Source organism: Paenibacillus sp. ISL-20 (assembly GCF_018613005.1).
Classification (GTDB): domain Bacteria; phylum Bacillota; class Bacilli; order Paenibacillales; family Paenibacillaceae; genus Paenibacillus_AQ.
This window is the reverse complement of record NZ_JAGGRD010000043.1, coordinates 1-49,942: the sequence shown is the minus strand read 5'-3', so window position 1 is coordinate 49,942 and position 49,942 is coordinate 1. Positions and strand designations below refer to the sequence as shown.

The 49,942-nt window shown below is 46.6% G+C and carries 40 protein-coding genes and 2 pseudogenes; 6 read left to right on the top strand and 36 right to left on the bottom strand.

What is annotated here, in order from left to right:
- The coding region (locus tag J7E85_RS24495) for an IS5 family transposase (protein WP_215162426.1) at positions 1-455 on the top strand (455 nt) is incomplete at its 5' end.
- A 204-nt stretch (positions 456-659) separates the two neighbouring features.
- Here the strand turns inward: J7E85_RS24495 and J7E85_RS34255 are convergent.
- The 15 genes and pseudogenes from J7E85_RS34255 to J7E85_RS24425 all read right to left on the bottom strand — a co-directional run bounded on the left by J7E85_RS34255 (position 660) and on the right by J7E85_RS24425 (position 21,251).
- On the bottom strand, positions 660-2,117 hold the full coding sequence (locus J7E85_RS34255) for a CBM96 family carbohydrate-binding protein (RefSeq protein ID WP_251036018.1): 1,458 nt from the start codon (positions 2,115-2,117) through the stop codon (positions 660-662).
- 51 nt (positions 2,118-2,168) lie between these two features.
- Positions 2,169-3,335, bottom strand: a pseudogene (locus tag J7E85_RS34250) (family 8 glycosyl hydrolase); the annotation flags it as partial.
- A gap of 581 nt (positions 3,336-3,916) precedes the next feature.
- Positions 3,917-5,497, bottom strand: coding sequence for a response regulator (locus J7E85_RS24485; protein WP_215162424.1), 1,581 nt, complete (start codon positions 5,495-5,497; stop codon positions 3,917-3,919).
- A 22-nt stretch (positions 5,498-5,519) separates the two neighbouring features.
- Positions 5,520-7,271: a sensor histidine kinase gene (locus J7E85_RS24480; RefSeq protein WP_251036015.1), complete on the bottom strand. Its 1,752-nt coding sequence runs from the start codon at positions 7,269-7,271 to the stop codon at positions 5,520-5,522.
- Positions 7,272-7,429: 158 nt separating this feature from the next.
- On the bottom strand, positions 7,430-8,956 hold the full coding sequence (locus J7E85_RS24475; RefSeq protein WP_215162422.1) for an ABC transporter substrate-binding protein: 1,527 nt from the start codon (positions 8,954-8,956) through the stop codon (positions 7,430-7,432).
- 105 nt (positions 8,957-9,061) lie between these two features.
- Entirely contained in the window at positions 9,062-9,964 is a 903-nt protein-coding gene (locus J7E85_RS24470) for a carbohydrate ABC transporter permease (protein ID WP_215162420.1), read from the bottom strand.
- Positions 9,965-9,984: 20 nt separating this feature from the next.
- Positions 9,985-10,911, bottom strand: coding sequence for an ABC transporter permease (locus J7E85_RS24465; protein WP_213578911.1), 927 nt, complete (start codon positions 10,909-10,911; stop codon positions 9,985-9,987).
- A 274-nt stretch (positions 10,912-11,185) separates the two neighbouring features.
- Positions 11,186-12,334 (bottom strand): N-acetylglucosamine-6-phosphate deacetylase, encoded by a 1,149-nt coding sequence (nagA, locus tag J7E85_RS24460; protein WP_215162418.1) that lies wholly within the window; start codon positions 12,332-12,334, stop codon positions 11,186-11,188.
- The gene (locus J7E85_RS24455) at positions 12,331-13,119 is read right to left on the bottom strand and encodes a DeoR/GlpR family DNA-binding transcription regulator (RefSeq protein ID WP_215162410.1); all 789 of its coding nucleotides are present in this window, start codon (positions 13,117-13,119) and stop codon (positions 12,331-12,333) included. The genes nagA and J7E85_RS24455 overlap by 4 nt, the downstream gene beginning before the upstream one ends.
- Positions 13,120-13,393: 274 nt before the next feature.
- Positions 13,394-13,867 (bottom strand): GlcG/HbpS family heme-binding protein, encoded by a 474-nt coding sequence (locus J7E85_RS24450; protein ID WP_215162408.1) that lies wholly within the window; start codon positions 13,865-13,867, stop codon positions 13,394-13,396.
- Positions 13,868-13,960: 93 nt separating this feature from the next.
- Positions 13,961-14,989, bottom strand: coding sequence for an alpha/beta fold hydrolase (locus J7E85_RS24445; RefSeq protein ID WP_215162406.1), 1,029 nt, complete (start codon positions 14,987-14,989; stop codon positions 13,961-13,963).
- 211 nt (positions 14,990-15,200) lie between these two features.
- A complete protein-coding gene (locus J7E85_RS24440) occupies positions 15,201-16,070 on the bottom strand; it encodes a hypothetical protein (RefSeq protein WP_215162404.1) in 870 nt (289 codons plus the stop codon).
- A 356-nt stretch (positions 16,071-16,426) separates the two neighbouring features.
- Positions 16,427-17,026 carry a short chain dehydrogenase gene (locus J7E85_RS24435; RefSeq protein ID WP_215162402.1) on the bottom strand — a complete coding sequence of 200 codons (600 nt, stop codon included), beginning with the start codon at positions 17,024-17,026 and terminating at the stop codon, positions 16,427-16,429.
- A gap of 281 nt (positions 17,027-17,307) precedes the next feature.
- Positions 17,308-19,581: an FIMAH domain-containing protein gene (locus J7E85_RS24430; RefSeq protein ID WP_215162400.1), complete on the bottom strand. Its 2,274-nt coding sequence runs from the start codon at positions 19,579-19,581 to the stop codon at positions 17,308-17,310.
- Positions 19,582-19,877: 296 nt separating this feature from the next.
- Positions 19,878-21,251 (bottom strand): extracellular solute-binding protein, encoded by a 1,374-nt coding sequence (locus J7E85_RS24425; RefSeq protein ID WP_215162398.1) that lies wholly within the window; start codon positions 21,249-21,251, stop codon positions 19,878-19,880.
- A 245-nt stretch (positions 21,252-21,496) separates the two neighbouring features.
- Here J7E85_RS24425 and J7E85_RS24420 point away from each other — a divergent pair, with 245 nt between their 5' ends.
- Positions 21,497-22,369: an AraC family transcriptional regulator gene (locus J7E85_RS24420; RefSeq protein ID WP_215162396.1), complete on the top strand. Its 873-nt coding sequence runs from the start codon at positions 21,497-21,499 to the stop codon at positions 22,367-22,369.
- A 175-nt stretch (positions 22,370-22,544) separates the two neighbouring features.
- Here the strand turns inward: J7E85_RS24420 and J7E85_RS24415 are convergent, their stop codons facing one another.
- Complete coding sequence (locus tag J7E85_RS24415; RefSeq protein ID WP_215162394.1) at positions 22,545-23,933, bottom strand: sensor histidine kinase; 1,389 nt, start codon at positions 23,931-23,933, stop codon at positions 22,545-22,547.
- Entirely contained in the window at positions 23,933-24,646 is a 714-nt protein-coding gene (locus tag J7E85_RS24410; RefSeq protein ID WP_215162392.1) for a response regulator transcription factor, read from the bottom strand. Before J7E85_RS24410 ends, J7E85_RS24415 begins: the two co-directional genes overlap by 1 nt.
- A gap of 152 nt (positions 24,647-24,798) precedes the next feature.
- Here J7E85_RS24410 and J7E85_RS24405 point away from each other — a divergent pair, with 152 nt between their 5' ends.
- From J7E85_RS24405 to J7E85_RS24390, 4 genes are all read left to right on the top strand, one after another.
- A complete protein-coding gene (locus J7E85_RS24405; RefSeq protein WP_215162390.1) occupies positions 24,799-25,722 on the top strand; it encodes an ABC transporter ATP-binding protein in 924 nt (307 codons plus the stop codon).
- Complete coding sequence (locus J7E85_RS24400) at positions 25,722-26,471, top strand: ABC transporter permease (RefSeq protein ID WP_215162388.1); 750 nt, start codon at positions 25,722-25,724, stop codon at positions 26,469-26,471. Before J7E85_RS24405 ends, J7E85_RS24400 begins: the two co-directional genes overlap by 1 nt.
- Positions 26,472-26,482: 11 nt before the next feature.
- A complete protein-coding gene (locus J7E85_RS24395) occupies positions 26,483-27,214 on the top strand; it encodes an ABC transporter permease (protein WP_215162386.1) in 732 nt (243 codons plus the stop codon).
- 114 nt (positions 27,215-27,328) lie between these two features.
- Positions 27,329-27,727 (top strand): YxeA family protein, encoded by a 399-nt coding sequence (locus J7E85_RS24390; protein ID WP_215162384.1) that lies wholly within the window; start codon positions 27,329-27,331, stop codon positions 27,725-27,727.
- Positions 27,728-27,745: 18 nt separating this feature from the next.
- Here J7E85_RS24390 and J7E85_RS24385 read toward each other — a convergent pair whose 3' ends face one another.
- The 19 genes and pseudogenes from J7E85_RS24385 to J7E85_RS24300 all read right to left on the bottom strand — a co-directional run bounded on the left by J7E85_RS24385 (position 27,746) and on the right by J7E85_RS24300 (position 49,431).
- Complete coding sequence (locus J7E85_RS24385) at positions 27,746-27,955, bottom strand: hypothetical protein (protein WP_215162382.1); 210 nt, start codon at positions 27,953-27,955, stop codon at positions 27,746-27,748.
- A 304-nt stretch (positions 27,956-28,259) separates the two neighbouring features.
- Complete coding sequence (locus J7E85_RS24380; RefSeq protein WP_215162380.1) at positions 28,260-29,171, bottom strand: sensor histidine kinase; 912 nt, start codon at positions 29,169-29,171, stop codon at positions 28,260-28,262.
- Between the two features lie 23 nt (positions 29,172-29,194).
- Positions 29,195-29,956 (bottom strand): ABC transporter permease, encoded by a 762-nt coding sequence (locus tag J7E85_RS24375; protein ID WP_215162379.1) that lies wholly within the window; start codon positions 29,954-29,956, stop codon positions 29,195-29,197.
- Complete coding sequence (locus tag J7E85_RS24370) at positions 29,949-30,872, bottom strand: ATP-binding cassette domain-containing protein (protein ID WP_215162377.1); 924 nt, start codon at positions 30,870-30,872, stop codon at positions 29,949-29,951. The genes J7E85_RS24375 and J7E85_RS24370 overlap by 8 nt, the downstream gene beginning before the upstream one ends.
- Positions 30,873-30,955: 83 nt before the next feature.
- Complete coding sequence (locus tag J7E85_RS24365; protein WP_215162375.1) at positions 30,956-31,648, bottom strand: response regulator transcription factor; 693 nt, start codon at positions 31,646-31,648, stop codon at positions 30,956-30,958.
- A gap of 201 nt (positions 31,649-31,849) precedes the next feature.
- A complete protein-coding gene (locus J7E85_RS24360; RefSeq protein ID WP_215162373.1) occupies positions 31,850-32,671 on the bottom strand; it encodes a GNAT family N-acetyltransferase in 822 nt (273 codons plus the stop codon).
- Positions 32,672-32,869: 198 nt separating this feature from the next.
- Positions 32,870-37,318 (bottom strand): S-layer homology domain-containing protein, encoded by a 4,449-nt coding sequence (locus tag J7E85_RS24355; RefSeq protein WP_215162371.1) that lies wholly within the window; start codon positions 37,316-37,318, stop codon positions 32,870-32,872.
- Between the two features lie 165 nt (positions 37,319-37,483).
- Positions 37,484-39,976 carry a winged helix-turn-helix domain-containing protein gene (locus J7E85_RS24350; RefSeq protein WP_251036014.1) on the bottom strand — a complete coding sequence of 831 codons (2,493 nt, stop codon included), beginning with the start codon at positions 39,974-39,976 and terminating at the stop codon, positions 37,484-37,486.
- A 538-nt stretch (positions 39,977-40,514) separates the two neighbouring features.
- Positions 40,515-41,153, bottom strand: coding sequence for a L,D-transpeptidase family protein (locus tag J7E85_RS24345; protein ID WP_251036016.1), 639 nt, complete (start codon positions 41,151-41,153; stop codon positions 40,515-40,517).
- Positions 41,154-41,479: 326 nt separating this feature from the next.
- Positions 41,480-41,734: a CUE domain-containing protein gene (locus J7E85_RS24340; RefSeq protein WP_213644571.1), complete on the bottom strand. Its 255-nt coding sequence runs from the start codon at positions 41,732-41,734 to the stop codon at positions 41,480-41,482.
- Between the two features lie 350 nt (positions 41,735-42,084).
- The gene (locus J7E85_RS24335) at positions 42,085-42,705 is read right to left on the bottom strand and encodes a histidine phosphatase family protein (protein ID WP_251036013.1); all 621 of its coding nucleotides are present in this window, start codon (positions 42,703-42,705) and stop codon (positions 42,085-42,087) included.
- 237 nt (positions 42,706-42,942) lie between these two features.
- Positions 42,943-43,595, bottom strand: a pseudogene (locus J7E85_RS24330) (M48 family metallopeptidase).
- Between the two features lie 99 nt (positions 43,596-43,694).
- On the bottom strand, positions 43,695-45,188 hold the full coding sequence (locus J7E85_RS24325; protein WP_215162365.1) for an arylsulfatase: 1,494 nt from the start codon (positions 45,186-45,188) through the stop codon (positions 43,695-43,697).
- A 58-nt stretch (positions 45,189-45,246) separates the two neighbouring features.
- Entirely contained in the window at positions 45,247-45,465 is a 219-nt protein-coding gene (locus tag J7E85_RS24320; protein WP_215162363.1) for a hypothetical protein, read from the bottom strand.
- 291 nt (positions 45,466-45,756) lie between these two features.
- A complete protein-coding gene (locus J7E85_RS24315; RefSeq protein WP_215162361.1) occupies positions 45,757-46,551 on the bottom strand; it encodes a DUF2935 domain-containing protein in 795 nt (264 codons plus the stop codon).
- A 158-nt stretch (positions 46,552-46,709) separates the two neighbouring features.
- A complete protein-coding gene (gene hprK, locus J7E85_RS24310; protein WP_215162359.1) occupies positions 46,710-47,627 on the bottom strand; it encodes an HPr(Ser) kinase/phosphatase in 918 nt (305 codons plus the stop codon).
- A gap of 228 nt (positions 47,628-47,855) precedes the next feature.
- Positions 47,856-48,302, bottom strand: a complete 447-nt coding sequence (locus J7E85_RS34245) for a nitroreductase family protein (protein ID WP_251036012.1) — start codon at positions 48,300-48,302, stop codon at positions 47,856-47,858.
- Positions 48,302-48,883, bottom strand: coding sequence for a nitroreductase family protein (locus J7E85_RS34240; RefSeq protein WP_251036011.1), 582 nt, complete (start codon positions 48,881-48,883; stop codon positions 48,302-48,304). The genes J7E85_RS34245 and J7E85_RS34240 overlap by 1 nt, the downstream gene beginning before the upstream one ends.
- A 74-nt stretch (positions 48,884-48,957) precedes the next feature.
- Positions 48,958-49,431 carry a MarR family transcriptional regulator gene (locus tag J7E85_RS24300; RefSeq protein ID WP_251036010.1) on the bottom strand — a complete coding sequence of 158 codons (474 nt, stop codon included), beginning with the start codon at positions 49,429-49,431 and terminating at the stop codon, positions 48,958-48,960.
- Positions 49,432-49,942 lie beyond the last annotated feature (511 nt).

Here is a 49,942-nt window from a genome sequence, read left to right as displayed (position 1 = left end):
CAACATGGATCGGGAGCAAAAGGGGGGGCCTCAAGCAAGCAATAGGGCGTTCTCGTGGCGGACTAACCACCAAAATTCACGCCGTGGTTGATGCTCTAGGTAATCCCCTGCGCTTTAAGCTAACAGGAGGTCAATGCCACGATTCGGTAACCGGCTACGAAATGTTAAAACAGATGGATCTAACGAAAAAACAGGTGTTGGCTGATCGAGCGTACGACACCAATCAAATTCTTCATTTGTTAGAGCAGCAATCAGCTATACCTGTGATACCCAGTAAGAAAAATCGCCGTAAACCAAGAGAATGGGATAAAGAAATTTACAAAGAACGGCATCTCATTGAATGTTTTTTCAATAAAGTAAAACATTATCGTCGGTTGGCGACTCGCTTTGATAAGTTAGCAAGCTCATTCAAGGCTTTTTTAACGCTGGCATCAATTATGGTCTGGCTCGCTTAGGTTTGCATACACGCCCTAGTTTAGTTTCATTGTAAAGAAAGCTGATGCCGATTAGATAAAAACCTAATCGGCATCATAGTGTCCCGTTTCTTGAAAGGATGTCTGTAATCCTATGGTTCATGACCAACAAAGTGAAGGGCTGCCCAAATGGCAGCCCTTCTGTCTTATCCAAGATTTCACTTGATCGTGGTTTTAATGTATTCATTAATCTCCGTTAATGATAAGAACAGGATGAATGGCCGTATCCGAATGTTCCTTGGTCGCATAATCTGCGCCCATATCTTCATCTAAACCGACGATACAGAAGCTTACGACTCCATCCGATTGACTGTTCACAAATGAAGTGACATCAAAGCTCACATAGGCACCTTTTTGACTTACCGTCACGGTCCCCAATGCAGTCCCGGCTTCTGTCGGCTGGTTGGTTGCGTTGATCGACGTTTCAGACCATGCATCATTGTTGATTCCTCTGGCTTCCACTGTATAGGAACTCGTATTGCTATGAATATTGGTTACATAGATTTTGAGAATAGCAGAGCTTACGGACCCGCTTAATGAGGTAGTATCAAATTTCAAGTATCCTGCTCGATCGTAAGAGGCATTGGAGGCGCGCAGCTTTACAGTCATCGTATTCTGGGAGCCATATTGATCCCCGGTATACGTACCGCCACGAACGAAGCTGTCTTCGATCGCTGTGAGTTTGACAGGGTTCACCGTATCCCCGCTAGTGGTCGCACTGATTTCGTTGCTTGCAGCCGAGACGTTGCCGGCTGCATCTTTCGCTTTGACCGTAAATGTATAGGTTGTGTTGGCGTTTAGCCCGCTAACCGTCGCTGTCGTGTCGGTAACGGTGGCAGCCAACGTGGCCCCCTCATAAACATCGTAACCGGTAACGCCTACGTTGTCCGTTGCAGCCCCCCATGAAAGCGTAACGCTGGAGGAGGTCGTGTTGGTTACTGCCAAATTCGTTGGAACCGTTGGTGTCTCTGTATCCGAGCTGCCCGTAGAATCTGTTCCGTACACTTCAAACTCATATAAGGAGTATCCGTAAGAGGTGCCTCTGGCCGTGCCGTACATTCTCACGTATCTCGCATTTCGATCCGGAATGACAATATCATCTATGGCGCCATTCCCGGTTGTTGTGGAGAATACATCCGTCCAATTGGTAGGTGTACCGTTATCGACAGATACTTGAATCTTGTAACTCTTCGCATAGGCTTCTTCCCAATTTAATTGGATTCGATTGATGTTCTTCACTGCCCCGAGATCGACATAAATCCATTGCGGGTCAACGCCTTCTGCGCTTGCCCATCGCGTTGCCTGGCTGCCGTCAAAAGCTTTAGCTGGCTCAAAGCCCGAGGCTTCGCTTGAGCTTGCAACGGCCGTCTTGTTCAAGGTAAGATTCGGGGACGATGTATCGTTATTTGTTGTGGCTGTCACTGCATTGCTTGCGCCTGATATATTCCCGGCGGCATCTTTGGCTTTGACCGTAAAGGTGTAGGCCGTGTTGGCGCTCAAGCCGCTGATGGTCGCATTCGTTCCTGTAACGGAAGCCGCTGGTGCTGAGCCGTTATAAATCTCATAACCCGTAACCCCTACATTATCCGTAGAAGCATTCCATGAAAGAGAGATACTTGACGAAGTCTTTGCAGTAACCGCCAAATTCGACGGAGCCGTTGGTGCTTGCGTATCTACTGGGTTGCCTCCCCCTCCTGGCTTCCACCAGTTACCTGAAATGAACAGCATGTTTAAGAGGGTGAAGCTGTCGCTGTAATAGCCGGATTTATGACTTTTCATCCAGTCCCAGCCGCTATTGATCCAGGCCTGGTTTCCGCTATTCGGGGTTCCTGCCGAAATAAACGGAGCCACAAAAACACCTTCCGCCCCGCTTGCCGATGGAGACACCGTTCCGTTCAATAGATACCCGTCCCGAATATTGTTGGGGTTGCCGCTCGTCTTTCCTTTAATCCAGGAAGCCAGTTTATCGGTGATCGATTTGGCTCTCGTCTCACCATAATGCGCGTAATCCATCACAATCCTGAGTGGTACCCGAGCGGCATTATAATTGTATTCGTCCGTTTCCGGGAACTCTTCCAAATAATTTCGTGGAGCGGGCTTTGGAGGATTGTCAACGACAAAATCCGAAATCAACCCCGTGTTCGGCGAATAGGAGGCGCTGAATGAACTATAGACGTTGTACAGGTTATTGATGACATTCAACCACGTTGAATCACCGGTAACCTCGTAAAAGGCTCTTAAATGGCTGAGCATCCAATCCGAAGGTCTCGTGTTCAGTGCGCTTTTGCTATCCCAATCGCCCAGATTTAACCGGTTGTTAGTCGTGACATTGCTTTTCTTGATTCCATCCGTAATCATTTTTTTGGCTTCCGCCAAATAATTGATTGTACCGGAGGAACCCCATTGATCATGAGCAAGAATGAGCGAGTAAGCGATGTCCAGATCCCCGTCGGTCGCCGAGTAGAAATCTCCCTGCGCGCTTTTGGAGTCCGCTACGACCCAGCCCATCAGGTTAGGATTCCCCTTGCTTTTATAAGCTCTGGCCGTTTTGGACAGGCCGTCGTAAATGGTTTTGGCATTCGGATCATAGCCGGCCATTAACACCGTAATGAGCATGCCGTATCCTTGACCTTCGGAAGAGCCCAACGCCTTATACCCGCCAGGTTCTCCTGTAATTTCGCCTTTCACATAATATCCGCCGGGCAAGGAGGACAAGTTGTTCTTCAAATAGCTGGATTTCCATGAATTATAGTAAGCGATAACGTCTGCATTCAATTGCGACTGCGAGAGATGATTAGGCTTCGTAATTCCAGCAAAGCTCGCTTGCTGGGGAAACGGCTTTTGCTCGCCTGCTGCGTGGGCTTCTTGTACAAACACCGGTGAGAGAAAAGTCGACATCAAAAGGACGAGGCAAAGTGCGTGAATTGACCATTTTTTAAACATTCCTATTCCTCCTATTGGATTGGTTTCGGGCATCTTGCCTGTGATCATAGTTACTTCTAACAGATAAGCCCTGCGTCATTGCTGATCAGCGGTTGAAGTGGAGTATACCTCCGTCCAATTTACAGGCGCTGCCGTATCCGTCGACACTTGAATTTTGTAGCTTTTCCCAAAGGCGTCTTCCCATATGAGTTTGACTTTATTAATGCTTTTTGAACACTCGGTATAAGCAATCCCCCTCTCACGGAGTTACAAAAACCACATTCTGGGATGTATACAAATTATTGTATGGTATCTTAGTTCTAATCCCATTTCTCGAATTCGGAAAGGGACTAAATTAAGGTGTATTGTTGTTTTTTTAAGGTTGTCATGTAATCGACTATGAATTTAACTCAAGTAGGAGGGACACTAGTGTACCCGATTCGGTAAATACACATAGAAGCCTGTATTTCCTCGAATAGGAAACACAGGCTTTTTTCGTTGAATAGAACCCCCCGTTGAGATTATGATTGCTGTCTAAACTCCTGCGGAGAAACTCGATATACTTTTCTGAACATTTTGGAAAAATGCGAGAAGTTATGATAGCCAAAGGCTTGGGCTACTTCGGATATAGGGATGGTCGAGTTCGAGATTAAATCTTTGGCCTGTGCCATCCGGGCAAACAATATGTAATCTGTAATCGATTCGTCTACCTCGCGTTTGAACAGACGGGACAGATAAGCAGGATTGAGATGTACGTAACTGGCCAGCTGTTCTCTTGTGATCGGCTCGTGTAAATGCTCCTTTATATAGGATTGTACACGTTGAATCACGGAGCAGTTCGGGTGGAGCTGATCATGGATAACCTGAACGGCTTGAAGCACCGAAGCTTTCAATTGTTGAAGATTACGCGGCTGAGCATACAGATGAATTCCTGCCTGATCCTGAAACAACTCAAACGCAGACAGTCCATTTTTATGAAGAATATAATGGACCATTTGCATAAATTCTTGTCGGAAGCCTTCAAGCTCACTAACCGAAAGCTCTGGATTTCGGCTCAGTTCTTCAATACGTCCATGAATCTCTCTCTGTATTTCTTCTTGCTGTCCATGCTCCATAAGTAGGGTCCAGGTCGATATTCGCGGAATCATCGTCTTAATGGAATGGGTGCCTAATGAAGCCAGCCTATACACTTGGTTGGATTTATTCAGGTTGTTGTACTCCATCTCCAGCAGTTGCCTGTACGTATCGGCAATTTCATACATATTGGAGCGATTGCCGATATAACAGGAAATATTACAACCGAAGTAGGTATAACAGTCCTGAATGTATTTTTCACAGCGCAAGTTCAGTTCATGAGTGGCATTCCCCTCCTCTCCAACAATAAGGACGACATTCACCCCCTGCTTGGTCTGAATGACCTCTCCATTGCCGGCAGGCAATAGCATTTCGGATGCACCTTTGCGGATGGCGTATTCCATGATCTCTTCATCCTTTGTGCTGAGCTCGCGCAGCCAGGATTCCACGCTCACCAGAACAGGCATGAATACAGCATCTTGCAGTCCGCTAAGCTCATGCTCTTCAAGAACATCCCTAACATTAGCCGGAGTGCAGACGATTCTACCCGAAAACACATCATTCCAGAACTTATCCGTGATCAGGCTTTTTTTCTTCCGCCACAGCTCATAATATGGTTTGTAATGCTCGCGCATATGACGGAGTTCCCGCTCCTGTTTAATCGAATGCAGTGCTTTGGCTATGGTTGCCTGAAGCACATCAAATTCGATCGGTTTTAACAAATAATCGAAGCCATCGAGCTGAATCGCTCTCTTCATGAAGTCAAAGGCGGAGTGGGCGGTTAGAAAAATGGTTTCTGTATCGGGAGAAATATCATTCACCCGCTCGAGCAGTTCAATCCCTGTCCCTTTGGGCATTTCAATATCACAGATCATAATATCAATCGGCGTGCGTTCAAAAACCTGTAATGCATCGCGCATATTATAAGCCTCATACACTTCAGACACCTGCAAATCCTGCCAATTCACGCCGCTCTTAATTCCCATTACCGCATAGATCTCATCATCTACAATAAGTGCCTTAAACATGCGACTACCCCCATACAGATCATCAATATGAAGTAAACTGCTCTGCCGTCCGGAAAGGAAGTACCATTCTTATCCTAGCCCCGGAATCCGGAGCGTTATCAAACTCAAGGCGAGTCATATCCCCAAAGATATGCTTAAGGCGGTACTGTACATTGGTGATTCCTAAATGCTCCCCTGTCTGATTCTCCATGTAACCGCCCGATTGTAATTGCTCCAGCACTTCCTGGGAGAAGCCACTTCCGTTATCAGAGATCACAATCTCCAATTGATCATGCCTGGAAAGGCTGATATGAATGGCAATATGAAAAGGATGATCCATGAAATCAAATCCGTATTTGATTGCATTTTCGATAAAAGGCTGAATTAATAGCGGCGGGATTGCCGCTTGGTCTGCATCATCCGATATATGTATTTCATAGGTGACTCGCTCTGGAAACCGGACCTGCTGTATTTTGATGTAGCTCTCCATATGCTCCATTTCTTCCGCGATTGTCACCGCGATTTGATTCGTTTTCGTTGTAAAACGGAAGTACTTAACGAGGTTCATGCACATGAGCTGGATCACGCTATAATTCTTAATTTCAGCCAAATTGTAAACGATATTGATGGAGTTCAATAAAAAATGGGGATTGATTTGGAGTTGTAAATGCTTAAGTTCGGCTTTATGCGCCTTGATCTGTTCCTCGTAAACGCTGATCTTCAGCTCATGGATCTCGGAGGCCATGCTGTTGAAGGTTTCGTTGATCATGTTAAATTCCTTCGCTTTAGAAGCATGAAGCCGCGTATTCCAATCTCCGTGCTTGATTCTGCGCATTCCGCGGACAAGATTGTTCATGGGCTTCAGGATAATCTCATTGAGATAGACCAAATAGATAATCAGAATGATTAAAACCACGATGGATATGATGATAATCCCTCTCCGAAAGTGATACAGATTCTTCAGCATCTGGGACTCGGGTACAAAAGCGCTTAGTATGACGTTGGTACCCTGAATCTGATTCATGACTACGATATATTTTTGATCGTCCTTCTTCACGATTTGATACACTTCGTTGGATTCAGAAGCAAGAGAGGTATTCAGCCGGTTCCTTCCGATCGCTGACGTGTTGGTCAACAATTCACCCTGCTCATTCACAAAGCTGGCAAAGCCATATTCCAGATGAATCAAATCCAGCGGTATCATCAGGTTCTCCAGTTCTACAAATGCCCCGAGGTAAAAATCATCTCCCGTATCCACCAGCCTGATCAATGCGTATTTATGTTGGCTGTACTCAATGGCCTTCCATTCGCGGAAATAGGCGCTGTCCGGTTGAACCTCCTTGACCAGTTGTTCAATGGTCGTTTTGATGGACAACAGCTCATCGTAGGATTGGGCCTTGATCGGTGTAGTAAATAAATCCTGCTTCTGCACGGAATAGATAAATTGAAGATCGACGCTGTTGTCAAACCGGTGATAACGCGTAAGCGTATTCAAGATTCTGGCCTTGGCAAGATAGTACTCATCGGGATCATTCAGAAGCTGTGAGAGTGCAGCAATGTTCGGATCTTCAACGGCAATATTGTACAAAAAATTCGTCTCCTTGTTCAGGGCTGCCTCGATCTGGTGGGAATAGAGGATCATCGAATTTTTATTCGAGTCCGCCACCTGCTCCCTTATCGTATTGGATGCATAGTAGTTGTTGTAGAGAAGCAGGGTCACAAGAGGTACCGCGATCGTAAAGAAACCGATGATTAGCTTAAAACGAAGCGAGTCTTTAATATTCAACATAGGCATACACTACCCCGGCTCCATGGAAAGGTTTGCAGAATGTGCTTCCGCAGTATAGCAAGTCATCTACACTCTGAGTATAGTCACATACAAGAAAAAAGGGAATCCCTTATAGGACACACAACGATAGTCCCGGTTCGGTATCCCCCTATTCCTTATCTTTGCTACTTCTGAGTTTCTGCCCACGCCGCCAGCTGCTTTTCAACTTCGGCTTTAACTTTGTCAAAACCGGCAGATTTCCGTTTTTCTTTCCACTTGGCAATGATTTTTTCAGGATCCACCGCTCCGGATTTTAACGATGCTCCAAACTCTTTCTCCACATTCGCAATGGATGCCATCTCCGATTTGACAGGCTCTTGATTAAAGGCAAATCCGAGCGCGATGGAGTGCTCCGCTCTTTCATTAAACTTCTTGAACTCTTCCCACTTATTCGGATCCTCGTTTGCCCATAGATAAGAGTTGAACTGATTCCCGAACATCCAGCCTCCCGGATTCGGATAGGTTTGGGTGTCCGCGTTCACACCTTCAGGAAAATCAATCATAATATCAGATTTCTTAACATAGTGAATCCCTTCGATACCCCAATCCAGCATATTGAGCAGCTTCGGATCGCTGTACAGCAGATTAAGGAACATCATGGCTCTTGCAGGATCCTTGGACGTGCGCGAAATTCCCAGCATTGCGCCCTGTGCATCTCCTGTCGTCGTAAACGGCTCCGCCGTTTCGACTTGCACCACCTCAACGCCTGAGCTTAAAGACATCTCCTTGTCTTTCCCTGGCTTCAAGGATTGGGCAACCGCAAAGGCCTTGCCCGCCTTAATCATATTCATGCCTTGATCCGCGTCTGATGTCAGGATATCCTTATCAAACCAACCGTTCTGATTCCACTGAAACATGCGTTTATAAAATTCGATGAACTTCGGATCCTCCAGGGTATCCACCGCTTGCAATTCTTTACTTCCTCGGGGAATCGAGAGATTGGCAACGATGCCATCATAATTGGCGGCTTCCCAGATGTTCGTGAATTTGCTTGAAACGATGGGAGTTACACCAGGTTCATTGTCCTTAATGGTTTGGAACATGGCTTCCATATCTTCCAGCGTCTTGACGCCATTCGTATCAAACTTGTATTTATCCACCAACTTCTTGTCGAGCAAGAATCCGAAACCTTGGCCGAATTCTTTCTTGGTAGGAAGCGCGTACAGCTTGCCGCCAATTCTGGATCCCTTAATAAATTCCTCACCCAGGATACCCGGAATATCTTTTCCGTATTGAGCCATCAAATCATCAAGTTCCAGATACTGGCCTTTCGCGGCATCCTTCGGATACGAGAACCAGCTGGCCGTGAACATCAGATCAAACGGCTCATTGGAGATTTTCATCAAGTTAGTCTTATCATCCCAAGAAGCCCACTCTATAGGCTTGAGCTCAATGGTTGCATTTATCTTTTCCGTCAGATATTTGCTCATCTCTTCCTGAACAAGCTGCAAGTCTTTGGGAGCGGTTGCCGGATATACGAGCGTTATTTTATAAGGTTTGAGTGAGGTATCTGAATTTTGTCCTGTTTCATCCGTCTGGGCTTGTTTGCCCCCGGTATCCGAAGTATTTTCGGTCCCCCCCTTACTGCAGCCTGTTAATGCCAGCATTCCGCAAAGCATGATCATAAGCACCAGATGATGCGCTTTTTTCATATCCCTGAGTTCTCCTCTCAACAATTAACTTTAATCTAAGGCATGAATTGGAGTGCGAATCGCCTAACCTGCCCCACCTCCTCTAATGAACGATCGCATGGGCTGCTAACCTTTTACCGCACCGGTTGTAATCCCGCTAATGTAATACTTCTGGAAGAACGGATAGGCGAACATCAACGGGGCAATGCCAACAATCGCAAGTGCCATGCGGACGGTTTCCCTCGGCATCTTGGCGAGCAGGTCCCCAACCTGAGCCGAACTGTTCGACTTCATTAGAAGATACTGAATATTCGTGAGTGTCTTTGTCATCAAATACTGGATGTTATACAGCTCGGGTTTATCGATAAACAGCATACAGTTATACCAGTCATTCCAGTAGGATAACGTGTTAAACAGTCCAATCGTGGCCATAATCGGCAAAGAAAGCGGAACGACGATTTTAAAGAAAATCTTCAGTTCGCTTGCACCGTCAATCGTCGCGGATTCAACCACAGATTCGGGTATGGTCGAGGCGAAAAAGCTCCGCATGAGCAGCACATTGAAGGCACTTAACAGCAAGTTGGGGATGATCATAGCAAAAATCGTATTTTTCAGATCAAACATATTTACATAAGTGATATACCAAGGTACCATTCCTCCGCCAAACAGCATGGTGAAAAAAATATAAAAGGAAATGGTGCGGCGAAACGGCAGCTCGGGTCTGGATAACGGATAAGCAAAAAGCGCTGTTATCAACAGGCTTACGACGGTTCCAACCAGCGTGGTCAAGATCGTGACGCCGTAAGCTTTCGCTATTTCCGAAAAATCATGGAATAAAAATTGATAGGCCGCAAAGCTGATGTGACTGGGAAACAATGAGTATCCGTTCTGTAGGATGGAATCTTCACTGGATATCGACACCATAAAGACCAGGATGAACGGAATTAACGAAGCGACTGTAAATGTCCAGAAAAACAGGTGAATCGAAGATGCGCCGATCCATTTTTTAGGACTCCATTCCTTCACCATTTCTATCTCTCCCCCTCTGTTTAAAATAAAGCGTCACGTTTATTAATGCGTCTTACTGCCGTATTTGCTACTAGGATGAGCACTAAACAAACGACGGATTGATAGAATCCAGCTGCTGTCGACATGCCGATATCCCCCGATTGAATCATGGCACGATAGACAAAGGTATCGATGGTATTCGTTGTCGGGATCAGAGCGCCTGTATTCATAGGAACCTGATAGAATAATCCGAAATCCGACCGGAGAATGCCGCTGACCGCAAGCAGGGTCATGGTGGTGATGACAGGCAAAATAAGCGGGATCGTGATCCGGGTCATCTGCTTCCACTTGGTTGCACCATCAATCGTGGCAGCTTCATAGTATTCTTTGTCTATTCCGATAATGGAAGCGAAATAGATGATGGATAGATAACCTACGTTCTTCCATGCATTTACGATGACCAGGATGTAAGGCCAATACTTGGGTTCTCCATACCAAGACACCGCCTCCGAACCAAACCAATGGATTAATAACCTGTTCACAAGACCGCTATCCACATTCAAAAAGCTGTAGACCAGATAGGCGACAACGACCATCGAGATGATATGCGGCAGCAGGAATGTGCTTTGATAGAACCGGCTGATCGCTTTATCCTTAATTTCATTAATCAGCAGCGCTACCAGAACAGCTAAAACCAGGTTCAGCACAATAAAAACGAAATTGTACAAGAAGGTATTGCGGGTAATAATGTACGCATCCTGTGAGTTGAACAAGAATTTAAAGTTATCGAACCCGGCCCACGCACTTCCCCATATGCCATCGACATAATTATAGTTTTTAAATGCTAGAATCACGCCGTACATCGGGACATAGTTGTTGATGAACAAGTAGACGATCCCCGGCAATGTCATTAGCAGCAGCCACTTATACTTCTTCAGCCTCTTCCTTAAATGAGACGAACCCCTCATGTTCCAGCCCCTTCTTGTCACGTCATGCAAACCCTTACACCCCCATTCTATAACCAATGATTCTGGTCAACCACTATCCTTATGACTTTCTGATACCACAATAATGACTTGTTTTCATCCGGCTTCTAAGGGCGATTTACAGTTTTAACCATACTCATTTAATGCAAAAAAAAGGTGCCCCAAAAGGTCTATTGACCTGGGGCACCCCGTTGTCTGTTGTATGACGCTGCGCGTATGAATAAGAAGCGGTGGAGAAGCTTCTACGTCTCCTTCATCAGTACAGTTTACCCTCAATCATCGTCCACTGCACTTGATACCTTTCGTCCATCAAAACGAGATCCGCATCGTATCCTGCCTCGATTTTTCCTTTGTGAGATAAACCCAGAATACGGGCTGGCGTTGTTGAAGCCATGTGCACGGCATCCCCCATTGAAATTCCGTTAGCCACGGTCAGACGTAATGCTTCATTCATAGTCACCGTACTCGATGCTAAAGTGCCATCCGCAAGCCTTGCAATCCCCTCGGAAACGGTAACGTGATGACCACCAAACATATAATTGCCATCACCTAATCCCATCGCCTGAAGTGCATCTGTAATAAGCACCACGCCTTCAGGCCCCTTGAGACGGTGCATTAATCGGACAATGGCGGGATGAAGATGGACTTGATCGACAATCGCTTGCAGGCTGACATGCGGTTCTTCAAATGCGGCTACAATCAGTCCGGGGTCTCGATGGTGAATCGGTCTCATCCCGTTAAAACAATGGGTTACATGACTCGCACCGGCTGCGAAAGCCAGCTTTGCTTCTTCGTATGTGGCATCGGAATGAGCTACAGCAATCACAACATCCTGCTCTTTCAGAAAGGATATCAGTTCCAAGCCTCCAGGCAATTCTGGTGCGATCGTGACCATTTTAATGAGCGAACCCGCTTCTTGAAAAATCAACTTTATTTCTTCCAGATTCGGGTGGCGAAGATATTTCTCGTTTTGCATCCCTTTACGCTTCGGATTCAAATAGGGTCCCTCCAAGTGAATGCCGGCAATCTTTGCCCCTTGTTCTCGTCCGATTACAGATTTTACGCTGCGAATCATATTGAGCAGATCCTCTATCGTCGAACTCACGGAAGTCGCCAGAAACGAAGTGCATCCAGTTGCAGCACAAGCGCGTGATACTTCTTGAATGCTGTCCTCGGTTCCGTCCATCATGTCATAGCCATTGGCCCCATGAATATGAACATCTATCATCCCCGGTATGAGCCACATTCCTTTGCCATCAATTAGTTCAGCATCAGCTTCGATTGTTTCCAGTTCTTGCGTCGCTTCTATTCGCTTCAACTTCCCATTCGCAATCCAGACGGTTGCAGAAGGAAGTATTTGATGAGGCAGGTGAACTTTGACATGTTGAATGATTTGGTTGTTCATTTCGACTCAACTCCATCCTGTTGGTTATGGGTCTGACATTCTATAAGTGTAATATTTTTGTGATCTAATATTTCCTGTATTTCAACGGGAATCGATTGATCAGTTACAATAATATCCACGTGATCAAAGTCCAACTTGAACCTCGATTTCACCGCGAATTTGGTATGATCTGCAACAAGTATGACCTGATCCGAGCGCCGGGCCATTTCTCTCTTCACCCGGACATCTTCTTCATATGGATAATAGAGTCCGTCTGGCTGGATTGCTGTCGCACCGATGAACGCTTTATCGGCACGGATTTCACTGATTTTATCAATGACAGAAGGACCATATAATAATCGATTTTGGGTATGCAGATAACCGCCAAGCAGGTAGATGCTCAGATCTTCCCGTTTGGAGAGTATCCCTACATTATCGATGGAATGCGTAACCGCTGTTATCTCTCTCGCTTGAATATGCTCCGCAACAAATTGAACGGTCGTAGATACGTCAAAAAATACCGTTTCGTGGTCCCGAATCAGTTTAGCGCCATGCTCGCCGATCACCTTCTTGCTCGTGGGCTCATCAATAAGTCGTTCCTGATAAGAAGTAAGTTCCTTTTGCAGTTCAGGCAAGGCTACCCCTCCGTGCGTGCGAACAACAACTCCTTCTTGAACTAATTTGACAATATCCCTGCGCGCGGTATCCCGCGACACTTGAAAGAACGAGCATATCTCTCCAACACTCATCGTTTTATGTTGTTTTAAGTAATCCAGGATGTTTACTAATCGTTCCTCTTGGAACATCTCTTCCCCCTCCTTGCTTAAGTATTTACATTCTATATATAAGTATATATAAGTAATTATAAATAAACAATAAGTATTTGTAAGTTTATTATTATTCTTGTCAAAAGCAAAAAAACCACGATTATCGAGGTTTTAAAAGTATACATATGTTAGTCCTACGATATTTTCCATTTCGGTTATCGCACCGTGAGTCCATTTATACTCTTAAATAGGATGAAGACAGGCCGCTTCTTGCACAGAAGCAGCCTGCCCTTACAATCGAACAGGAGCGCCGTTAATAAGTAAACGATTGATTTACAGTGCCAATCCGTGCGTTTGCATATTGGATATCATTACTTCTCATATTTTCAAACGCTTGCACTGCTGCATTGGCAACGTCAATATCCTGTGCGCTTGTTCCTCCACTTACACCAATGCCACCGACAATCCTTCCTTCATGAACCAAAGGAATTCCTCCGCCGAGGATAACGACTTTCCCCCGATTCGTTGTATTAATTCCGAAGGTTGCTCCACCAGGAAGCGCAGATTGCGCTAAATTCGCTGTTGGCATTTGCAAAGCTACACTGGTCCAAGCCTTACCTATGGCAATATCGATACCTGCTATTTTGGCATTGTCCATCCTATAGAAAGCCATTAGGTTTGTGCCCTCATCTACGATCGCTATGTCCGAGTTAAGTCCCATTTGTCTGGCACGCTGTTCGGCAATTTCCAATAACTTCTTCGCAGTTGTTAAAGTGAGTTTATACATCATAGCTCCCCTTTACTAAATAGAAATACTGCATTATATTGTCATATGCCTATAGTGGTGAATTGCCTTATACCAGTACTTCCGGAATGAATGCTAAAGAAATGTCTTGGATACCCATTCAAAAAACTTTTCCTTCTCTTCTAAGTGCGGATAATGCGCAGATTGATCAAACGCAATAAACTCCTTCTGATCGGCTTCAAGCATATCGAAATATTCTTTTGCTGCATGAGAGGATGTCATAAAGTCATAATCGCCCATGATAAAGTAGCACGGTATTTCAAGTTTCGTTACAAGCGTTGGCAACGGATGTTCTATAACCTCCTCCAACAAAACCTTTTGAGAAAAAGATATCCCGACGTTATATCGAATAGCGTCCATTAAGTTATACTCGCTGCTTAACAGCATTCCAAGGCTATTGCCGTCAGGGCTGTCAATAAGTCTTGAAGCTCCGCCATATCGAATGACATAATTTCGGGGAGTGAACATTTCGCCCTTTTTGATTTTATCGGTTAGGCCTTGCAGATATAAGACGTCTTCCACGTTGCCGGCCTGATGAGCTTGGCTGATTAAGTAGGTCAAACTGTCCATCTCGCTTGTTAAGGTATCCCCCATCTGGCCAATCCCGACATAAGCCTCATATTTTTCGGGGGCTTTATGGGCCGCCTGTGCAGCAATATACGTACCATAAGAATGTCCAATGAGAATTATCTTTTCTTTGCCCAGACGTTCCGAAACGTGATCCGTTAAAGTCAATAAGTCATTTACCAGCAATTCCGTTGAAAGATTAGCGTAATCCTCAAAAAAACGATAGGATTTTCCACTGGCTCTTTGGTCGTAATGAACAACCGTAAACCGGGTTTCCAACAAGTCTTGATATGCTGCGGCATATGGGATTTCCGGGGCTCCAGGTCCTCCGTGCACAAATAAAATGACGGGATTGTTCTTGTCATCGCCGCGTATCATCAGTTCTTGCTTGCTTCCATTGATCTCTACTTGTTCTAATATGCTAATACTATTTTCGCCTTTGATGGACGATGTCCATGTAGGAAAAATTAGGGCTGTTATGAGTAGCGCTATTAGTGTTACCCCGATAATTCTTAATGCTTTTTTCAATTTTCTCATGGTCTTGGGACACCTTTCTGCTTAAAGCTTGAAGTAAATTGCGAAAGATCCAATGTAGATTTCATACATCTCATTGTACCTTAGGCTCGTTTACTCCAAATCCTTCCTGAGACTGAATTGGACCCAGACCCTAGTCGAAGAAATCAGCGGCATTAGAACATAGCTAATAACAAAAAGCCGCTGATCTTGATGCAGATCAGCGGCGTAGAAACTACCAGGAGGATAGTTCGGTCCTTTTCCAATTGTTTTGGGCAACGCAAACATATACATATTTGTCGTCCCAAGAGATCTGTCCTTGGCTGCATGCAGCACTGGACGAAGCGGGCGTATACTTTTCGCGAAGACGCAGCATATCCCCGTTTACATCGAGCTTGGTGTCGGGTTCATTCGTGCCAATTCCGATATTGCCGTCACTGCGCTGCACGGTGAGCGGGGAATCGAGCACTTTGCCGTCATCTCCATAACGGACGAACTGCAGGTTGGCTCCCGCATTGTCACCCGATTCCTCTAAACTGTCGGCCCGTACGGCCCATCTCGGTGTCGTCTCATTATCCTTGCCGGCTGCACTTAACTGGATATCCCGGTTCGTCCCGCTTTCGCCGGCTACCCGCAAGATACCACTCATGACATTGAAATTGGACGAATGCGTACGGATCTCGCTTACGTCGGTGTCAAACGGAATTTCAAACCGGGTAAACAACTGGTTGGGGTATTGACCAGTCGGCGACATAGTCGTCTCGAACGAGATATGCTTATGATCCTGCTGCTCCGGATTGTTTGCCTTGTCATGGGAAATGATCGCCGTCTTGTCCTTGCCATTCTCGTCAACCCAGACGATCGCCGGCTTGGCCCTTTCCGCCGTCCATTGCAATCGAATCAGATCGGACTGATGCCCTTCTTCCTCGATCCATTTCTTGTCGGTGGATAAATGAAGCCGTTCATTGTGCGGTATGCGTATATCGTCGCCGTTTTGCTCGGATTGTCCAAGTGTCGTTTCCACTTCCTTTTCCTGATCCGTACAACCCATGCCGAGCAAGAAGATGCTCACCATTATAATCATAATCGTCCCTAATAATTTCACAGTGTTTCCCTCCATTTATCGGTATGATTCGATTTCGTTCGTGTTCATGAACAAAAACACTTTGTCTGATCGTATTATATCCACCCCCCAGCGTACACCCATTTCATCAAACTTCCCGAAAAAATGATTCTTTTCGTCTATAAAGTTTTGTCGGAATTCGTCCGAAAGGTGTGCTTCGGTTGGTCATACAAAACAGCCCAAACTTTCATTCTTTTGTAGGCCCAGCAAGAGGGACTTTTGGGTCATTCGGTAGTAACTGGTTCGAGCTTAAAACATGAAGTCCTAGTCTTCCAAGATTATTCGATATCGTTAAAACAAAAAAAAGCCGCGATTTCCGCGGCTTTCAATATATGTGATTAATAAACTTCATAATTTTGTCCGGTTTGAGCTCCTTCTACGCTTTTTTTGAAAGCAAGGGCTACGCGACTAGCAGGAACTGCTTCAAAGCCCGGAAAAAACTCACCATATTTTCCAAGTGATTCTTGCAAGACATTCGGGCTAACACTATTTATACGGATTCCCCTAGGCATTTCAATCGAGGCGGACTTAACGAACGCTTTAACACCACCATTAGCCATGGCTGCTGATGCACCTTGAGGAATGGGATCATCCATCATGATACCCGTTGTTAGAGTAAAGCTTCCGCTGTCATTAACGTAGTCCATTCCCAAAAGGACTAAATTGATTTGCCCCTTAAGTTTACTTTCAATCCCTATTTCGTTTAGCTCTGGCGTTAATTCTGTAATAGAAGCAAAATGAGCACCGCCCGTTGCACTAATGACTGCATCCACTTTCCCAACTTGCTCATACATGTTTTTGATGCTATCAACCGATGTAATATCAACCATTACGTCTGTTCCGTTTCTTCCAGCACGAATAATTTCATGATGTTGTCCTAGTTCTTTGGCGACTGCTTGTCCAATCGTACCGCTTGCCCCAACTATGATTATTTTCATGTTTGCTCTCCTTTCCATCTACAAAAAACTTGCACCATGATTCATTTTGGGAATTTCCCTTGGAGATAAGAATCCCATAGCTGATGAATAAATTCAATATTGATTTGGTTTTCAAGCGCCTTGGAAATTAGTCCAAGGTCGTCCATTCAGCGCATCTTAAAAACCATATTTATATTAACACATCATCGGTAAGACATAAAAAGTCGCCTCAATGGGCGACTTTCTATTCGTAGATGTTTTTCCTGCAAAGAATATCTACTTAAACCGATTCTCTGCTAAAATCAAGACCATTCACCAATGACCGCTTGTATGCGCTGCTCCACTTCCGAACGCTTTTCTTCCGTAATACTTCCCGCTTTGACTTTATTCAGATGCTTGAGCGCATCATTCAGATGCTTCACGGCCTGATCCTTCTTGCCCTGTTTATGCTTTAGCTCTGCTTGTTTCAGAGCATTGCCGATCTGCTGGCTAAGCGGATGGCTGATATCACCCTGCAACTTCCAGGACTGAATATCGTCCATCAGGGAGCCCAGCCTATCCGGTGCGGCCGCATCAGACACTTCAATCTTCATCAGCTGCGTATCGTTAGTGTAGTAAATGTTGCCGTCGTGTCCCAAATTCACGTGCTGGGATTCCGCCAGCGTCTGGTGCTCCATCGTTTCCGGATTGACCACGGTGACATGACCGGCAAGCGTCAGATACATAAGGCCGGCCTCGCTCCAGCGAATATATACCGGACGCCAATTGCCGTATTTCTCAACACCTTCGTAAATCGTCTTGCTTTTCACAATTTCCTGGGTGTTCGGGTTTACAGCGAAGAGCGTTCCGTCAAAAGCCGCCCACAGCAGCCCGTCAGGACCAATACTGGTACCGCTGATGATATGAGGCGTAGGAGAAGCGCCATTAATGGAAGGTACCCATTCCTTCTCCACTTTGCCGGTCGCGATGTCCCAGATAAACAATTTGGCCGCCGGTTCTGAAGGAGTGATGCCCAGTCCGCCAGCGACGGTGGTGGAACCGTAAACCTTACCGTCTTTCACCGCAATGCCGACAATCGACTGATTGTTGATGACGTTCTTGTATTCGGTATAATTGCTGCCATTGGCCGGATCATAAATGGTTAGGGATCCGCCGAGTTTGCCGTAATCCGGAATGGTACCGATAAACAGCTTGCCCTCAGCGGCTCTCATGATGAACGGTCGGTCCTGCCCGGTGATTTTGAACTGGCTCTTACGCTGCGTCGGATTTTCCGCATTGTATTCAAAGATATCCGCACCAGGATAAACGCCCATATACATCTTGCCGTTCATGGACACCATGCCTTCCGACTGACCCATAGGGAAAGTTTCGAAGGTACCGGTCTCAACTGAATATGCAGACCCTGTACCCCCAGGGTAACCGCTAATGAACAGACGTCCATCCGGACCGTTCTCCATCGTCTGAACAGGAATCGGGTTGCCATTCACCGGATACGGAATCGCCTTGACCTGCTTGGTCGTAAGATTCATGAAGGCTACGCTGCCGCCGAATTGAACGGTTGCAAGAGAAACACCTGGAAGATCCGGAACGTTCGGAACCTCCACCCAAGCCGTATTACGCAGGAACGTTCCGTACACCACACCGGTGTCAACGGCAGCAAGGGTATTCAAATCCACTTCCATCAGATGGTTATTCTGCACGAAATAGATTTTATTGCTGCCTTCCGGTCCATAAGAGAGACGAATGCCTTTATTGTTCAAGTGGTATGTCTCGCTCCACTGCTGCAGCTCCAGATCATAGAACAGAAGCGCGTTGTTTCCTTTGCTGATGCCCGCAACCAAATATTTGCCCGCGACATCCAACTGGTTCACCATCCCGATGTCAACCGCTCCGTTGTAGCTCGGAAGCTGGATGGTCCCCTTCTCCCCAGATACCACATTGACCTTCACAATGCTGCCTTCTATCCCGATACCGACATACAGATATCCGTCATGATACGCAGTGGAACGACTGTAGCTTTGGCCCGTGCCTACGATGCCGTAGTCTTTCATTTCCCCTGTAGAAGGATCATAGCGGCCCGCTTTTGCATTGGGATAAGAACCGAAGTAGACCCGGCCCTCCTCATCGTGAGACAAGCCATATACGACCTGCTCACCGATGCCGCCCAGAATTTTCAATTGTTTAGTCACCGGAGAGTAGGAGTACAGTGTACCGTTCCCTCCGATATACACCGTCCCGTCAGGGGTCGTAATATGCGTCCAAGAGCTTTCGGATCCCGTTAACGGGTGCGTGCTCAGCACTTCTTTGGTTTTCAGATCAATGACATGAAAGATAGCCGGCTTGCCGGATACCGTTGTATACATAACCTCGCGCCCGTCCTGAATTCCAAATGCCCCGTCATAAATCGCAACGCTTTGCATCGGAGATCCCAAATCGATAGGATTACTGTAAGTTTTCCCAATGTCCGCCGAGGCACTTGTGGGGAAGAAAACCGCAGTCAGTAACGTGACACAAATCGCGAAACACAGGCGTTGGAGTGCCTTCTTCACGTGAAGCCTGCTGTGGGTTATGTTCATTAATTCATCCTCATTTCTATTATGGAATGTATTGTAAATCAAATAACTGTCCGACCTGTGCAGGTAAACTTGATCATTTTACCAAGTAAGGATCGCGGCATCCCTCCCCGACTAAGAATGTTGAATCATGAAGTCCTGGTATTTATGTAGTTCATATACTCGCAAAGAATTTAGCATATACCCTATATAGTGTCAACTGGTTCTTATCTGGTCATTATCTTAGAATGATAGAATCGTTCAGCCTCACTGAAAACTTGTTATTTCGAGAAAGTAAAAAAAAGCCGTGACCACGGTGGTCACAGCTTATGAATCCATTTGTCTCTTGTTGTTTTACTTCCCAGCCCGGACATCAGCTCTTCCTCATCGATCAGATAAGAGAAGTATTGCTTCAACTGCTCGCGGAACAGCAGCATCTCATCCAGGCTTAGTCGTATATCTTTGCAGGTCTTATATAGATGAGCCATTTCTCGGTGCAGGTTGAGACGGGAGGGCCGTCCCTCCATCTCCGGATCCACATTCTCAGTAATATAGCGGTTTGCTGGTAGGCTGTACGAATGCCTGCGGATGTATTCCTGCACCTCGTTAGAGGCCAGGAAATCGGCAAAGCTTTGGGCCAGCTCCTGCTCTTTGGAGTGGGCGCTTACCCCGATCCCGGTGCCCAATAGCAGTGTTGTTCCATTATCAAAATGCGGCAGAGGCGCCACGTCATAAGTAAAGGACGCTCCCTTCAGCTGGTTGAGCAGATAATACGTCGTCAAAATGACGGAGACCTTCTGCTCACGGAACAGATTCTCCGCTTCAAAAGCGCCTTGAGCCAGCGCCAACGGGAACATGCCGTCCTCGTGAATCAGCCCGCGGAGCCAGGACAAACCCTCGATCGCCCGGCTCCATGACGAATCAATCTCCGTATCGCCTCTATTCTGCATGAGGAAAATGGGCCATCGGTTCAGTGAATACAATTGCAGGGCCAGACTGTAACGTCCGGGGCTTTTCAGCTCCCTCAGCATTCGCTGAAGATCGTCCCAGCTCCAACCACTGTCCGGCTCAAACTGTCGTTTTTCCCGAAGATGCTCCTTGTTGTAGGCTAAAATCACGGGAGAATGAATGAACGGCTTTGCCGCCAGCTTGCCTTCGGCATCCACGAACGGAGCATGCAAAAAAGTGTAGGTTGACGCATAGGGCTGCTGTGGGAGAAACAGACCGGTACTTCCGCTCTCCTGGAAATGCATCATATCCTGCATGTTGACGGACAACACGTCCACAATGCCAAGCCTCATCAGGTTCGCGATGCTTTCCGCATGTTCATACGGCAGGTCCACGATTTCTACAAAAATATCCGGGTGCCGTTCCTGGAACAGGGCAAGTAGGACCTCCATTTCCGCCTCTGCATATAGAGAAGGATACATACCGAAACGAATCTTCCGGACTTGTCCGGTAGAAGCAACCACTTGGGTGCCCACACGGGGCACTTTAACGATCAATTCTTCCTGAACCAGCTGATCCAGCGCTTGCCGGACCGAATTTTTGCTTAGACCGTACAGCTCGATCAGAGACATTTCCGACGGAAGATAATCGCCTTGAGCGTAAGCGCCGCTTTTAATTTTTTGGCGCAGATCGGTGACCATGCGCTTCATTTTATTTTGAAAAGTATACCGGTCGGATTTAGCCATATGTGTCCACCTTTATTTACCATAACTGGTTTGCTACATCAATCCATTCTTATAGTATACTCACTCTTCAACTCGTTTGGCAAAATTAAATCCCATGAAAACTACACCTGGGCAGATAATCGTTGAAATCATAATCAACAAAAAAGGATTTATTCATATCATCTCGAACATGATATTTCGGTGCATGGATTGCTAGGTTACATTGGTTACCATCCCCTATACTCAATCTTGAAAGGATGGTCTGTATGGATTGGCTGGATCGTATGAACAACGCAATGGAATATGTAGAAACACACCTGTCAGATACGATTGATTACGATATCGTGGCTAGAATTGCCTGCTGCTCAACATACCATTTTCAACGAATGTTTCCGTTCATAACAAATGTGTCGCTTTCAGAGTACATTAGGCGCAGGCGGCTCACCCTTGCCGCATTTGAACTGCAGCAGAGCGGTACAAAGGTCATCGACATCGCTTTAAAGTATGGTTACGAATCGCCTGAGGCATTTTCTAGAGCGTTTAAAAAAATGCACGGTGTGATGCCAATGTCAGCGCGCGACAGAGGTGTTACCCTGAAGGCCTATCCTCGGTTATCCTTTCATATTTCGATTCGAGGAGATGTTGAGATGAATTACAGAATGGAGGAAAAACAGGCTTTTGAGATGTTCGGCGTATCAACTGTGGTGAATAGCGATGGCGATCATCCGTTTATTGATATACCTGCTTTTTGGACTACGTGTATAGCCGACGGTACCGTTGATCGAATTCGTACAGCTGCGGGTCTGGGGGAAAATGGTCAGATCCATGGGATACTATACAACAAGCAAGGTGGGGAATTTTCCTACATGATCGGTTACTTTATGACCCAGAGTGGCATGCCAGAAGGGTTTGAAAGACTCCCGATCCCACCTCAAACCTACGCGATATTCTCAACTGGCCTCTACCCCGACGGGCAAAGCGGTATTCATGATTTATGGAAGCGCATTTGGGCAGAGTGGTTTCCAACCTGCAATTACGAACCGGCAAATGGTCCTGAGTTTGAAATGACTTACGATAGAGGCAACGACATGTATGAAATGGAAGTTTGGATCCCTGTCGTTAAGAAGAAGGGCTCTTAGAACGAGAAGAGCAGCACGAGGGTCAATCTCTCATGCTGCTTTCTCTCGTCCTGCCTCTAATGCCCTCTACGCTTAAAATAATAAACGATACCCAACACATTAAATGATCATCCGTTCGTCTATGTACGCGATATTCGCGGCTTTTTAACGAATATGTTAGTAATTAGATACAATCTTAATCTCCAACCTTAGAAGCGGGCAGTTTTACAACAGCTGTAAGTCCTTCCCCTCGATCACTCTCCAGAATCAGTTCTCCCTGATGAGCCTTGGCAATCCTCTCCACCATGGGTAGTCCCAGTCCATGTCCTTGTCGGTTCGGGCGTGTTCGTCCAGAAGTGTAGGGAAGTAAAATCACGCCCTTTAGTTCTTCTTTCGGGATGCCTCTTCCGTTGTCCGATACCACAAAGCTATAAAACACCCCGTCTGCCGGACCCGTTTTCAATTCAATTTTACATCCGTCCGGGTTATGCCTGATACTGTTCTGTACCAGGTTGGTTATCGCCCGATACAATAGACGTTCATCCCCGCTCACGATCAGACTCTCGTCCATCATATGAAGAGAAATGTCATAGCTCTCATCGAGGCCGTTATTTAAAAAGTCGGATACGACCTGTCTGGCCAACGCGGAGAGACGGATCGACTTCAACTGTAATGGCTGCATATCGTATTCCAGCATCGATACCAAATTCAGATCACTCACCAAAGATCGCAAGCGTTCCCCCTGGCGACGGATGATTGCAGCCTGTTGTTTATGCTCAGCAGACAGTTCCGGCTGGTCCTCCAACTCGCTCGCATAACCCAGGATCATGGATAGCGGTGTCCGGATATCATGGGAGATGCCTGCGATCCAGTTCGATCTCGCAACGTCCCTCGCTTTGAGTGCATCATTCTTCTCTTGGAGCATCTGAGAGGTCGAATTGATGCTTTGGGACACATCATTGAATATCCCCCCTGTATCCACCTGGACCGGCTCTTCCTTGGAAAGAGCATGGATGCCATGAATCAACGGCCTTATTCCCCGGATGACCCGCGTTCCAATTAGCACGGAAACCAGCAGTGCAAGGGCTACATTGCACAACAGTAACAACAAAATTCGTACAGGTAGGGACCTTAGCCACTCGACCATGAAGTCGATTTGATATTTTCCGTAGGTGTTTTTGGGATATCCCAATACCAGCAATCCATCTTCTCGTTCCCATACATATACGGGGTATTCCATCAGATAGTAGCGGGAGAACTTGGCTACGTCCGTTACATCATAGGACCTTGGAATGTCCTCAGGCAGTCGTTCGCTCCACTGTACCTCTCCATCCCGATCCATCAACATGGCCCAAGTTTGGTGCATATCCAGCAGTTGAATCCCCTCATGGCCAAGCACATAGTTTCCCTGTTGCAGAACCAATTCGTTGGCCAATTTCTGCACAATTGCTTCAGGGGAAGGCCCTTTGTGGTTTTCCTGGAAAATCAATGAACCGAGTAATACCAGATTGAACAGCAACAGAAGAAAGGAAACCAGAATCGTCGAACCGACAAACCGCCGTAATATCCGGATAACGCCATCCATTATCTGGACTCCTGTGTCATGAGTTTATACCCGAGTCCACGCACGGTTAACAAATACACCGGATTTGATGGATCTTCCTCGATTTTCTCCCGAATGCGTCGAACATGCACCATCAAAGTGTTCTCATAACCATAAATCTCATCACCCCATACAGCTTGGCATAAAGCGTCACTGGTTACGATCCGGCCCTGATTCTCATACAGCTTCATCAGTATGGAGTGCTCCTTGGCAGTCAACGAGAATTCTTTGTGCTCCCTTAGTACGACAGCGCTATCCAAATCTACAGTTAGAGCACCTAACCGAAATACAGGTAACCGTTCTACGATGTTGGAGGCATATACCCGCTTCAAAATAGCCATCAGTCGGAGAATAAGCTCTCTGGGCAAAAAGGGCTTGACCATATAATCATCAGCGCCCAAGCCTAGCCCGAGCAGCCGATCTTCATCTTCACCTCGCGCAGACAGAAACAGTACAGGCATGTCCGTAAACGACCGGATGGATGAAAGCAGCGAAAAGCCGTCTCCATCCGGCAGCATGATATCCAATATGGCCGCATCTGGCTTCTCCGATCTGCAAACAGACAGGGCATTCGAGAAATTGCCGGCAGTATAGATCCGGAAGAAGCCTTCCCTTCGTAGGAAACGTTCAATCATCTCACGTATTTCAGGCTCGTCGTCAACAATCAGTATTTTTTTATTCTTTATCAAGTCCAATTCACATCACCCAATTTAGTATACATGACGAATGCATGCAGCCGATATTTTCCTAATCTATTTAAGGTAAATGTAAGGTTAACTTCAGCGGAACGCAAGGATCCTGTTCTATAGTGAGTAACAGAGACCTTTATGAAATGGAGTTGAAATCAATGTTAATTACGTCGCCCCCCATCGTGGAGACCCATAACCTGTCCAAAGCTTACAGTGGTACACACCGTGTAAACCAGCTGAATCTAACAGTGCAACCCGGACAAATCTTCGGCTTCCTGGGCCCGAATGGAGCTGGCAAAACAACCACGCTTAAGATGCTGCTCGGGCTCATTAAGCCTACCGAAGGCAAGGTCAAAGTGTTTGGCAAAGACTTGGACAATCATCGCCCGTCCATTCTGAACCAGACCGGTTCCCTGATCGAATCTCCATCATATTACGGCCATCTGACTGGACTTGAGAATTTGAAGGTCATGCAGCGCCTCCGCGGCGTCCCGAGCAAGAATATAGACGAGGTACTCCGAATTGTAAGACTCGAAAACCATAAGCATAAGAAGGCAGACCAATACTCTTTGGGTATGAAACAACGGCTAGGCATTGCCATGGCTTTGCTCGCCTTTCCCAGCCTGCTGATTCTAGATGAGCCAACGAATGGCCTTGATCCTGCGGGTATCGGCGAAATCCGTGAGTTAATCAAATCCCTCCCCGGACAATACGGGATTACCGTGGTGCTGTCGAGCCATCTATTGTCGGAGATAGAGCAGATTGCTACGTACGTAGGCATTATTAATGACGGTAAGCTGCTGTTTCAGGGGACGATGCAGAACCTCCAAACCAGCAACAAAGCCACCATTCGTTTCAAGACAACGGACCCGACAAGAGCGGAGAAGATTCTGCTAACCCAAGGATATTTACCCAAGATCCAGGGGAAACAGCTTGTGTTTGAACAACTCCCGGACGAGGAAGTTTCACGCATAAATCGGGTGCTGGTGGAACAAGATCTACCCGTCATCCGGATTGAGGAGCATAAAAAGAGCCTGGAAGACATTTTCCTTGATTTGACCGGAAGGGAGCGAAGCCTGTAATGAACGCTCTGTCACTGGAGTATTTCAAAATTCGCCGCAAACGGATCTGGGTCATGCTTACGCTGTTTCTTGCTGCTGAGATGGTCTGGGCCTCCATGTCCATGAGTATTTCCATCTCAAGGAGCGCTGCAAATGCGAGTTGGGAAGCCTTGATCTTCAGCATCTCTTCCATGAACGGTCTGTTTCTTCCTATTATTTCAGCTATTGTGGTTTCCCGCATTTGTGACATGGAGCATAAGGGAAACACCTGGAAAATGTTAATGACAACCAATATAGGTCGGAATCATGTCTACGCTGCAAAATACATATGTGCGAACAGCCTGATCCTCTACGGTATTTTGGCGCAGGCTGTTTTCATCGTGGGATTCGGCAAATCCAAAGGCATTGGCGGCAGTTTACCGCTTTCCCTGCTCATCCAATTTACCATCGGAACGATGGTAACAACATTCGTCATCATCGCTCTCCAGCAATGGTTGTCCCTTACGGTACGGAATCAGGCTTTCTCCTTATGTTTGGGCATGCTGGGCGGCTTTATTGGAACGACATCCGGGCTATTTCCGTCCGGCATTCGTCACCTGTTCGTTTGGTCCTACTACATGGATTTAAGTCCAGTTACCTATGTGTACAGCTCTACTTCAGGTTCATATCTATCCGGCACGCTGCCTGCTGGATTGCTGATTGCTTCTATTCTTCTGGCTGCGGTTTTCTATTTTGCAGGGAGCATTCACACTTCAAAACAAGAGATCTAAGGAGGAACCCCATGTTCAGGAGCATTTCCGCCGAATGGCTCAAACTTCGACATTCCCGCATCGGCCTAGTACTGGCGATACTGCCCGTATTCAGCCTGCTGATCGGATGCTTTAACTTTTATTTCAACCAAGCGGCCTTGCAGAACGGTTGGTACAGCCTGTGGACACAAGTCAGTTTGTTTTATGGAGAGTTTTTTCTGCCCATCCTGATTGCCATCTGCTGTGCCTTCGTATGCCGATTGGAACACGCAAACCGTAACTGGAATATGGTTCTTGCTTCCCCAATGTCCATCACCAGTCTGTTTATTGCTAAACTGTTTACCGTCAGCCTGCTGATCTTCGCGGCCCAGACCTTCTTTATGTTCATGTACTGGGCCGCTGGCCGGTTGTTCTCCATTCCGGGTCCGTTCCCGATGGAAACCGTAGTATGGAGCCTGCGCGGATGGTTCGCTTCCATTTCCATTGCGGCATTGCAGTTGGGGTTGTCCATAAGGATCAGAAGTTTCGCTACGCCTATCGGTATCAGCCTTTGCGCCGTTTTTCTGGGACTCGGTTTGTATGTGCTGAACTTTGGCATGCTGTTTCCGTACTCTTTGTTGACCATAGGAATGGGCGTCCTGAGTCAAAAAGGACTAACCCTTGCGGAGAACCTCGTTTTTATGTTCATGAACAGCACCTTTATTCTGCTATTGGGAGCATGGTCCATCCGCCGCTTGAAATATAAAGATGTCGCTTCATCCTAAATTCTTAAAGAAAAAGGAGCATTGAATATGAAAAGAGCATTTGCCATCCTCGCATTTTGAATTGCACTTTTTGTGGTTTTTATGTCAACTGTCAAATTGACCTCAGATCTTCCGATGGGCAAAGAAACCTACTATACCATCGTGGATTGTGCTCCCGGCATTGGGAATAATGGTAGATATATCTACGTATTGGTTAGCTATACAAACGAAGGGAAGCCGAAATCATTGTCCTTTTCTTCTAGCAAGCCATTACAAAACGGGGCGTATTTAAAGCTGTATGTCTCAATGCTGAGGGGCGTCACCTACTGGGAAGAAGTCTCGGCAGACGCTATACCTGTGCAGGCGAAGCAGCTTACCTCTAAGTGCAGAAAGAAAAAGATATACAATGGCAGAAGAGCCGCTCCGTATGAGAGCGGCTCTTCTCCTATCTATATTATACCAAGCTTATCCGAGCCCTCCATTCCTAAAAAATACAACCACGCCGATTGTAATGATTTGCTCGAATTGACGTGACACTCACCTGTTTTCTTCTCAAGTTGTTTTCTTACCAATGTAATCCAAAACTTCATATAACACGATCGATCCGAAGCCCACCTGCTCAGGCTGGATAATCGCAGTCTCTTCCCCGATACGGGTATTATTCGATTTGGCATCTGACAACGTACAGCTGCTAAATAGCATAACAAAAGCGAGTCCTAACAAGACTCCCTTCACTGTGTTTCGTTTATGTTCGGATATCATGATTATCCACTCCATATACAGATATTCTATGAGCGTTATCATCTAGATTCTATAGTATAAAACGCATCTAGCCATACAATAGTTGATATATATTGGAAATTTTATCATTTCGTGTTCCGCAATGGCCTATATAATAATCCCGATTTTCTATGGCACGTTTACCATGTCCAGGCCTGTATGGTATACGCCTTGGCAAAATAAAACTGTCCAGATCCCCTTTATTCACAGGCCGCATGCCGAGTCATCTAATCGGAGTGCAAATGTTATCGGTTATGAGACCTGTTTCTCGGGAAATCCGACACCGTCATCTATCAGTGGATCTCAACTTCCACCGGCAGGTCATCGTCAAGTTACTTCCATGTAGCTCCGCTGTCAACGAGCCATTCATCTTGTCCATTAAACTTTTGGCAATGGAAAGACCAAGTCCCGATCCTTGGGCGGATCGGGTACGGTCGACCGTATAGAAGCGATCGAATAGGAACCTCACATCGCTTTCGGATAATTCCTTTGCTTCGTTAACAATCGTAAAGTCGGCCGTCTTATGGTGTTGCTCGAAGCGAATGACCACAAGACCGGTAGCATGTTCGACCGTATTGGCGAGCAAATTCTCGAGGACCCTTCGCACAGCAGATTCGTCGGCATATACAGCCACCTCTTCCTTCGGCAATCGGATCTCCGGCGTGATCCCCCTTTCGTTGAACCGATCATAGAAACCAACGAGAGTGTCTGTCAGGAGGGTGGTCATTCCGATACGCTCGGTTTTAAGTCGATAATCCGAAGACTCGATTAACGACAGCTCGAAGAAATCGTTCAATAGCGCTTGAAGCCGTCTTGTACGATTTTTAACGATTGTGACGTATTCATGTTTCTCCTCAGGCGTAATAGATTCTGCTTCCAGTAGTTGAATAAAACCGATTATGGAGGTCAGAGGAGTCCGAATATCATGGGAAATGTTCGCAATCGCCTGCCTTAACTCATTCTCGGTTCGTCTTCTGAGGGCCTCCGAGTCGATTATGAGATCAGACTGGCGATTAATTTGTACCGCTAGCGCTTCGAGCCTCCGGTCGAATAGAGTTAAGTCGATTTTTTTGCCGGTTGTCCGTTTATTGTAACGGCGCAGTTGCTCTGTCATCCTCCCCAACTCCCGCCTCAACAGCAGCAGACGGGCTAGCAGGAGAGCTACCACCGCAGCCAATATGAGCGTTATGATAAGCAAGACTCTCCCGCCTCTCTCGTCCTTTATTTAATTTCCTTTCTACGGTACACGAGAATACCAAGCAGTCCGGATATGACGATCGTCAGCAATGGCACGAGCAGAAGCGCTGGCAGATCACCGTTGTCGATATTGGTCTTACTGATATTGCCTAGTAGCTTGAAGATAGAATAATCGTACAGCGTAGTAAACAACGGGATATATTCACCCAAACCGGTCATCATCGAATCGATCATTAGGAAGAAAATCATCGAGAAGCCGATCGTTTTGCCGCTATCGGTCAATACGGTAGTGAACATGGCACCAACCGCCGCATAGCCCGAAGCATACAACAGCGTTAATCCGAGGACTCTTGGTATAAAGAACGGGTCGATCTCCTCCGGAAGTTGACCGAAACCTGCAAGCACTGAAACTTCGATCGTGCTGACGATCGGAAATACGAGAGAGATAGCCATCGCACCGACTGCGAATCCAATCAATTTGGCGGCAAACAGCCGTCCTCTATCGTTGCCCGACGATGCAATAGTTTTCATGACACCTGTCGAATATTCGTTAGAGATGAAGAATCCCGCCAGAGCCGCTACTCCGAATTTGATAACATAGGCATTGCCCGTAATAAAGTTTAGTAAAAACTCGGCACCGGTGATCTGCGGATCTCCATTGGACATATTGTCAAAATAATAGAGCAGCGGATACGCTAGTGAAAGAGCAGCGATTGTGAGCAATAGCACACGGAACGATCTGTCCTTGCGCAGCTTGAATAACTCGGCTCTGATTAAATTATACATGCAGGGCACCCCCGATCCGCTTCGTGAAATAGCTCTCCAAGTCTTCGCCCATCGGCATAAACTGCTCAATCTCCAGGCCAGCGGTGAATAATGCCGAAGATACTTTGCCTGGGTGCTCGATGCTGCTATACAGCTTAATGGCGCCATCGGGCATCACTTCGAAATCCGTTGTGCCAAGCTCATTCTGAATTACAGTTGCCGCTTTGTCCGGATTATCCGCTTTTATAAACACGTACTGCTGGCATTTGCCGTTCAATTCTTGGGCAGTGAGCTGCTCCAGCAACTGGCCGTGATGAATGATGCCGAAGTGGCTCGCCAGTAAATACAACTCACTCAGAATATGACTAGAGATCAGAATAGTAATCCCTCGCTCGCGGTTGAGCCGCTTGAGCAGCTCGCGCATTTCAATGACCCCCATCGGATCGAGCCCGTTGGTCGGCTCGTCCAGGATGAGAAATTCCGGATCACCTAGTAAGGCGATTCCGAGTCCGAGTCGCTGCTTCATTCCAAGTGAGAAATTTTTCGCCTTCTTCCTGCCCGTTCCCTGTAGTCCGACCAGTTCAAGCATGCTTGCGACGCAATCATGGCCGGGGATGCCGCGGAGAATCCGGTTCGCCTCCAAATTCTCAGCGGCGGTCATATGGGGAAACAACGCAGGGCTCTCGATAATCGACCCGATCCGCTTACGAGCTTGAATCAACGCCCGCTCATCGCTGGCGCCGAACAGTTCGATCGTTCCTTCGGTTGGAAAAGCAAGTCCAGTCACGATGCGTATAAGCGTCGATTTTCCTGCTCCGTTCTGCCCAATAAAGCCATAAATGGAGCCCTTGCGGATGGATAAATTCACTTTGTCCAACGCTAGGCTACCTTTGAATTTCTTGGATAACTGGTTCGTTTGCAATACGTATTCGCTCATCGTCGTCTTGGCCTCCCTTATGTGATAGACCAAGTATAGGAACAAAAAATTAAGAGGGTCTAAAGCCAAATCTTAAGAATGTCTTAAGGCATGAGCCGATAACCTATGCCCCATACCGTTTCGATAAATTCGCTGCCCGGCGCGGCCTTTGCCAGCTTGCTGCGCAAATTGCTCATATGTACGTTGACCGTGTTGACGTCTCCATAGAATGGCTCGTTCCATACACTTTCATATAGATCGGCTTTCGTGAATACCTTTTTAGGCGCTGACATTAACAATGCGAGAATCTCATACTCCCGGGCGGTCAGTGCAAGCTCTATCCCATCCGTCGTTACGGACTTAGCGTCGCGGTCGAGCACAAGTCCATTATGCTGCAGAACGTTGGGCACAATCGGCTGCGCTATCTGCGCAAACCGACGCAGATGGGAATCGATTCGCGCCGACACTTCCTCGATATCGAACGGTTTCGTAATGAAGTCGTCCGCCCCCCCTCGCAGTGCCGATACCTTGGTATGCTGTTCGCCCTTGGCTGAAATTATAATAACTGGACCATTTCTCCGTCCGTCGATCCGTTTGAGCAGTTCCTCACCTGTCATACCCGGTAACATCAGATCAAGCAGTACCATGCTCCATTGGCGCTGCTCCAGATAGAGAAGTGCTTCTGTGCCGGAGAACGCAGGCTGTGGAACGTAGCCGCTTTTTCTTATAATGCTGCATAGCAGCTGACTAATGTCACTATCGTCCTCGGCTACGAGAATATGTATCGAATTATCCATCGTATCTCCTTAATATTATGTAGTAGCATGTAGTCGCTTATTACTTAGATATCCTCTAGCAATAAAAGATATGAGATTTTCTCCATTATTTCCAGAATAACCTTTGGCGACACTTATGCAAGTATGTTCTTGTCCTCCGACAGGTTTCCTTAATGAAGAACTACTAACATCATTTTTAATATCAGTGGAGAATAAGAGTCATCATCTGCATTCGTATTTATAATAATCTTGCACATGTACCGCTTTGAATCCAACTGACTCATATAACCTCAAAGCATAATCGTTTCTCGTTTCGACTTCTAAGTGTACCGTAAATCCGGCAGAGCTTTGCTCTTTAACGACTTGACGAAGCGCTTTTCTGCCTATACCTCTGCCCTGATATCCCGGCAAGATGGAGAAACCATAAATCCATGCCTGCCCGTCTTCACGACTCACCCGAAGTTTTCCAACCGTTTCTTCGTTCACGTCAATCATGAGCATATCCGTGTTATCCGCGAAATGATGGCTTTCCATCGCTCTGGCGTCATCTTCGTCCAATCCGAACGCCGTCACGGACAAACGAACGCTCATTTCGAAATCCTCTTCGGTTGCCTGTCTCAGAAGAATATCGTTTGTCTCCTCCAGCGGCGTTTCGCTCCACTCCATTTGATGCTCCGAGAATGCATATTCAGCACCTTGTGTATTCAAAAAGAATTTTGCCGCATCTGATCCCGCAGGCGCGTTCAACAAGATTTTCTTGTATCCATTTGAGTTTACTTTTTCCATTGCCAGGTGAAATAACCGCCCGAAATGCCCCTTTCGACGTTCACTTGGTTTTACCATGCCGCATACCTCGACAGTAGAACCAAAAGCATACAGACCTAAAAACGCTATAAGTTCGCCATTTTCATAATAAAAAAAATCAAGCGGCTCCGTTTGGCGGTCTCTTAGCATTTCCCAGTTAAGCTTCAGTTGTACATGATCATGAATTTCACACTCTTTTTGCAATTGTTCAATGTCTTGTAGTTGTTGTGTCGTTAACATATTTTTCTCCTTTTCACTGTCGCATCAATAAAACTAAAGCTATAAAAGTTCGAAACACCTAGCCGGGAGACGAACATCATCTGTCCGTTAAGTTCTACTTTACCATACTCACATGATGTGAGGGCGTTGATTTGATTTCACAAAGAAAAAAGAACTTGTGGCTAAATGCCAGCAAGTCCTTCCCTTATTCGACACTCGTTAATCCAAGCCTTTTATCTCCATGGCGCGCCAAATCACGGTAATCGCTTCTGCACGGCTAGCATGAGATTTGGGTTTTATCATGTCGTTTGGATAACCCTTCATGATTCCATGATCTACTGCAATCATCATCGCTTCCCGTGCCCAAGCCGCAATCTTATCCTGATCGGCAAAGGTTTTGTTGGTAAGCGCCTGGTCCAATTGAATAGCTTGAACTACCATTTGTGCCATTTCTTCGCGCGTAATGAAATTGTCGGGACCAAAGGTAACCGAATCGTATCCTTGAATGATTCCGTAATAATACGCTGTTGAAATGGCTTGCCTCGCCCAATGATCCGTTGTATCGGCGAATTCCTTATTACCTTTACTAGTGAGACCCAATGCATGCACCAGGATTGCCGCGAATTCTGCTCGGCTAATCGTACGGTCAGGTCTGAAGCTTCCGTCTGTATAACCGTTTACAACGCCTTTTCCTGCAAGATTCTCAATGTTCTTTTGTGCCCAATGACCTCTCACATCGGTAAACGAAACACCGATTTCAGCTGGCACCGTCGTTCTCGCGAAAATCGCAAATGAAGTAAAGTGGTCGGTTGTACCTCTTATAGTCCCCTCATCCCAGTCAATGTTGACGTTATCCAGCGTCACCCATTCCTTCGTGTCTGCGTTAAACTGACGGAGTTGGAGCTCATGACGGCCTTTTTGTATGACGTTGGCGTCAAATTTCAGGCGGATGGTTACGTCTTTATCGAATTTTCCGGATACATCTTTCTTAAACTCCACGATTTTACTAGCTAATTGTTCTCCTTCGGATAGGGGGAATTCATCAACATCTGGAAGTGTTAGATTTATGGATAAATAAAATGGCCTCTTCAGCGCTTTAGCAGGGATGAGAATCTGTCCCCCCTCAAAAGCAATGGTTCTCCCTTCCAAGCCTACAAGAAAGGTGTTGCTCGGCAGTGAATATACATGACTACCGTTAGTGAGACTTGCATCGCTTGCTTCACTCGTCTTCTGGGTTGTCAGACGATACCGGCTAGACGTGACGTTAACCGCATTACCTGTTTGGTCTTGTGCTCTTACATGCAAGTACCAATCACCGTCAACACCACTTTTCATAAGCGTAGCCTCGTTCACAAATGGTCTCCAGCCTGTAACTGGCATGGACGAATCGGTCGTCCAATGAAACTCCAGCGAGGCTTTATCTATGCTGCTTCCTGAATCAATGACCGTTACCCTCGGTGTTGCCGATGTTGCCTGCATTTCACTTCCATTAGGGTGAATCGTAATCGATGGCGGCGTATTGTCAATCTTCACCGTGATGTCCAGGAATAACGTATTGCCCGCTTGATTGGACGCCTCAAATCGAATGTTAGTTTCGCCTTCGCTCGATATTTCAATGAGGGCCTTGTTCTCGTAGGCTTGTGAAGGCCCCCCATTCAGGGTGTAGGTCAGATTGGCGATCTCGCTGACTCCCGATTCGGCATAGACGCTCAAGGTTACGCTCGACCTAGTCCATTCGCCGCTCGTATATTCACTTCCGTCCGCCTTCACTAGTGTAGGCGTCAACGTTATTCCCGTTGTGCTGATGCAGACTGTGCGTCGTTCGATCGATTCATTCCCCGCTGTATCGACGGCTTTGAACGAGATGTTATGAACACCTTCATCACGAAGGACGATATCAGATAAATAAGGGCTCCACGACAATCCGTCATTTAGCGAATACGTAAATGAAGTGACACCAGACTCGTCAGAGGCTTCTGCACTTACGTTAACCGTTTGATTGCTCCACGCGCGATCAACATACTCCCTTCCATCCGCCGTGGTCATCGTAATCGCGATGGATGGCGGTGTATGGTCAACGGGACGAGCCAGGTTGTCGACGATTCGATCCGTTAAACTGAGCAACGCATTGTTTGCATGGTCGGAAATATTTCCGGATTGTTTATCGTAGGATAGGAGAACTTGTTGATCTTCTTCAAATGCTTTATCTACGTTAAAGACAAGCGTATGAGTCCCCGATCCGCTCACCCGAGTAATTGTAGAAGGCCTCCCGTCCGCTGTAATTGTAATTCCCCCGGCATCAGTGAGGCTGACTTCTTCATCAAAGCTCACGATGACGTTGTTCGGATGCTCACGTTCGATCTTCGCACTGGAGACGGTTGGTGGTGCAGCGTCCCATTCGAGGTTAGCTGCAATTCCTTGTAAAACAGGAAACATGGCTCCCTCCTGTAACACCCATATTCCGCTGAAGTCCCACTCGGTACCGAAGAGTGCATGCTGTTTCATTTCCGACGTCACCCGCGGTTCACCTTTACCAGTATCGGATTGCCCGGTCGTTTCCTTATTATAGAAGCTCGCTGTAACCGTGCCGAATTCCCGTCCGACCAACCCGCCGACTTCGCTGCTGCCGGTTACACCGCCGACGGCATAAGTGGTCCTGATGTCACCGATATTCCTTCCCACGAGTCCGCCAACATCGGAACGACCGCCAACGGAACCGATTGCGTACGAATCATTGACCTTACCGCTCTCATTCCGCCCCACGAGGCCTCCGACAAAATCCATTCCGGTAACAGTCCCCGCGGCGAAGGACAGGTTAACTTGGCTATTCATATCAAGGAGTCCGACCAACCCGCCGACATTGAATTGACCATCAACTTGACTCGTTGCGTACGCGTTATTTACCAGACCCGCATTCAAGCCGACCAATCCACCTATGTGGCTGTCTCCGCTAACGCTCCCGATAGCATACACAGCCCCAGTAACACTCCCTATGCTGTTCCTTCCGACCAGACCGCCGACTTCGTTCATTCCAATGACCGTAGCAGTCGAACTAGAACTGCCGATCGTTCCGTCGTTATTCCCGATCAGACCACCTGTCTTGTCTGCTCCGGTAACATTCCCTGAAACATGGACCTTCATAATCTGACTGCTGGGGCCGTTCTGTCCCGACAGCATGCCTGTCTGAAGGCCGCCGGTGACATTTCCATTCTTTAATTGAACGTCACGAACCTCACCGCTAGAAATATGGCCGAACATACCGACACTCAACAAACTGCTCCTGTTGATATAAAGGCCCGTAATATCATATCCTTGGCCGTCGAGCGTACCTGTGAACGGAGTGCTGTCATTACCGATAGGTTCAAAGCCGAAACCGTTCCCTGTACTCGTCGCCCACATATCGGAGTGACTGTTGTCAGTGAACGTCGTGTCGAAATCAATACCCTGCGTCAGTGTGTAATTCGCCGACAGATCCATTGCCATCAGTTGCAGTTGATGCGAGTTCCCAATTGCGGCCGACCATTCGGAGCGAAGGAATGGTCGCGTCGAGTCCTCGACCATAAACCAGTCATTGTTGAAATCCCAGCCCGAGTAACTCAATGGTGTTAGTGCCTGTGCGGTAGTGAGGCCGATCGCTTTACAAGATCCGTATGTATCGTATCCGCAGGCGCTATTCAAGCCGACCGTTTCGGCATCCCAGAAACTGTCGCTAAAAGTTCCGCTGTTACTCCCAACCAGACCGCCCACAACATGATCGCGCCCGCTGACGCTGCCAGTGGCGTATGACTGAATGATCGATCCGTGGTCCGTGCTGCCCACAAGACCGCCGACAGCAATTCCACCATGGACAGTTCCCGTCGAGTATGACTGACTAATGAGCGCAGAAATATTATAACCGACCAGGCCGCCGACATGTTCAGCGCTCCCGCTGACAGCACCCGTGGCGTATGACCGGAGTATTTCCCCACCTTCATTGTCCCCAACTAACCCACCGACTATAGAGGTGCCACTGATCGTACCGGCAGCATAGGAGTCACTCACCGTCCCGTCATTACGCCCTGCCAAACCACCAACATAATCGGTGCCGGAGACGGCACTTGTAGAGTAAGAGGAGGTTATTTTACCCTGAATGCCATTGTATCCTACCAACCCTCCGACGGTGGTCATCTGGCTTCTAACCGTTCCGGTAACGTAGGACTGTTCAATGGTTCCAGTGTTACGCCCTGCAAGCCCACCTACATGGTTGTTTCCAATGATCGAACCTCCTTCGAGAGCGATATGGTCTATCAACCCGTTGGAGCCTACCATCCCGAATAGGCCGACAATGTCCATCTTGGGCTGATGAATGGTCAGATTGCGAATGACATATCCAGCTCCATCGAAGACACCGGTGAACGGGCTATTACCGTTTCCGTTGTCGCCGATAGGTATAAAGCCAGCCCCGTTACTCCAATTTGCTGTCTCCGAAGCATCGATATCCGCTCCGAGCTTGTAATGAGCGTTCAAATCATTACGTACGGCGTTTAATTGACTTAATGTTGTAATGACGTAAGGATTGTTCGCCGTCCCGTCACCGGACATTGCATCATTCGAATTGGCGAATGCTTGAAACGGGATGATGCCTATCGCGAGAAATAATGCCATCGAAATACAGAAGATGCGTCTCATCTGGTCTTTTCTTCCTTTCGTTATTCAGTTGCCACGATGACCATTATATTGGATTTTTCGATAGTTCGAATCTAACCCCGGTTATAGGCCCGGTTATAGTTCAGTAGAATAAAAAGAGACCCGCCGTTCAGCGTTCAGCGAGCCTGCTGTTACAACCTTCCGTGTTTAACTCTGAAACTCTTTACCTCTTTTAATCGCCTCGACTCGGTTTTTCACCTGCAGCTTGCTGTAAATGCGATTGATATGTGCCTTCAAGGTCCCCATTCCGATGCCAAGCGTTTCAACGATTGCCGGATTGTCCATCCCTTCCTCCATATAACGAAATATCGTATATTCTCGCGGTGTCAGAAGCTTTTCTAATGTTGCTTTGCCTTGTACCGGAGATTCGGCTGTTCCTTCGAAAGCGGACAATATTCTCCGCACATAGGCAAGGGAAGGTGCATTTTTATCTCGAATACTCCCTTTTTGACGATGTTGGACATACTCCGCTAGCAGCTCAGCTACCAGATGGCCTTTATCAACAAACACACGGATATAATCATCGGGTTTCGCAAATACAAGCGCCTCTTCCAGCTTGAGCAGCGCTTGTTGCGGCTTATCCCTCACCTGCAGCATCAGCGCCTGGAGCACTTGGATCTCCAAGGCGTCCATCGGACGATGGCCTTTTACCGCGACTTGCAGCAATCTCTCAGATAACGCCCATGCCTCCTGGCTGTTGCCGGTCTCCATCAACACTCTAACGAGGAAGATATAGACGAATAGCTGATATACGGATACCGGATCATCCGACGAGACCTTGTAGCGATCCTTCCATTCGACAGCTGCAGACAAGTCTCCAGATTCCATTCGCAGACGAGCCATTTCGACATCGAGCAAGATGGGGGCTTCCTTAGCGCCATCCTCAATCGCCCTTCTATAGGCTTCTTCCAGCCATTTTTCGGCTTGACTGATGTCCTGCCTGGATTTGCTGATACGTGACATGAAAAGACTCGCGGGAACGTATACCTTCTCTGGTTGATAATGCGCCTGACTCGTGCCTTGTAAGCCCAGTTTCAAGTAAGCCTCCGCCTGCTCCAGCTCGTTGCGTTCGTAGAGTAATTCTCCATAACAAACAACGACCGAATCCTGCAGGCCCATTGGCTTCATGAACTCGATCATGCTCAAAAAGAAGGTATCCGAAAGGCCCCGAGGCAAATGTTGGCCGCGCTTGCCATTGTATGACCTGTAGATAGAAGGAGAAAGTGGCATATGAGGAGATGCAAAGATCAGATCCGTTCCTTTAGGACTATGCTGAAGTGACAGATGGATATACTCCAGTCCTTTTATCATATCCATGTCATATTGGGTCGCTTTAAAATTCCTTACATAATACAAATATCCCAAATAGCGATTATTCTCTTCCGGGCTCCAGCTTGCTGAGGAAGCAGCATAATGCTTTTCTGCTAGCTGTAAATACCGTTCCGACAGCTCCAGCTCCTGGGACCACAATAACGAAAAAATGTACGAAAAATAAAGGTACGGATACTGCATAAGCAGTTCCTCGGGAATCGCCGATAACCACACCTTCATGGTCGAAAATTCCCTGCGGACCATCAAACTTCTCATCTGTTCTAGCAGACGTATCGCTTCCGAATGATAGGCTCCGGCCAAGTAGTAATCTATCGCTTCTTCGAGCAGTCCCTGCGATTCACACCAGGCTGCAGCCGATTGGAATAGCACATTTGTCTTCGCAGGATCAAGGTGTCGCTGCTGCTTCAGCAAAAACTCGCCGAATCCATGGTGAAATCGGAACCAGTCCCTGTTCTCATCCAGCGGGATGAGGAACATGTTGCGTTTATCCAGCTCCGCTAGCATCTGTGCACCATGTTCGCCAGCTACAACCTTACATAGCTGCCCGTTCATTCGCTGTAAAATCGAGACGTTCAACAGAAATTGCCTCGTTGGCTCGTCCAACGATTCAAACACTTCCTCGAATAAATATAGCTCGACGCGTTCCGGGTTGGAATGTGCGTACTTGAAAGCTCCCATCCACTCATCATCATGAATAGACAACGAGATCAGCCTAAGTCCTGTCACCCAGCCCTCGGTTTGAAATTGGATTCGTTCAATCTGCTCTCTCTGCAGTTCCCTCTTCTCAACGTTTTGGAAGAAATTCACCGTCTCCTGCAAATTGAAACACAGCTGCTGGGTATGGATTTCCTGGATCCAGTCCCGACTAATCCATCTTGATTTTAGAAATCCATGGATGCTTCGACTTGAGAAACACAGATGCACGTGGGAAGGCAAATACTCCAGAAAATAAGAAACGGATGCCTGAATATCCGTATTATGTATGACATGCCAGTCATCCAGTATCAGAATAATCCGCTCATTCAGGCTGTTCAATTCGTTTAATAGAGCAACCATAAATGGCTCGTATTGGCCCGGGCTTAGCATTGCGTTCGAGGCACGAACGGAATCTGGCAACCTACCGATTGCCTGTTCGATCGCTTTCATGAAGTAGTTCCAAAATCGGATGAGGTCATTATCCTTGTCATCCAGCGATAACCACCCGACGGGTAGGTCCAGTTGTCTGGCCCAATCACTGACCAGCGTCGTTTTACCGTATCCGGCGGGAGCCGTCACAAATGTCGCCCTGCGGTTTAGTCCCGTATTCAATCGCGCAAGCAGCCGGGGACGTGGGACCGATTGATAAAGGGGCTGGGGCAGTTTCAATTTAGTTAAAAGCAAGAATTGGCTTTCCTCTCTCTCTTGTATCATGCAGCCTCTTTTCGTTAGCCTCTCTGGGCCTTATCGTTGTTGTCAATCTGGTAATGTGTAATGACATGTTGGGAAATTCATAATCAGGGGATAACAGCAGATGTGTGACATTGTTTTATAGAATGAAGGATATCATTATCACTAAAATTCAGACTATCTTAGTTTAAGAACTTTTGCACCTGTATTTTGGGAGCAACCCGTTTTCTTAATAGAGTCGATACTTGGAAGTCACCCAATAAGCCATCCGAGAATGGCACGGTTTTATCCTAAATAACAATAGCAAAATCAAATTTATCAATCACCCGGCGGCACGAGCAGCATGGACGATGATAAATTGGTTGATCTTTGTATAGGTCGAGTGAATCCGTTTCTGCCGCCAAAAAACAGCCCCCATTTTGCTTAAGCAGAATGAGGGCTGTTTACCTTGGATTCTCATTTATTCAATCAAGCCAAACTCTTCATATACCTTTCGAGAAACAACACCATTTGGAATAAGGTGATGATCCCTCTGATATTTCTTAAGTGACTGGGTTGTACTGAAGCGGAACTTCCCGTCGCATTCCCCATTGTAATATCCTGCACTTTTTAGTCGGGATTGAATAAGCTGCACATCCCCACCAACATCCCCTTCAGCTAAATCCCTCGGATTTTGATTTGTGTCTCCAAGTACATGACCGTATATCGTTACTTTGGTTCCAATCGGAATTAATTCGTACAGTTCAATGACATCCTTATTATGCATCCGGATACAACCATGGCTAAGGTGTTGACCAATTGAATAGGGCTTATTCGTACCGTGGATTCCAAAATTTCCCCACGGTACATTTAATCCTATCCATCGTGGGCCAAATGAGGGTCCCCAATTCGTTCCTTTATATTCAACTCTAAAATCTCCCACTGGAGTCGGAGTTGACGGATTGCCAACTGCTACAGAGTAGGTCTTAATTACTTGCCCATGTTCTCGTACAAGTAATTTGTGACGTTCAGGGTAAATTGCAATCTCAAGATCGCTTTGATCATGTATAATCGGCAAGACAGGAGTAGTTAAATGAAATACTCCTAGGATTGCCAACATGATTAGAATTAATTTTTGATTAGTTGGTATCATGTATTTTCACCAGTTTAACTTCATTTCATATTGATCAAACATCTTTAATATTGAATCAATAACGTCATTTTATACAGTTCATTTTTGTTGATTTTCCTCCTTCCCCTGTTAGCTTAACTTCTTCACCGAGAACTAACCTGCCCTTTTAGCTGTTAATGTATCGCTTTAGTTCAAGAGGATCATCAGTTGTACAAGCGATTTTAACAATCCTGCTTTATTAAAGCGATGACAAAACAAAAAATATCTAAACAAAAAAAAGACTGTGCATAGACAGTCTTTTTTGCTGGTTCAAATCAATTATAAATTGAGCCTGAATTTACTGTTGGCATCATAGAGTTATTTTGCATCATGCCTTGGGTGTTCGAGTTTCCGTGACAATTATTGTACATTTGCTCTAAATCGGAATCGCTGAGATTGGGATGCATTTCTTTCATGAATGGAATCATGTCTTTAAAGGTACTTGGAGCCACCTCCGCAGCATAGACCGCAGTTCCGATGCCAAGTGTCAAAACAGCAGCACCTACTATCGCGATGAACTTGGAGTTCATGATGTTCACCTCCTTTCAAGACCCTCATGCCCAGTAAGATTCAATCTTGCTCAGGATGATGAATAAAATAACCTTCATAGCTGGCATGTTCCTACTGATATTCGGGTCAGTAATGACTCTTCCTTTATCATACATATTAAATGTGTTGAAGCTGTGAAGATATCATAAACGTAACTCTCCCTTATGATTTCTTCACAAGCCACCTGATCCAGGAATTGGTCAGGAACAACTGAGAGCGTTTCTGGTTCAGGCCTATAAGGGGGCCTTCGATTCATAACCAACCTAAGTTCGGTTCTGTTTTGGCACTCAAGTTTCTCCGGTGTGCGGGATGCATAACGTTCTCCTTTAGTTTAACGAAGTAAGTGAGTTATGTTGGCAAAATCGACTAATGTGAAACGCCCATCACAACATCTGATATGCGTTATAGAACATTCTGGGACCAGATCGCTTTGTGCACTTATAAAATCGGGGTGTGTATGGTTCAACTCTTCCTCGGCAAACTCATTTACCATAAAGTCTGTGATCAAACCACCATGTGTCACAATAACCATGCTTTCGTGTGGATGCTGATCTGACAGCTCCAGTAAGCAGGAAGACAACCGCTCACCGGCTCTTATTGCGGAGTCTCCCACAGGAGGCACATAGTCTCGTTCCTTATTGCAGCGATTCCACATCTCAACAAACTCCTGAAATGTTTGACCAGGCGAGTCTCCCCAGTTCGCACGTTCCCGTAACCGAACATCCTCTGATATGGTTATATTAATTGCTTCTGCAACAATCTGAGCGGTTTGCTTTGCTCGATTCAGCGGGCTGCTAACGATTCTATCTATGGACATCTCACTAAAATGATTGCCAGTCATACGAGCCTGCTTTATCCCTTCGGTTGAAATGGAAACATCTCCAACACGCTTCTCTTTTTCAGCATGTCTAACTAAGTAAAACTCTGTGCTCACCATCATCATTCCTTTCATACGCCCATCAATTAGATAATGTTTAAATTATATGAATATCTAATCAGATGTTGCATTGTCTTGGACTCAATGAATAGACCACGCTTCGATATTGAGTAAGAAAAGAAGCCGCCATATTGGCGGCTTAAGCATGCATATGTGTTTATTTTTGATCATTAATCGTACCGGTTTGGGAAATTTTCAGTTACTTGTTTACGTTCATGCTGACTGCTTCTGTTCACATTCTTGTCCAACGCATTATAAAGTCATGGCGTGTCCATACTTCGCGAGGAACGCTTCCTTCGCTTTGTAATCCTTCATCGTGCTGCCAACGAGTCGCCAGAAGGAGCGATCATGATTCATGTGAATGAGATGACAGAGCTCATGAATGACCACATAGTCAATGACCTCGAGAGGCGCCATCGCGAGACGATAATTGAAGGTGAGATGCTTAGTCGAGCTGCAGCTGCCCCACTTCGTTCGCGATTCCTCAATGGTGAAGGATTTAGGCGTGACTTTCAGCTGCTTCTTATAGATCTTTATCCGTTCCCCGATCACCTTCTTACAGCTGGCGAAGTAAAACTTCTTCAGTTCATGCTGGAGCGCTTCTTCCGTAAGCCCATGCGTTTCGATTAACTCATCAAGCGAATAATATTTGCCAAGATGAAGGAATTTGCCACTCTCTTCGTATGCTCTGATCTTCGGAGTAGTTCGAGATGCCTCAATTGCTTGCAGTTGTTTCAAAATTTTATCCCCATACTGCCTCACAGCGTTCAGCACCACATCATCACCAGTATGATTCGGTGCCTTCACCGTAACCAGCCCTGAGGGATCGATTTGGATCGAGATCTTTTGCGTGGGCCATATTCTACATGACATTCTATTTGTTGTTGTCCTAGTTCAATTTTCATATTCAACTTCGTTTCTAAAAGATTTTATCTTCATTGTAACAGAATGGAACCGAATCCTCCTCTATTTGTGGTAAGATTCAACCTGTTGCGTGTTCGCAGCTATATTTTGACATGGGATAATATTGCTGATGGTTTCCGGCCTGTGATCAGCTGTTGCCCATCCGTATAGCCCTCCTCACGTCCTTCAAGCTCCTGTATGAGAACAGATCGCCAATATCGGATACGTTCTTGACGTTCTTCATCCGCAATCGCATTATGCAGTTCTTGTGGGTCATCAATCAGGTCAAAGAATTGCTCCTCGCCCGTTTGGGAGAACCAGATGTACTTCTCCTCCCCATTAGTCACCCAGTGATTGGACTGCATTCCTTGTGCGTGCTCGCCATGCAGATGGTGGCGCCAAGACCGAACGCTTTGCCCTTTTTTCTCTTCTGCTGAGGCAAGTCTCCAGATGCTTTCTCCTTTGACTGTATCCGGTATAGGCACGCCAGCCGCTTCCAGCAGCGAAGGCATGATATCCCGCATCTCCACCACTTGATCCGACACCATGCCGCGCTGCAAGCCTAATCGATTGCCCGGATCATTGACGATAAACGGTACATGGGTACTACCTTCATACGGAAGAGACTTCCGGAATAAGTGATGGTCTCCAAGCAGCTCGCCGTGGTCCGATGTAAACAGGATGACTGTGTTCTGCAGCTCGCCATATTCATTCAACGATTGTAAGAAGCGGCCAATTTGGTGATCCAGATGCGTGATCAGGGCGTAATAGGCTGCCATCGCTTTACGTAAGCGGCGTTTCGGTACCAGTCCCCGACCTGTGGTAGGGGAGTACCCAGCCAGATCGGGGTCTTCCGTCTGCGCCCAATCACCCACCGGCGGCTCTGGAATATCGGCATCCTCATACAGATCCAGATACGCCTGCGGGGGGTCGAACGGCGGATGGGGCCTGACGAAAGACATCCACAGGAAGAATGGCTTCCCAGGATCTCGGCGACGTAGAAAATCAATAGACTGCGTGACCACCCAATTCGTCGGATGCAGCATTTCCGCCAAATGCCAAGGACGGGCGACGGTTGATGCGTTGCAATCCAGACCGAGATCGATCATATCCGCGCCGGGCACCCTCTCACGGAGCCATTGCAAGTAGTCGTCTACTTGATCGTAATGCTCCTGCATCGGAATGCTATGGTAATTGCGGTTGTGATGCAGGTAACCGTCGTGAAGCATGACATTGTGGAACCCCATCAGATTCCGTGCGGGATAGACATGCATTTTACCGATACACTGTGTATGATAACCGGCATCGGCCAATTCCCCCGGCAGCGTTCTCTTATAATCCCATGGCACGCAGTCTTGATAGCCGACACGGCCATGAGTCCGCTGTGATTGCCCGGTGAATATGGCTGCCCTTGCAGGTACGCAAGTCGGTGTGGCAGAATATGCACGGCTAAACCGTACACCAGTCCTCGCAAGCTCGTCCAGATTGGGCGTTTCAACGACAGGATGACCCGCTATGCTGAGACAATCAAAACGCATCTGATCGACTGTAATGAGTAGAACATTTGGCCTTCCTTGGTTTTGACTCGAGTTCATCACGTTCCCCCTCCCAACTACACCCCGCGGATTCTTCATCCATTGAAGCTATCGAATCCTATTCGTTCAACACATGCCGATATGCAATAAGTGAAATCCATAGCACAGCCGCTATCCATAATATAATAATCATACTACCTGCAAACCAATTTTTTGGTTTACCGCGCTTCATCCGTTCCTCGGCTTGTAGTTCATGCTCTTGGACCACGGCTTCCGCAATCATCTTCAATGTGATCGCAATTCCAAGAGGGACTAATATCACATCATCCAGGTCCATTTCTTTATCCGATCCATCATATCCGTTCTCCTACGTTGCATTTTACTTCATATTACCACGCTATCCTGTCCAGCAGCTGACTGATCTCTACTGGTTAGTTAGGCAGCTATCGTTACAAACTCCTGCCCTTTTGGATATAACAAAAAAGTCGCCAATATGACGACTTCGTAGGACACCTTGCTTATTCGAGGCAACCTTGGTCAGTTCTAGATGCACCGCCATCTTTTTATTGATCAGCATACATCGAGTGACAGTCTTTCGATCAAATGCAAGGCATGAGGGCACTACTCTTCAACCAGTGACTCTCGGCTTTGTCGGATCGCAGTTCGGGTTCTGTACTTCACCCAAAGCAGCCAACTTGGACAAATAGTAGCACTCTTCACGATACATATGATCCGGCATCAGCGGATTAATCCGGTCCAGCACCTCTCCGCGCAGTTCAAATTCTTCGAGTTCCGCCAGAAAGTGCATGAACACCCTCATTTCCATATCGACATCAGCATGGAATTTGCGCAGGGCAGGGAAATCTTTTATATGGGTCCTTAAATAACCCGTCATTTCTACTGCCTTTAGATAAAAACCTTCAAAATCTTTCTGAAACGCCATACTTTTTGCAATTAACGGCTTTTCAGCAAAATCCAGATCGGCCGCTAGGCTTGCTGCATGACCATATGCATCCTGCAGCCACAACATATCATAATGCAAAGGATGGAACAGAGGTACGCCCTTACCTTCTTGTAACGCCTGTAGTATCCGAAGATATTCCTCCAATTCATTGACCATATGGTTGACAAAGGAAGGTGTCAGGAGAAAATCAATTTTGCCTGCAAGCTGTCGTTCCAGCAAATTCAGCTTGAACTCTCGCAGTTCATAAGAGGCTTTATAGGCATCCTTCGTCAGTTTCTCGATGAATGTAGAGGCCTCGGGTCGCCGCGACTCCCCAAGCAGCATATCAAATTTAGCCATTAAGGACTCGGCTGTGGCGATATCCCCTTTTTCCTTGGGTGAAAGCGAAGTGAAAATAAAACGACAGTGGTCGCCAAGAATCTGTAACCAAAACCGGTGTTCATACAAGGGATCACTCATTGATCTTGCCCCTCCCAATAGCGTTATTCTCAGAAAATATATGCTACTGACAGCGGAGTAGAACGCGGAAGGGATAATCGGACAATATTCGCGACTTTAAGCATCATCCATAACATAACACACGACAAGAAAAAATCTGTTGTTTGCCTAAAGCCGGCTCACGACTGCATCTCGTTTTCGATCCGTTTCATAAAGTCTTCAGCCGCACTGTATCCGAGTTGTTTAAGATACCAATTGTTGGCCGCCGCCTCGATCAGACTGGCAACGTCGCGTCCCGGCTGAAGCTGGACCTCGATATGCGGGATTTGAATGCCTAAATACTCTGTAAACTGAGGTACCGCCTCGAGCTCGTTGTTTAGGGAATTTTCCCGCCAAGGCGACAGCTCAATATCGAGCACAATTCGCGTCTCGTCCTGAAACGCCGTGCGTCCGTATTGACGAACGACATTAATTAAGCCGATGCTGCGCAGCGCCAGAAACTCGCGTGTTGTCTCATTATGCGTGCCAAGAAGAGTCGAAGGGCCCAGCTTTTTAAGCACCACAATATCGTCTGCCACAAACCGGTGACCACGTCTGATCAAGGTGTGGGCTGTCTCACTTTTGCCAATCCCGGATTTACCACGAAGCAGGATACCTATGCCCGATACATTCACACATACCGCATGGATCGACATCTCCGGTGCCAGAGTCTTCACCAAATAGCTGTCCAACTTAGCGATAAATTCGGTTGTTGTCTCTGTCGTCCGCAATAATGGTATGCCTTCCTGATTACAGAATAGCGTCAGATAAGGAATCTCCTGCTGTCCTGACGTGACAATAAAGCACGGCGGATGATATTTGACGATATTCCCGATATGTAACTTGCGTTCTTCTATGCTAAGCGTCAATAAATAGTTGATTTCTTTGCGACCAAGCACCTGCACTCGCTCCATAGGAAAAAAATCGAAATACCCTACAAACTCCAGCCCGGGTCGGTGCGTCTGTGGACGGGTAATCATACGATCCATGCGATTGACTCCTGCAAGTACTTCCAAATAAAAAATTTCCGTAAGACTTTGAACGGTGATCGACTTCATGTTGTTCTCCTCCTGCGGTTGCAGTATGTATTCGGATATATTCAACGAACAACAGGTATTTTCCTGCCTCTTTGTCTCCATTTACGAGCCACCCACCCTTCCGGCTAATTAGATCCAGGACGACCATGACTGCCTCCAAACATGAGTTTACATCAAAAAAAGTCGCCTATTTGGCGACTCTTGTGAGTATATAATGTGATCATGATCGTAGGCTTGCATGGCATCCATCTACAACAACTCAAAGGTAAGGTCCGGTGTGCTCTCTGCCTTCACAGGCTCCATGGATTGTTCATCATATCCCATTTCCAGCACGGCAACAATCCGTTCGTCATCATGAACACCAAAACGACGGGTGCAAGCTCTATCATAAATCCAGTCATTCATCGTCATTCGCACATGGAGCATGCTTTCCTGAGCGAGCAGACGGAAATTTTGCATAAGGCAGCTTGCTGCTCCGTAATCTTCTTCTCTTTTATGAGGATCATGATCTTCCTTAATGACCAATATCAGATAAGCCGAAGCCTGATCCTGCAATTCAGATAGCATGTCAGTATTGCCGGAGCTGATAAATATAAACCGCCAAGGTTCCCGCATTCCGTCATTAGGAGCCCATACAGCAACATTTAATAGTTCCAGTATATGATTTTCGGAAACGGGTCTAGCGCTATAGCTCATCAAATGACCCCTCCTTCACTTGATAAGATCGTCCATTTCTTTTCTGCTTGTGTTCGTGCTCTGGCTCTTGGGGCCTTATCGTAGTACCCCAGATGAAAAATACCAACCAGCCTCTCATTGGGCTGCAGCTTCAACAGCTCGAATAATTCTTTGCTCTGCATCATCGGTTCTGTATCCCACAGCGTACCGAGCCGACGTTGCCAGGCAAGAAGCTGAAAATTTTGCATGATCCCGCAGACCGCCGCATAATTCATATCACTTTTCCTTCTGTCCCCATCCGTAGAGGCAATGATGATGAGATGGCCAGGTATATCGGTGACCCTCTTCCGAACGAAATCCCGAACCTTTTCCGGCAGCCATTTGACCAGTCTGTTCTTCACCAGCGGTTCCAGCATACTGACAGCCAAACGTTCCTTCGAATCCGCCGTCCCCGCATACACGCTTCGGAAGGCCACTTCCTCTGTGGACGGATAAAGCTGCCGCGCAGCGTAGAGTAATTCGATCACCAGCTCCTGGTCCACGGGAATGGAGTCAAACTTGCGGATGCTTCTTCGTTCTCTGATCGTCTTCACAAAATCCATGCATTCACCCTCCAGCCATTGCTCACTTGAACAACCCTTCAAGATCTTCAAGTATCGCATCGGCGAACATATTCTTAATGATAAAAGTCAACCAAATCTCCAAATAATCGCTTCATAAGGTCAAGCTCGGATTCGCTATATCTGTCCAAAAAATCGTTCATCCTCTGCTGCTCCTTGATATGGAGCTCATCATGAATAGCAAAAAGCCTTTTCCCGGCCGCTGTTAGCCGGAAGTACACTTCTTTTTTGTTATCATTAAGCTGGGCCCTGCGAACCCAACCCGCCTTCAATAATTTATTGGTTATCTTGGAGGTGTTCCCTTTGCTCAGGTTCATCGTTTCGGCAATGGAAGTAACATTAATCGGTTCTTGCTCACCAATACACGCGATGGTATGTAGTTCCGTTATGTTTAGTGTGGATTCTATCTCTATTAGTTTCCGGAGCTCTTCGATAAAAGCGCTGCTTAACCGGTTCTCATATTGTTCTTTTTGCTGCAGAAATTGAATGAAATTTTCATGGATAGCGTTTTTTATTTTGCTCGTACTCATGATTATGCAAGCTCCTCGACTCATTGTTTTTTTTCATTATAACCAAAATTAGTTTCGCAAGAAACAATATGAGCATACCAGAGAAGTTACACCCCGGAAAGTTATGATGATTTCAGTTGTTCAGACATATCACACCCTTTCGTATTAGATTATTGTTTCTATTGAATAAATAATTAATCAATAAAACAAGCCAAAATCTGATATAAAACAGAAATATTTATTCACATGAAACAATTCTATTTTAAGGTTATTTTGATCCGATGTCAATTCCGTCCGTTCTTCATATCAGCCTTTAACGCAGCAGTAACTTCGCCAGCAGAACGCGTGTATGCCTTGTGCTTCTAGCGGAGAAAAAAGACAGCTGCGTCATCGAGGCCACTGAAGAACTTGCGTTTTTCTTCGGAGGCGGTGCAAATAGTGTAAAAAGAAGACATTCACCCCGCGTTTTGGAGATGAATGTCTTCTTTTTGTCTTCATAATGCTGTATTCACCAGTAGTTCTTAGTCTACTA

Coding starts and splice junctions, on each gene's coding strand:
- J7E85_RS24425 (WP_215162398.1), bottom strand. CDS start 21,251: ATGGCTAAATCCGACCGGTATACTTTTCAAAATAAAATGAAGCGCATG.
- J7E85_RS24445 (WP_215162406.1), bottom strand. CDS start 14,989: ATGAGAAAATTGAAAAAAGCATTAAGAATTATCGGGGTAACACTAATA.
- J7E85_RS24480 (WP_251036015.1), bottom strand. CDS start 7,271: ATGCCTATGTTGAATATTAAAGACTCGCTTCGTTTTAAGCTAATCATC.
- J7E85_RS24370 (WP_215162377.1), bottom strand. CDS start 30,872: ATGAGCGAATACGTATTGCAAACGAACCAGTTATCCAAGAAATTCAAA.
- J7E85_RS24435 (WP_215162402.1), bottom strand. CDS start 17,026: ATGAAAATAATCATAGTTGGGGCAAGCGGTACGATTGGACAAGCAGTC.
- J7E85_RS24455 (WP_215162410.1), bottom strand. CDS start 13,119: ATGTTCCAAGAGGAACGATTAGTAAACATCCTGGATTACTTAAAACAA.
- hprK (WP_215162359.1), bottom strand. CDS start 47,627: ATGAAGTCGATCACCGTTCAAAGTCTTACGGAAATTTTTTATTTGGAA.
- J7E85_RS24315 (WP_215162361.1), bottom strand. CDS start 46,551: ATGAGTGATCCCTTGTATGAACACCGGTTTTGGTTACAGATTCTTGGC.
- J7E85_RS24395 (WP_215162386.1), top strand. CDS start 26,483: ATGTTCAGGAGCATTTCCGCCGAATGGCTCAAACTTCGACATTCCCGC.
- J7E85_RS24430 (WP_215162400.1), bottom strand. CDS start 19,581: ATGAACATAACCCACAGCAGGCTTCACGTGAAGAAGGCACTCCAACGC.
- J7E85_RS24390 (WP_215162384.1), top strand. CDS start 27,329: ATGGGCAAAGAAACCTACTATACCATCGTGGATTGTGCTCCCGGCATT.
- J7E85_RS24345 (WP_251036016.1), bottom strand. CDS start 41,153: ATGTTGGCAATCCTAGGAGTATTTCATTTAACTACTCCTGTCTTGCCG.
- J7E85_RS34245 (WP_251036012.1), bottom strand. CDS start 48,302: ATGAGCTATAGCGCTAGACCCGTTTCCGAAAATCATATACTGGAACTA.
- J7E85_RS24465 (WP_213578911.1), bottom strand. CDS start 10,911: ATGAGGGGTTCGTCTCATTTAAGGAAGAGGCTGAAGAAGTATAAGTGG.
- J7E85_RS24405 (WP_215162390.1), top strand. CDS start 24,799: ATGTTAATTACGTCGCCCCCCATCGTGGAGACCCATAACCTGTCCAAA.
- J7E85_RS24375 (WP_215162379.1), bottom strand. CDS start 29,956: ATGTATAATTTAATCAGAGCCGAGTTATTCAAGCTGCGCAAGGACAGA.
- J7E85_RS24415 (WP_215162394.1), bottom strand. CDS start 23,933: ATGGATGGCGTTATCCGGATATTACGGCGGTTTGTCGGTTCGACGATT.
- J7E85_RS24420 (WP_215162396.1), top strand. CDS start 21,497: ATGGATTGGCTGGATCGTATGAACAACGCAATGGAATATGTAGAAACA.
- J7E85_RS24325 (WP_215162365.1), bottom strand. CDS start 45,188: ATGAACTCGAGTCAAAACCAAGGAAGGCCAAATGTTCTACTCATTACA.
- nagA (WP_215162418.1), bottom strand. CDS start 12,334: ATGAACAACCAAATCATTCAACATGTCAAAGTTCACCTGCCTCATCAA.
- J7E85_RS24340 (WP_213644571.1), bottom strand. CDS start 41,734: ATGAACTCCAAGTTCATCGCGATAGTAGGTGCTGCTGTTTTGACACTT.
- J7E85_RS24320 (WP_215162363.1), bottom strand. CDS start 45,465: ATGGACCTGGATGATGTGATATTAGTCCCTCTTGGAATTGCGATCACA.
- J7E85_RS24450 (WP_215162408.1), bottom strand. CDS start 13,867: ATGTATAAACTCACTTTAACAACTGCGAAGAAGTTATTGGAAATTGCC.
- J7E85_RS24360 (WP_215162373.1), bottom strand. CDS start 32,671: ATGTTAACGACACAACAACTACAAGACATTGAACAATTGCAAAAAGAG.
- J7E85_RS24300 (WP_251036010.1), bottom strand. CDS start 49,431: ATGAGTACGAGCAAAATAAAAAACGCTATCCATGAAAATTTCATTCAA.
- J7E85_RS24335 (WP_251036013.1), bottom strand. CDS start 42,705: ATGAAAGGAATGATGATGGTGAGCACAGAGTTTTACTTAGTTAGACAT.
- J7E85_RS24355 (WP_215162371.1), bottom strand. CDS start 37,318: ATGAGACGCATCTTCTGTATTTCGATGGCATTATTTCTCGCGATAGGC.
- J7E85_RS24485 (WP_215162424.1), bottom strand. CDS start 5,497: ATGTTTAAGGCACTTATTGTAGATGATGAGATCTATGCGGTAATGGGA.
- J7E85_RS24365 (WP_215162375.1), bottom strand. CDS start 31,648: ATGGATAATTCGATACATATTCTCGTAGCCGAGGACGATAGTGACATT.
- J7E85_RS24385 (WP_215162382.1), bottom strand. CDS start 27,955: ATGATATCCGAACATAAACGAAACACAGTGAAGGGAGTCTTGTTAGGA.
- J7E85_RS34240 (WP_251036011.1), bottom strand. CDS start 48,883: ATGGATTTTGTGAAGACGATCAGAGAACGAAGAAGCATCCGCAAGTTT.
- J7E85_RS24400 (WP_215162388.1), top strand. CDS start 25,722: ATGAACGCTCTGTCACTGGAGTATTTCAAAATTCGCCGCAAACGGATC.
- J7E85_RS24475 (WP_215162422.1), bottom strand. CDS start 8,956: ATGAAAAAAGCGCATCATCTGGTGCTTATGATCATGCTTTGCGGAATG.
- J7E85_RS24470 (WP_215162420.1), bottom strand. CDS start 9,964: ATGGTGAAGGAATGGAGTCCTAAAAAATGGATCGGCGCATCTTCGATT.